General features: G+C 36.8%; 46 protein-coding genes, 2 rRNA genes and 4 pseudogenes (1 of these 52 running past the window's edge). 25 read left to right on the top strand and 27 right to left on the bottom strand.

Features of this window, described 5'->3' with window-relative positions; all coding sequences use genetic code 11:
- Nucleotides 1–1,164, bottom strand: the 5' portion of a protein-coding gene (locus HX13_RS00270) for a serine hydrolase (RefSeq protein WP_050019480.1). It extends 381 nt beyond the left edge of the window; only the first 1,164 of its 1,545 coding nucleotides appear in the window; it begins with the start codon at nt 1,162–1,164; its stop codon lies off the left edge, out of view.
- Nucleotides 1,165–1,300: 136 nt separating this feature from the next.
- Between HX13_RS00270 and HX13_RS00265 the strand changes: the two genes are divergently transcribed.
- The 6 genes from HX13_RS00265 (at nt 1,301) to HX13_RS00240 (ending at nt 5,275) form a co-directional block, all read left to right on the top strand.
- A complete protein-coding gene (locus tag HX13_RS00265) occupies nt 1,301–1,750 on the top strand; it encodes a hypothetical protein (protein WP_050019479.1) in 450 nt (149 codons plus the stop codon).
- Nucleotides 1,750–2,247 (top strand): metallophosphoesterase family protein, encoded by a 498-nt coding sequence (locus HX13_RS00260; protein WP_050019478.1) that lies wholly within the window; start codon nt 1,750–1,752, stop codon nt 2,245–2,247. The genes HX13_RS00265 and HX13_RS00260 overlap by 1 nt, the downstream gene beginning before the upstream one ends.
- A gap of 58 nt (nt 2,248–2,305) precedes the next feature.
- The gene (locus HX13_RS00255) at nt 2,306–2,800 is read left to right on the top strand and encodes a Smr/MutS family protein (protein ID WP_050019477.1); all 495 of its coding nucleotides are present in this window, start codon (nt 2,306–2,308) and stop codon (nt 2,798–2,800) included.
- A gap of 18 nt (nt 2,801–2,818) precedes the next feature.
- Nucleotides 2,819–3,535, top strand: a complete 717-nt coding sequence (locus tag HX13_RS00250; RefSeq protein ID WP_050019476.1) for a DUF3822 family protein — start codon at nt 2,819–2,821, stop codon at nt 3,533–3,535.
- A 67-nt stretch (nt 3,536–3,602) separates the two neighbouring features.
- Nucleotides 3,603–4,175 (top strand): RsmD family RNA methyltransferase, encoded by a 573-nt coding sequence (locus HX13_RS00245; protein ID WP_050019475.1) that lies wholly within the window; start codon nt 3,603–3,605, stop codon nt 4,173–4,175.
- A 725-nt stretch (nt 4,176–4,900) separates the two neighbouring features.
- On the top strand, nt 4,901–5,275 hold the full coding sequence (locus HX13_RS00240; protein WP_050019474.1) for a hypothetical protein: 375 nt from the start codon (nt 4,901–4,903) through the stop codon (nt 5,273–5,275).
- Nucleotides 5,276–5,344: 69 nt separating this feature from the next.
- Here the strand turns inward: HX13_RS00240 and murI are convergent, their stop codons facing one another.
- The 11 genes and pseudogenes from murI to HX13_RS00180 form a co-directional block, all read right to left on the bottom strand.
- Nucleotides 5,345–6,127, bottom strand: a complete 783-nt coding sequence (gene murI / locus HX13_RS00235; RefSeq protein ID WP_050019473.1) for a glutamate racemase — start codon at nt 6,125–6,127, stop codon at nt 5,345–5,347.
- A 297-nt stretch (nt 6,128–6,424) separates the two neighbouring features.
- Nucleotides 6,425–6,646 (bottom strand): hypothetical protein, encoded by a 222-nt coding sequence (locus HX13_RS00230; RefSeq protein ID WP_050019472.1) that lies wholly within the window; start codon nt 6,644–6,646, stop codon nt 6,425–6,427.
- Nucleotides 6,647–6,908: 262 nt separating this feature from the next.
- Nucleotides 6,909–10,259: an RHS repeat-associated core domain-containing protein gene (locus tag HX13_RS00220; RefSeq protein WP_050019470.1), complete on the bottom strand. Its 3,351-nt coding sequence runs from the start codon at nt 10,257–10,259 to the stop codon at nt 6,909–6,911.
- Between the two features lie 152 nt (nt 10,260–10,411).
- Nucleotides 10,412–11,662, bottom strand: a complete 1,251-nt coding sequence (locus tag HX13_RS23045; RefSeq protein ID WP_050019469.1) for a hypothetical protein — start codon at nt 11,660–11,662, stop codon at nt 10,412–10,414.
- Nucleotides 11,663–11,765: 103 nt separating this feature from the next.
- Nucleotides 11,766–13,868, bottom strand: coding sequence for a SpvB/TcaC N-terminal domain-containing protein (locus tag HX13_RS00210; RefSeq protein WP_128572116.1), 2,103 nt, complete (start codon nt 13,866–13,868; stop codon nt 11,766–11,768).
- 111 nt (nt 13,869–13,979) lie between these two features.
- Nucleotides 13,980–14,465 (bottom strand): hypothetical protein, encoded by a 486-nt coding sequence (locus tag HX13_RS00205; protein ID WP_050019467.1) that lies wholly within the window; start codon nt 14,463–14,465, stop codon nt 13,980–13,982.
- A 6-nt stretch (nt 14,466–14,471) separates the two neighbouring features.
- On the bottom strand, nt 14,472–15,320 hold the full coding sequence (locus HX13_RS00200) for a cell wall anchor protein (protein ID WP_128572115.1): 849 nt from the start codon (nt 15,318–15,320) through the stop codon (nt 14,472–14,474).
- A 541-nt stretch (nt 15,321–15,861) separates the two neighbouring features.
- Nucleotides 15,862–16,987, bottom strand: a pseudogene (hemW, locus tag HX13_RS00195) (radical SAM family heme chaperone HemW).
- Nucleotides 16,988–17,038: 51 nt separating this feature from the next.
- Nucleotides 17,039–17,989 carry a PorP/SprF family type IX secretion system membrane protein gene (locus HX13_RS00190; protein WP_050019465.1) on the bottom strand — a complete coding sequence of 317 codons (951 nt, stop codon included), beginning with the start codon at nt 17,987–17,989 and terminating at the stop codon, nt 17,039–17,041.
- A gap of 51 nt (nt 17,990–18,040) precedes the next feature.
- Nucleotides 18,041–19,114 carry an RluA family pseudouridine synthase gene (locus HX13_RS00185; protein WP_167336361.1) on the bottom strand — a complete coding sequence of 358 codons (1,074 nt, stop codon included), beginning with the start codon at nt 19,112–19,114 and terminating at the stop codon, nt 18,041–18,043.
- A 72-nt stretch (nt 19,115–19,186) separates the two neighbouring features.
- Nucleotides 19,187–20,278, bottom strand: a complete 1,092-nt coding sequence (locus HX13_RS00180) for a PASTA domain-containing protein (protein WP_050019464.1) — start codon at nt 20,276–20,278, stop codon at nt 19,187–19,189.
- 156 nt (nt 20,279–20,434) lie between these two features.
- Between HX13_RS00180 and HX13_RS00175 the strand changes: the two genes are divergently transcribed.
- The 3 genes from HX13_RS00175 to HX13_RS00165 all read left to right on the top strand — a co-directional run bounded on the left by HX13_RS00175 (nt 20,435) and on the right by HX13_RS00165 (nt 22,698).
- Nucleotides 20,435–21,418: a D-alanine--D-alanine ligase gene (locus HX13_RS00175; protein ID WP_050019463.1), complete on the top strand. Its 984-nt coding sequence runs from the start codon at nt 20,435–20,437 to the stop codon at nt 21,416–21,418.
- A 78-nt stretch (nt 21,419–21,496) separates the two neighbouring features.
- Entirely contained in the window at nt 21,497–21,961 is a 465-nt protein-coding gene (gene coaD, locus HX13_RS00170; RefSeq protein ID WP_027373487.1) for a pantetheine-phosphate adenylyltransferase, read from the top strand.
- Nucleotides 21,962–22,065: 104 nt separating this feature from the next.
- Complete coding sequence (locus HX13_RS00165; RefSeq protein ID WP_050019462.1) at nt 22,066–22,698, top strand: trimeric intracellular cation channel family protein; 633 nt, start codon at nt 22,066–22,068, stop codon at nt 22,696–22,698.
- A gap of 69 nt (nt 22,699–22,767) precedes the next feature.
- Here HX13_RS00165 and HX13_RS00160 read toward each other — a convergent pair whose 3' ends face one another.
- Complete coding sequence (locus tag HX13_RS00160; protein ID WP_050019461.1) at nt 22,768–23,337, bottom strand: hypothetical protein; 570 nt, start codon at nt 23,335–23,337, stop codon at nt 22,768–22,770.
- Between the two features lie 149 nt (nt 23,338–23,486).
- Nucleotides 23,487–23,984, bottom strand: a complete 498-nt coding sequence (locus HX13_RS00155) for a dihydrofolate reductase (RefSeq protein ID WP_050019460.1) — start codon at nt 23,982–23,984, stop codon at nt 23,487–23,489.
- Between the two features lie 75 nt (nt 23,985–24,059).
- Here HX13_RS00155 and HX13_RS00150 point away from each other — a divergent pair, with 75 nt between their 5' ends.
- From HX13_RS00150 to HX13_RS00130, 5 genes and pseudogenes are all read left to right on the top strand, one after another.
- Nucleotides 24,060–24,665, top strand: coding sequence for a LemA family protein (locus HX13_RS00150; RefSeq protein ID WP_050019459.1), 606 nt, complete (start codon nt 24,060–24,062; stop codon nt 24,663–24,665).
- A 3-nt stretch (nt 24,666–24,668) separates the two neighbouring features.
- On the top strand, nt 24,669–25,097 hold the full coding sequence (locus HX13_RS00145) for a TPM domain-containing protein (RefSeq protein ID WP_050019458.1): 429 nt from the start codon (nt 24,669–24,671) through the stop codon (nt 25,095–25,097).
- Complete coding sequence (locus HX13_RS00140) at nt 25,078–25,887, top strand: TPM domain-containing protein (RefSeq protein ID WP_050019457.1); 810 nt, start codon at nt 25,078–25,080, stop codon at nt 25,885–25,887. Before HX13_RS00145 ends, HX13_RS00140 begins: the two co-directional genes overlap by 20 nt.
- Nucleotides 25,888–26,083: 196 nt before the next feature.
- Nucleotides 26,084–26,605, top strand: coding sequence for an NAD(P)H-dependent oxidoreductase (locus tag HX13_RS00135; protein ID WP_050019456.1), 522 nt, complete (start codon nt 26,084–26,086; stop codon nt 26,603–26,605).
- A gap of 4 nt (nt 26,606–26,609) precedes the next feature.
- Nucleotides 26,610–28,500 (top strand): annotated as a pseudogene (locus HX13_RS00130) (monovalent cation:proton antiporter-2 (CPA2) family protein).
- Between the two features lie 2 nt (nt 28,501–28,502).
- On the opposite strand, the gene HX13_RS00125 reads toward HX13_RS00130, so the two are convergent.
- Nucleotides 28,503–29,318, bottom strand: a complete 816-nt coding sequence (locus HX13_RS00125) for a GIN domain-containing protein (protein WP_050019455.1) — start codon at nt 29,316–29,318, stop codon at nt 28,503–28,505.
- 362 nt (nt 29,319–29,680) lie between these two features.
- Here HX13_RS00125 and HX13_RS00120 point away from each other — a divergent pair, with 362 nt between their 5' ends.
- The 4 genes from HX13_RS00120 (at nt 29,681) to HX13_RS00105 (ending at nt 33,521) form a co-directional block, all read left to right on the top strand.
- Nucleotides 29,681–30,010: an SPW repeat protein gene (locus tag HX13_RS00120; RefSeq protein ID WP_238554920.1), complete on the top strand. Its 330-nt coding sequence runs from the start codon at nt 29,681–29,683 to the stop codon at nt 30,008–30,010.
- A 177-nt stretch (nt 30,011–30,187) separates the two neighbouring features.
- Nucleotides 30,188–32,329: a M3 family metallopeptidase gene (locus HX13_RS00115; protein ID WP_050019453.1), complete on the top strand. Its 2,142-nt coding sequence runs from the start codon at nt 30,188–30,190 to the stop codon at nt 32,327–32,329.
- A gap of 211 nt (nt 32,330–32,540) precedes the next feature.
- Complete coding sequence (locus HX13_RS00110) at nt 32,541–32,882, top strand: YchJ family protein (protein WP_238554919.1); 342 nt, start codon at nt 32,541–32,543, stop codon at nt 32,880–32,882.
- A 189-nt stretch (nt 32,883–33,071) separates the two neighbouring features.
- The gene (locus HX13_RS00105; RefSeq protein WP_050019452.1) at nt 33,072–33,521 is read left to right on the top strand and encodes a hypothetical protein; all 450 of its coding nucleotides are present in this window, start codon (nt 33,072–33,074) and stop codon (nt 33,519–33,521) included.
- Nucleotides 33,522–33,759: 238 nt separating this feature from the next.
- Here HX13_RS00105 and HX13_RS00100 read toward each other — a convergent pair whose 3' ends face one another.
- Together HX13_RS00100 and HX13_RS00095 are read right to left on the bottom strand one after the other, a co-directional pair.
- The gene (locus HX13_RS00100) at nt 33,760–34,260 is read right to left on the bottom strand and encodes a peptidylprolyl isomerase (RefSeq protein ID WP_050019532.1); all 501 of its coding nucleotides are present in this window, start codon (nt 34,258–34,260) and stop codon (nt 33,760–33,762) included.
- A 206-nt stretch (nt 34,261–34,466) separates the two neighbouring features.
- Complete coding sequence (locus HX13_RS00095; protein ID WP_050019451.1) at nt 34,467–34,718, bottom strand: VF530 family DNA-binding protein; 252 nt, start codon at nt 34,716–34,718, stop codon at nt 34,467–34,469.
- Between the two features lie 83 nt (nt 34,719–34,801).
- Between HX13_RS00095 and HX13_RS00090 the strand changes: the two genes are divergently transcribed.
- A complete protein-coding gene (locus tag HX13_RS00090) occupies nt 34,802–36,007 on the top strand; it encodes an exonuclease SbcCD subunit D (RefSeq protein WP_050019450.1) in 1,206 nt (401 codons plus the stop codon).
- A 3-nt stretch (nt 36,008–36,010) separates the two neighbouring features.
- A complete protein-coding gene (locus tag HX13_RS00085; protein ID WP_050019449.1) occupies nt 36,011–39,046 on the top strand; it encodes an AAA family ATPase in 3,036 nt (1,011 codons plus the stop codon).
- Between the two features lie 224 nt (nt 39,047–39,270).
- Here HX13_RS00085 and HX13_RS00080 read toward each other — a convergent pair whose 3' ends face one another.
- Complete coding sequence (locus tag HX13_RS00080; protein WP_050019448.1) at nt 39,271–40,296, bottom strand: LLM class flavin-dependent oxidoreductase; 1,026 nt, start codon at nt 40,294–40,296, stop codon at nt 39,271–39,273.
- Nucleotides 40,297–40,628: 332 nt separating this feature from the next.
- The gene (locus tag HX13_RS00070; protein ID WP_050019446.1) at nt 40,629–42,764 is read right to left on the bottom strand and encodes a S9 family peptidase; all 2,136 of its coding nucleotides are present in this window, start codon (nt 42,762–42,764) and stop codon (nt 40,629–40,631) included.
- Nucleotides 42,765–43,192: 428 nt separating this feature from the next.
- On the opposite strand from HX13_RS00070, the gene HX13_RS00065 reads away from it, so the two are divergent.
- Nucleotides 43,193–43,702: a YceI family protein gene (locus HX13_RS00065; protein ID WP_050019445.1), complete on the top strand. Its 510-nt coding sequence runs from the start codon at nt 43,193–43,195 to the stop codon at nt 43,700–43,702.
- 187 nt (nt 43,703–43,889) lie between these two features.
- A complete protein-coding gene (gene ygiD / locus HX13_RS00060; RefSeq protein ID WP_050019444.1) occupies nt 43,890–44,717 on the top strand; it encodes a 4,5-DOPA dioxygenase extradiol in 828 nt (275 codons plus the stop codon).
- 151 nt (nt 44,718–44,868) lie between these two features.
- On the opposite strand, the gene HX13_RS00055 is transcribed toward ygiD, so the two are convergent.
- From HX13_RS00055 to hutH, 3 genes and pseudogenes are all read right to left on the bottom strand, one after another.
- Entirely contained in the window at nt 44,869–46,260 is a 1,392-nt protein-coding gene (locus tag HX13_RS00055; RefSeq protein ID WP_238554918.1) for a S8 family peptidase, read from the bottom strand.
- A 218-nt stretch (nt 46,261–46,478) separates the two neighbouring features.
- Nucleotides 46,479–46,925 carry a GNAT family N-acetyltransferase gene (locus tag HX13_RS00050; RefSeq protein ID WP_050019442.1) on the bottom strand — a complete coding sequence of 149 codons (447 nt, stop codon included), beginning with the start codon at nt 46,923–46,925 and terminating at the stop codon, nt 46,479–46,481.
- An 81-nt stretch (nt 46,926–47,006) separates the two neighbouring features.
- Nucleotides 47,007–48,496, bottom strand: a pseudogene (hutH, locus tag HX13_RS00045) (histidine ammonia-lyase).
- A 129-nt stretch (nt 48,497–48,625) separates the two neighbouring features.
- On the opposite strand from hutH, the gene HX13_RS00040 reads away from it, so the two are divergent.
- Both HX13_RS00040 and uvrC read left to right on the top strand, forming a co-directional pair.
- A complete protein-coding gene (locus HX13_RS00040; protein WP_050019441.1) occupies nt 48,626–49,387 on the top strand; it encodes a hypothetical protein in 762 nt (253 codons plus the stop codon).
- 86 nt (nt 49,388–49,473) lie between these two features.
- Nucleotides 49,474–51,267 (top strand): excinuclease ABC subunit UvrC, encoded by a 1,794-nt coding sequence (gene uvrC / locus HX13_RS00035; RefSeq protein ID WP_050019440.1) that lies wholly within the window; start codon nt 49,474–49,476, stop codon nt 51,265–51,267.
- A gap of 286 nt (nt 51,268–51,553) precedes the next feature.
- Here the strand turns inward: uvrC and HX13_RS00030 are convergent, their stop codons facing one another.
- Genes HX13_RS00030 through HX13_RS00020 form a run of 3 tightly spaced genes read right to left on the bottom strand, consistent with a single transcriptional unit; the run spans nt 51,554 to nt 54,261 of the window.
- A complete protein-coding gene (locus tag HX13_RS00030) occupies nt 51,554–52,276 on the bottom strand; it encodes a hypothetical protein (protein WP_228377593.1) in 723 nt (240 codons plus the stop codon).
- Between the two features lie 10 nt (nt 52,277–52,286).
- Nucleotides 52,287–53,369 (bottom strand): PorV/PorQ family protein, encoded by a 1,083-nt coding sequence (locus HX13_RS00025; protein ID WP_050019438.1) that lies wholly within the window; start codon nt 53,367–53,369, stop codon nt 52,287–52,289.
- 13 nt (nt 53,370–53,382) lie between these two features.
- A complete protein-coding gene (locus HX13_RS00020) occupies nt 53,383–54,261 on the bottom strand; it encodes a DMT family transporter (RefSeq protein ID WP_050019437.1) in 879 nt (292 codons plus the stop codon).
- 397 nt (nt 54,262–54,658) lie between these two features.
- Here HX13_RS00020 and HX13_RS00015 point away from each other — a divergent pair.
- Nucleotides 54,659–56,288 (top strand): annotated as a pseudogene (locus tag HX13_RS00015) (acyl-CoA carboxylase subunit beta).
- 805 nt (nt 56,289–57,093) lie between these two features.
- Here the strand turns inward: HX13_RS00015 and rrf are convergent.
- A 5S ribosomal RNA gene (gene rrf / locus HX13_RS00010) occupies nt 57,094–57,201 on the bottom strand.
- Nucleotides 57,202–57,383: 182 nt separating this feature from the next.
- Nucleotides 57,384–57,671, bottom strand: a 23S ribosomal RNA gene (locus tag HX13_RS00005); the annotation flags it as partial.

Raw genomic sequence — 57,671 nt, 5'->3', positions numbered from 1 at the left:
TTTAGCCATTCTCTCACTATAGGTCTTTAACCAATTTCTGTCTGCCACACCAAGATAAGAATCTTTTACCGTATTGGTAATAGTATTAAACGCAGCCCCCGACTGCTGGTTTGTCAGCACTACAATCCCCAATTTCAAATCCGGTATCAGTGTAAACTGCGTTACCGTTCCAATCAAACCTCCGGTATGTTGCACTTGTTTATGCCCCTTCACATCACTTAAAAACCAGCCTAATCCATATCCGTAAAAGCTGGTATCATATGGGTTTTTTGCAGCTACCCTGTCAGGAATCTGAAGGCTCCACAACTGTTGGGCATTTTTATCAGAAACCAGTTTTTTACCGTCTTTAGTGGTAAAATTATTCATCAGGCATTCAGCCCAGGTTGTCATATCTTTAATATTACTCATAATACCCCCTGCTGCATTGGCGGTTTCATTCCAATCGTGAGGAACAGCCACTGCTTTTCCAGCCACAGGAGCGTGAGCATCAATTTTATTGGTTATCGCTTTAGCACGGTTATAGCTTCCGAAACTGGCTGTCATTCCTACAGGTTTCATGATCCGCTGTTCTATAAATTCTGCCCAGCTTAACCCGGAAATTCTGTGAATCACCTCACCGGCAACAATAAACATGATATTATTGTAGTCTAATTTCGTTCTGAAAGGATTTTCAGGCTTCAAATACCTTACATTATGAACAATATCATTGACTGTCAGACTTCCCCCCTCCGGAAAAAACATAAGATCTCCCTGGCCCAATCCCAGGCCTGCCCTGTGAGTAATCAGGTCTTTTATGGTTACATTCTGAGAAACATAGGGATCATACATCTGAAACTCGGGAATATATTTTGAAACTTTGTCATCCCAATTTAATTTTCCTTCATCTGCCAGAATAGCAAGCGCCACACAGGTAAATCCTTTGGAGTTGGAAGCAATTCCCACTAATGTATTTTCATCCATAGGCTGCTTCGTGGTAAGAGAACGTACTCCAAATCCTTTGGAATAAATCACTTTACCATCTTTTACCACCCCTACAGACATTCCCGGAACGTCAAATGTTTTTAAAGTATTCTGGATCAGTTCATCCAGTTTTTTTTCCTCAACCTGGGCATTTGCCAATCCTACGGTTACAAGAAAAATGAAAAGAGAAAGTTTCTTCTTCATTATTTTTTAATTTTCCCAAATTTAGCAAATATTCGGTGATGCCTATTACCGATATTAAAAGTTCTAACACTTTTAAAATATACTTATCTCTTAAAATTCTTAAAGCTTCTTTATATTTGTGGTCTAAAACATTGAAATGGCAATAAACAGATTATTAGCTTTCTTTTTAGTAATGATAAGCTGTAATGTATATTTTTCCCAAGAGGTAACGATTAAAGATGATAAAGTTACAGTAGACGGGAAACAAATACTAAAAGCGGAAAAAATCAACCTCGCCCAGTATTCCTTTTTTTCTATGAAAAATGATGATGAAGTTTTACTTTACAAGTATATGGATAATGGAACGCCCAGCTATGTAAATGATGATTTTTTTATCCTTAATTTTCTGACGGCAAAAGTTAAAGTAGAATCTACAGACCTGGGCAAAGTTTCCAACTTTATGAATTCCAGGAAAGGAATGGAGAAAGTCGTAAGATGGCTTCTTAAAGAAAGAGTGCTTACTCCGGATGGTGAGCTGAATCCTGACCGCCTTGCAATATTCAAAGAAAAATACGACGAAAATATCACTGCAAGAACACACAGATAATGACAAAAATCCTCCTCCTTTCCGATTCCCATTCCTATATTGATGACCGGATCTTAGCGTATGCAGCACAGGCTGATGAAATCTGGCATTGTGGAGATTTTGGAAGCATGGCCGTAATTGAAGAACTTGAAAAAGTGAAGCCTCTGAAAGGTGTTTTTGGAAATATAGACGATGCAAAAATCCGTTCTGTATTTCCGGAAGTGAACCGTTTTTTTTGTGAAAAGCTTGAAGTACTGATGGTCCACATCGGTGGATATCCCGGCAGATATACTCCTATTGCCAGAAAAGAAATAAGTGAAAAGGCTCCCAGGTTATTTATTTCAGGACATTCTCATATTTTAAAAGCCATGTTTGATGAAAAGAATAATCTCCTGCATCTTAACCCCGGAGCTTGTGGAAAGCAAGGCTGGCATAAGACAAGAACAATGATGCGGTTTGTAGTAGATGGTGAAGAGGTTAAAGATCTGGAAGTGATTGAATTGGGTTCAAGAGTGTAAACAAATTAACTAACCTTGGCAGGGTGTTGAATTCCTGTTAAGGTTAATCAGTAAGAAAATGAAAATCGGGGATACAGTTTCTGTAGTAGATGAGGATTTAAGCGGTATAATTACTTCCGTGAAAGGAAATATTGTGGTTTTTAAAGATGAATACGGTTTTACCCACCAATATCCCAAGGAAAAGCTGGTTCCCAAAAATGCAGATTTATATGAAAATATAAAAATTGTGAAAAAAGCAGAGCCTAAAAAAATAATTTCTAAAAAACATCAGAAAAATCATTTGGTTCTGGACCTGCATTTTCATAATTTGGTGAAGAATCCCGATGACTATGACAGTTTTGAAAGATTGTTTATTCAAAAGGAAAAATTGTTGGAAGTTCTGGAGTTTTGCAGAAAAAATAATTTAAAGAGGCTGGAAATTGTACACGGCATTGGTGACGGGGTCTTACAAAGAATGGTAAGAGATGTTTTGGAAAGCCAGGTCAATATTGATTTTTATAACAAGGAAATACTTCACCATCAATCAGGTGCGGTAATGGTAGAATTTCACTAAATTTGCAGGAATTGAAATATGAACGTACTTAATTTACTTTTTACCAAAGACGGATTGATCTTCCAGATTGCGAAAAACAAAAGCATTGTGGAAGAAAAGTCGTACTTCGTTACTGAAGAAACCCCACTCAACCTTATTGAGGAAAAGCTTGATGAAATTCTTATCAGGCAACGCTTTGACGAAATCCAGGTAGTTTCTGCACTCAATCATTTTACTTTAATGCCTGAAGGTTTTTCTGAACACGAAACAGGATTTGACCTGATTGCTTTTAATGCCCCTGCAGATAAGGAAAAAGAAGAACTGATGCTTTCTATTAATAAGAAGTTCAATATCCAGTTTTATTACACTTTTCCGAAAAACTATTATAAAAAAATAAAAGAGCTGGCGATACCGGTACATTTTAATTTTTCCGGAGAAAAGTTTTTAAACTCTATCAACAACAAGAATAATAAGGAGATTCATATCAATCTTTATCATAATCAGTGCGAGTTTTTCGCTATTGATCATAAGAAGGTGATCCTGTATAACAACCTGGATGTTAACTCTGAGGTTGATTTCCTTTATTTTATTATGTTTACATTGAGTAAAATAGGTTTTGGAATCAATGATACGAGTTTTTACGCATATGGCGAAACTACAGAGAATGAAACTTTTATTTCCGAGCTTCAGAAATTTGTCAAAAACCTGAAAATTGTTTTTGATAACATCCCCAACAAAAATTTTATACTTAACTAGATTACAGACTGATGTACCAGGGATTATTTCTCAGGTAAGCTATAATCTATATACATCTTAATACAACATGTTCAGAATAATATCAGGCAAGTGGAAAGCCAAAAAAATTGCCGCTCCTAAAAATTTTGAGGTAAGGCCCACAACGGATTTTGCTAAAGAAGCTTTATTCAGCATCCTTGAAAACAAATACGACATGCAGTTTGTTTCCGTTCTCGATTTATTTGCGGGAATAGGTTCTATTTCGTTAGAATTTGCTTCCAGAGGATGCCAGGATGTGACTTCTGTGGAAATGAATCCAAAGCATACAGGATTTATAAATGCTACAGCATCAGAACTTGATATGGCCCTTCAGATCAATGTGCAGAGAGGTGATGTGTTCGACTGGCTTAAAAAATTCAGAAATAAGAAATCTTTTGAAATCGTTTTTTCCGATGCCCCTTTTGAAATGGAGGAAAAAAAATATTATGAGCTGATTTCTCTTGTTTTAAACAATAAATTCCTCAAAGAAAACGGGGTTCTTATCGTAGAGCATCAAAGCCGTATGAAGCTGGAACACCCTAATCTGATTGATACCAGAAAATACGGAAATGTAAGTTTCAGTTTTTTTGAACCGAATAAAGAAGATCATCAGGAACTTTAATTCCTGATTATTTTGAATTGAGCTTATACTCCTTATTCAACTGCCGTAAAGTCTTGGCCGGGATATCAGGACTATCTATCTCTGGGAATTTACTACTGCTTTACGGAAATAAAATAAACTATACTTCAATAAAGGGTATTGAACCAGCCTCATTTCCAAACCATCAATATGAAACTCTTCTTTATGGTAAGCAATCAATCAAAAAAGAGAAACGGCTAACAAATCAGCTTAAATTTAACTAAAGTAAAGCTTAAACTGAAAAGATAATTACAGAAACTTAGTTTTTTAAAAAGACTTGCCAGCGATAAGCTATTTATAGAATTACTCACTTTTTTCTCAATATATTGATAACATTCTAAAAAATTATAAATAAATTAGTATTTTAGGAAACAAAAAATATTAATTATGAAAACTTTTTTTTTATTTAATGATTTCATTAATTTTCCTTCATTCATGTGAAGTTGATCAAAGTATTAATAAAGAGGAGGCTATGTCTGAGAGAAATGATAGCTACAACAATCAAGCAAGATTTAATCTTACTTCAATATTAGATTTAAGCAAAACCAAAAACCCTTTTATCTCAAATATAGTATCAAAAGATGTTCCGATTGAAGACTTGCCTCCCTTGGAAACGAAAGCTATATCTGCTTATTTGGTCGAAGAAAGAACTTTAGAATGTGGTAAATCCTACATTTATGTAGCAAATGCAACTAACACCAGTGCTTATGACAGAATGGTATGGATTACAATTAAAAAAAAATACAACTACCATAGACAATCAATATGTAATTATACCTGCCGGCCAGCAAACAAATTCAATACAGTTTTATAGAGTATATGCTAATGTATCCAAGCCATATCCTGTTGCTGATGCAGTGGTTTCAGTTACAAATATTATTGAATTTTCTCCAAATACGCCAAATGTAACTGATGAATACATAAAAAATTCTAATCAACAATATATACAAAATTGTATCTCTCTATATGGAAATCCTGATTTTTGCCAAGATCATGGAGGTGATGCCAACCATAACGGAGTATGTGATGATATAGACAAGATTATCAAAGAGACGCAGGAAGTAGACACTTCTGTAGATTGACCTTAATAAGTTTTTAACAAAAAGAGGCTGTCTTTTACATTTTTGATAATACAAGATAGCCTCTTTTGTTTACAATACTTTTAATTCTAAATCAATACTTTTGCCAAAGAATTTCTTCGATATTTTCTCAAAATTTTTAGTGATATCCGAAAGGTAAAAGTGGTAATCCGGTTTAGGATTATTATCATTCAAAAGATTGTACTTATCCAGAATAATTTTCAGATGATTGGCTACAATATTAGGTGAATCAATAACACGAACCCTGTTTCCGTAATATTGTTTGATTTCATCAATTAATAGTGGATAGTGCGTACATCCTAAAATCAGCGTTTCAATATTTTTCAGCTTATTATTGCTCAGATAATTGTAAATAATAGCATGTGTGATAGGATGGTTTTTGAAACCTTCTTCAATCGCAGGAACCAATAGAGGGGTTGCCAGCTCATCCACCTTAATCCATTTGTTATGTTTCCGTATACTTTTTTTATATAATCCTGAATTTACAGTTGCTTTGGTCGCAATAACCCCTACATTATTATGGATTTCATAGGAAACTTTTTCTGCCACCGGATTGATAACATCAATAACCGGTACTTTACCCGCAACTGATTGCATTACCTCATTTAAAGCGTTTGCAGTAGCAGTATTACACGCTATCACAATAGCTTTACAGTTTTGTTCCAGAAGAAAATTGGTGATTTTTGTAGAATATTCTATAATCGCCTCTTTGGATTTTTCTCCGTAAGGAAGGTGCTTTGTATCTCCAAAATAGATCAGGTCTTCATTGGGAAGCAGTCTTTTAATTTCTTTGGCAACAGTAAGTCCTCCTACTCCGCTGTCGAAAATTCCGATAGGCTGGCTGGGTGAAAGATGTGAATAATCTTGTTTTTTTCGTTTTCAAGTGAACTGAAATTTTATACAAAAGTAATGAATAATTGAATACTTATTTAAGATTAGGGGTTGAAAATATTTTAGGTTTCTCATTTTAGATCTTTTGTTTCGAATAGTGAATCTTTTAGATATTCTATATATATATATTTTAAGAAAATCCAAAACAAAAAATTCCTGCATCAATTGATGCAGGAATTTGAGAACTTTTAAGGTAAGTATAACCATTATAATTTATTATCTCAAAGAAAAATAATTCTATTAGACTCTTAAAATCACATCAAGAATTTCATTATCAGATAAGTTTCTTAAAGCCGAGTTTTCTTGTAAGTAGTTTGAAATAATATTACTTGATCCACTTATTCCAGAAAATCCATCTTTTTTAAGCTCCCAATCTGTTGAAACTAGATTCCAAAAATCTAAATCTATATCTAACAACTCCTTATCCTTATCTATAAAAAAAATTATATAAAGATTCTTCAATGTTTACATTAGCCTGTTTCTTATAAAAGAAAGTGATAATTGCATTATATTTCTTTTTAAGTTCTCCATTTAAAAGAGTATTATAGCAAATTAAACTAAGCTTATTCAAAAATGCTTTATTATTTAAATTATCTGAATAGATAACGTCGTAATAATCTATTTCATTTATTTGATTTGATAATTTGTTTTGTAATACATTGATGATATCTGTTCGTTCTATCAAAGAACAAATATAGAAGTCATATAAAAGTTTACTCTCCATTTATTTAAATTTTCCTATTCCTTGATGAAAAATTGTCCTTGTCCATGGGTTAATACCTGTACTAAAGGTATGATTTCCTATAGTATGATTGAAATAAACGGTTTTGTAATTCTTTATTCCAAAAGTCCCTTTCCGGAAAATTTCTTCTTGGATAAATGCTGTTCCCCTATGAGCTGCATCAAATTGACCATGTCCGTAACCTCGCATTCCTAACGTAGTCAATCTTGGATGTAATCTCAATATACTATTGTATGTTTTTGAAAGTAAATATTTTGCTCCTATTCCTAATCCTTTTAAAGCTAATTTACCCCCAATATAGTCCTTCATTATATCAAAACTCGGATCATACAAGCCTGGACTCTGCAACCTGTTATCCAGTCGAATATTCACTCCAAAATCCCGTATTCCCCCACCTTCTGAAGCTGTAGCAAAACCATTTTGAACTTCTGCCGTAGCCAGAAGCCTTAATTTTGGTGAGCCTGCAGATTCCGGTTCATAGAGATAATCAGTATCATTACCTCCTTTATCTCCAATTTTGGTTCTGGAACCGTCTTTATTGAGTAAGTATTCATTAGGAGGGTCAACTTGGTGTAGTACGTGGTTAAGTCCCGCTACAACACCTCCTACTAAAGCACCTTCCCAGAAATTTCCTCCTGTCAATTCAGAAGCTACTCCTCCTAATAAAGCTCCGGATAATACAGTTCCTGCTGCACTATTGGCAAAACTACCAGCAAGTCCTCCAAATAAAGAAGCTCCCCAACTCCCTGAAGCTCCTCCTGCAAATCCATGAACAAAATTAGCTCCCTGCATTAAAGATAAAGTACCTTGCGCAAAACCATGTACCAAGCCTTGTGCCATGGCACTTGCCACTTTATCTGTTAAAGTAAGTACTGTTCCTGCTGCCGGAGTAAACACACTTCCTATTCCAAAGGTGACAGCTCCGCTTACTCCTCCCCAAAACATAGATTTGAGGGCTCCTCCCAACTGCCACTTACCTCCACTTATAGCTACTCCTAAGGAATATGCTGCCAAACCAACAGCTGTACCAATAATAGCTGCTGTTATTACTCCTCCCCAGAAAAGACTAACTCCCCAGGCTGCAACAAATGCAAAAACAAAGAACTCTCCATTAGGATCGCTGAACATGAGTGGATTATTCATTACATACCCGTACTTGTTATAGTTTTGAGTATTGGTAGGATCCTGTATGTTTTCATCAGCATTTAAGAATCTTCTTAATAAAGGATCATACAATCTACCATTCATGTGAATAATACCTACTTCAGCAAAATGTTCATGGCTGGTGTAACCCCTATCTATTAATAACGAAGCATTATCAATAATATTCTTATCCGTAATAATGGCTCCGTTTCCAATCTGCAAATGAGTAAAATTACCCCATGCATCGAAATGTCTTTGTTCCAGTTTATTTCCTGCTTCATCACTAATGGCTAAGATACTTCCAATATAATCTTTATGCAAAAATTTATATGAACCCGTTGATTCATCATAATTCTTTAGATAAACAATATTAGATTCGTACGGTGTTCCTCCAATATAAAGGATATGCTTTTCTTTTCCGGTTATATTGTCTTTTACGACTTCATAACTTCCATCTTCACTGTAATATTTGGTGAATTTACCTTCTCCATCTGTACTGAAGTTCCCTCCATAGGTAACCCACTGTCTCATGCTGGTTAAACCATACTGAAACGCAACATCTCCCTTTTCTCCATCAATAAATACCGGATCATTGTTTTCGTTATACGAAATGTTCTGGATCAAATCATTATTATAGTTCTGGGTCCCTGCAGCATTTAAGGTCATTCCTGTTGGCTGGTAGATTTTTGCAGAATTTTCAAACTTAATGGTTCCTACCTGATCATTTTGAGTGATTCTTCCTTTAGCGTCATAAACGTTTCTGTTATTTGCCGGTTTTATCCCTGTTACAGGATTCGTCCAGTTTACAAGACGGTTATTATCATCATAATCAAAAGACTCTACAATATTAAAATCTCCTCCGGTTGTTCTGCTTTTGAGCTCATTTTTTATCGCATCAAATGAATATGAAAGTTGCAGGATACCTGGCTTTACTGCCGACGAATGATTTACCTGAGTTAAGAATCCAACGTAATCATAAGAATTATTAATATCTACTGCTCCTAGTTTAGCCTTTACCACCTGGCCTTTCGCATTGGTTTCTTTCAGCTCCCACAGAACTTTTCCTGAATTTTTATCCTTCACCTGGTAGAGCTCACCATTCCAGGCACTGTATACATTTTCTATTTGTACTTTGGTTAAAGTACCGGAAGAATACAGTTGTTTCTCATAAGATATTACCCTTGCTTTATCATCATAGGTAATTCCTTTCTGAATAAAGTATTTTCCGTTACTGCTTTCCGATGATGATAATAATCTTCCTTGCGGATCATAGGAAACATTATTACTATAGGACTGTCCTTTGGAGGTTCCTGATTTGGCAACAACTCTTCCTTTATTATCGTAAGTATAAGAAATCGTTTTGTTGGTAGCCTGACCACCATCAGCAGTAGAAAGCTCTTTTTGAGAGATTAGCTGCCCCAGGTTATTATAGGTATATTCTTTAGTACCTTTAGGGCTGATAATTTTCTTAGGTTGCCCGAAACCGTCATATTCATACTTATACGTACCATTGGAAGGATCATTGAATTCTGATTTCCTGCCCCACGAATCATATTTGGTCGTAACACTATTTTCCGCATATTGGGCTTTTACCTGTTCGCCTGCTGCATTGTAGGAGAATTGAATGGTTCCTCCTTTATCTGTACTTGAGACTATATTTCCTAAGGCATCTGCTGTTTTGGAATTTGTCCTTTGATAGCCGTTGAGTTCCCTTATTGTTGTTGTTAAACCGGAAACGGTAGTTTCTAATTTTAGTCCTTTATATGAGGTAGCTGTTACTTTTGTAGGGAACACAGTATCATCATAAGCAATGAGATTCCAAGGACCTCCTAATCCGTCAGGACTTAAGGTAGGTTCAGATTCAGAAACTTTTCTTCCCAAGGCATCATATAAAATAACTTTGGTAAGGTATTGTCCCTGCCCAAAAGCTTTGGTAGAGAATTTATATTCTTGTCCCAACTTATTAGTGAACTTTTTGGAAATATTTCCATCCGGAGCATATTCTGAAATGATAATATTCGAATCATTATCTCTTTCATATTGATAAGTAGTTGTTCCCTCTAAATTACTTTTTGAAGTTAAGAGTTTTCCCCACCCATCATACGTATTTGTAAGAACATTTCCTAACGGATCAATTTGAGTTAAAATCTGCCCCCAATCATTATAAGTAATATTGTTTTCTAATCCCAAGTGATCTGTTTTTTTTCACTACAAACCTGCCTTTAGAATCATATGCACTTGTAATAGTCTGAGTTTGAGAATCAATACTATTGCTTATTACTTTTTGGGTAACATTTCCAAATCCATCATAATTATATGTTTCAAGCAAATAACCGGTATTATCACGATTCCACGTTTTTTAGAGTTTTCACCAGGTTATTTTCATAAGTATACTCTTCCTTCGAAGATTTGGTATCCCCGTATGCCTGTACTACATCAATTTTTGATTTTGGTCGTCCAATATAATAATCTGATCCAACTCCAGAAGGATTATGAATATATTCAGATGTTGAAGTTGTAACAGCATATCCATTATTAACATTTGATACACTTTGTGACGGAAGATAATAGTTCCCATACGTTATGGTACTTTCGGTAATTGTACCTGTTAAAAAATCTTTAACTCTACTGGTCTTTGGAGCAACAACGGTTACCACTTTTGGTTTATCTGAATCAGCTACTGTGCTCACTACCTGACCATTCAACAATTTATCTATTTGGTAGTTAGTAGATTTAAAACTTAATAGCTGCGTATTATTTTCAGAAATATCGGCTGGAAATATCTGGTTTTCATTATTCGTTCTAACAGACCATTCTTTTACCGGTACTCCATCTTGTAAAGGATCCATTTCAGTACCTGCCCATATTTTGGTATTCTCAAAACCATCAGCATACCAGGAAGAACGGGCAGCCTGACGAAATCCGATTACTCCTTTTCCGTGTAAATTAGCTATATATCCCCTGTATCTGAAATCTTGTTTTCGAACAGTCTGCCCATCAGTTTGACGAATTTGAGAAACAGCAAACGATTGGGATAGTCTATCCATTTCAACAAATGGATATTGTTCTTTTTTTACAGGAGCATAAATACCAGAATTAACAGAAGGATCAAGTTCTTTATAATCTATATGATAATTTTGTGATCCCTGTGATATTAATGAGACATTTTTATCAGGATTGAGACTGTAATGCTTATAGCTTATGATTTTTCTTTCATGATTACCATTAATCCCTTTTACCAGGAATAATATTTTGGAAGAAGTACTATTAGTCCTAAAATCTCCAAATATAGGGCTTATTATGGCCTCATTTCTTGTAGAATTATAAAGTGTCTTCTCCGTAAATGACCATTTGAATTGTGCATTATTAGGATCATACTTGGCTTCATTATAACTTTGAACATACCAGTTTGTATAAGGCTGGCTATTAGGATAAAAAGTTACAACAGAGTTAACAATCTCACTTTTTCCATCATTGTCTAAATCAAGCAATTTTGGAGTAGAAAAAGAATTGGCCCCAACAGCAGTTGCATCAAAAGGCCTGTAAAACATAAGTCCCTGAATACTTTCTTCCAAGGTATTTCCTGTATTCAAATAAATTGACCACCCCGCAAGAACAGTAACTCCGACAAAATTATGTACTGGTAATAATACTTCAATATTCTTATCACCATTTAAATCCCCAAATTGAATCCCATCAATTATTCCTTTTATAGAATATGTCTTTTTTTAAATTGAGCGTGTAACTATTATTTACTTTCTTTAATTCATACTGATGTAAATTATTGAGTGGAGTGTCAACTGTCTTGACAACAGGAGAAGGTTGGGTATAGTCTTTGGTATAATAACTAACACTAACATTGGAGTTAGCTGGATCAACAAACATCACATCCTGCTTTCCATCATTGTCAAAATCCACAATTCCTCCTTTACTTAAGATATTTTTTGGAGTTGTCTCCGGAATAATGCTGATTGTATTATTTTGTATATTATTATTATCTACAACTACATACCTATAACCCAATGTCTTACACTGCCACCTTCCTTTAGGAGGATCAGGTACAATGACCACATATTTACATTTTTTATCGTTTAATGACAAAAGCAATTCGGACACTCCATCAGAATCTATATCTACTTCCTTCATATTGGCAGGATGAGAGACATTCATTCCTCCTATATATTCGGGATCAGTTTCAGGTGGATATAAAGAATCAGCGTAGCCATAGCTTCCTGATTGTATTGTTTTAGCATATTCTAAAACAAGAGGATTATTATAAGTATTGAGTACTGATCCGTCAGTTTTGATTGAATAATATTTGAGTTCTATATCTCCTGAAGAAGGAGGATTATATCCTGCATTATTTTTTGAAATAATAAGCCCCTGCTTCGTTTTAATGTAATTGTCTGCCGATTTTATATTAAATGTTGTAAAGCTGCTGCCTGGCCAATAAGTGCTTGAAGGCCCCAGATAAACAAATGAAGGGCTGCTGTTGTTGATAGCATCAAAATAAATATAATATCCTTCAGGTCTTCCATTTTGTGCAGGTTGCATTACAATGAAATCCACTAAACCGTCTCCATTATAATCCCCAGTTGTAATAACATTATTATAATCCCCAAAATCATATTCATTAGAACTTGTGCCCATCGTGGCTGAAGAAAAAACTATAGGATTGGCTTCTTTTCCTTCTGAGTTATATTCAATAATCTTCTCAACAAAATCATAATTAACTTTATTATTAGAATCATTATTAACTATATTTTGTGTTTCGGAATATTGAATTGAATAACTTTTAAATGAAGAACCGTTAGCTTTAACTTTTATTTGATCTAATATCTTATCCTGTTTGAATAATATTCCTTTCAGATATGAGGTTTCAATATTCTTTCTGGGTAAATAAGCAAATTCAATGGTATTAAAATTAGTTTTACCTAAGGTTTCATTGCCTCCCCAGCTAATACTCGAAATTATCGCTATATTATTAGAACTGTTCTGGGTGTAGTTATAGGTAATATAATTCCCTTGTGCATCCTTCCACTTTACAATATTATATTCCAATGGTGTTCTGGCTGTACTATTTCCGGAAGCAACTGCCCCGTACCATGACTGAGAACCATCCTCAAAAGTAACTTCCCAATATTCAGGACCTTGCCATGCTTGTCCTGATATGGAACCAATAGACTTTATCTTAATATTGGAATATTTTTCTGTTACATATTCAGCTCCATCTTTTCCATATTCACCGGACTTAAGAATCAATCGCTGTCCATTAAAACTATAATAATCGGAATAGTCCAATTGTATTCCTTTTACCTCTCCATCTTTTTCAATATTCTTACCAACTCTCGAGATTGACGTAACTCCGGAAAGGCTCCATCCGTAACCAGCAATTCCATTACTGGAACCACTGATATAAACCAGATTTACCTGTGGCGCAACGCTTTTTATCCCGGGAGGTAAAGCGATCGGTAATGTAAACTGTAATTGTCCAGCTCCGTTCACTTCTATCTTCCCTTTAGTATCGTGGAAACTCTTACCTGAAGGGGCTGACGTTCCACTTGGATTATTCGCCCCTGCATTTGAATCCGTTGGTCCGCCACCCGGATTCTCCGTGGCAGGACCTATTTTAGCCACAAACGGATTCGAAACATCCGATTTGGCATGAAATCCTTGTGCCATGACCACCGTCTGCGGATCCTGAACCGTCCGGGAGGTGGATTCTGCCTGGTAGAGTATGGTCTGTGAAAAGCCCCATACCGAACACAAAGACAGCATCAATGATGAGAAAAATTTCATATGTTATTAGTTTTTATAAGTATTAATAATAAAATAACCGGAAAATAATCCTTGACAACATTAAAAACTTCAAATTTCAATGGTTTTTAACTTTAATTTATTCCTGGTTTTTTATCTTTTAGTCACATTTCTTCCAAAGACTCTTCCGTCTTTTAACGTAAAGCGAAGAATGTAAACACCCCAATCGTATCCCGTCATATTGATTTTTATCTTACGCCCTAAATCCGGTGAATTCTGCTGCTGAAACTTCCAGTGGACTGTACTATGCTGGTACAATGATACGGATTCAATCAATCCGTCTACTTCTTCAGTCCAGTCAATGGTTAGATAATCATTTACCGGAACAGGATAAAGCCTGATCTGTTTCCAGAAAGCTTTTTCATCAATAGCAGGAGCTTGTTGGGTAACAGCAGCCACCTTTGCTTCCTCCTGTAATTTGACTTCTTTCGTAATAATCTCGTCGGCTTTTTTACCGGATACGTTAGTACCTCTGTACCGTTGATTTCCGGCTTCATCATATTTGAAATAAACTTCAGTTTGTGAATAGCCCAGAAAACCGATCGCCAGAGAAACTATTGAAAATAATTTTCTTTTCATGGCATTTTATTTTTTTGCAGAAAGCAATTGTTGTACCTGTGCTTTTAGTTCTTTAATCTCTTCAGATTGTGATTTAAGAATTTTACGATCTTCCTGAAGCTGTTTATTTTGCTGAATAGAATAAAGGGTTAATTCCTCAATTTTCTCCAAAAGCTTGGCATCCATTTCCCCTAAATTAATACCATTTTTCTCTACTTCTTTGGCAGAAGGGATGTTCGGTAAATGTCCTTTTTCTGAAATGTGCTTTTCAACTTCTTCCAAAGAGCGAAGTTTATAATCTTTTTTAAAGACATAGTCTGCCCAGCCGTTAGCCGCAGGGTTTTCAACTTTTACCTGTTGTGCTTTTATTCCTTTTTTTACATACAGGATAAAATTAGAATCATTATCATACTGATCTGTTCCTATGGTTACCTTTTCTGTATTGAAAAGAACCAATAAACTTTTGTGAACGGCATCAGAGAAACGGACTCTCGTGACTCCGGGTGAATTAGGAGTAGAAACATCAGAAACTCCATCTGTAGCGTTATCGTTATCCATATGGATATTCAGATTATTTCCGCTTAACAGCCTCATCACAGCATCATTGGGTTGTGCCCATCCTGAATAGCAATGATTGCATGGTGAAAGAGCTAATTGTAAGTTTCCCGTTCCAGGCAATCCGCTTCCGATATTGATACTCTGACCTTCAAGTTTGAAAGTCTGCTGATTGTTTTGTTTAAAAACAATTGGCTTATCATCTGTTGTTCCGATAAAATTTGTGGATGGATTGGTCCCAGAATTTCCGGTTGTGTTCCAGCTTTGTGCGAAAATGCTGGACGCTGCCATTGTAAAGGCAAATACTAAAGTACGTCTCATATTTATATTGTTAAGTTAGTTTTCAGATGGTTATAGTTGTCAAAATTAAACGTTTTTTTTACACATACAAGTCAAATTTTTTATGATTTAATATTAAATTTGTCACCAAACAGTGTCTTGCAAGGGTAAAAATCAGATCAAATTTCTTTATACACTGCGACAAAACCTGTCGTATTTAAAATAATGTATAAACAAATCATTTTAAAGCCATAATTTCAGGTCTTAATAGCTATAAAAATGGATATTCCTTCAAGAATGGGTAACTTTATCAACAGATAAGGAAGAATAATATGATCATATATTCTTGAATATGTAAAAGTTATCAGCTATTAAAAGAAATGATTACCGACGAAAAAGAACCAGTCGGTATGCGAATAAAGATAATTTTTGTTTCATGATGTTTTTAGTTTACGTAAAAATATCATTTCCTTTTCACATAAGAAAGATTTATTTAAATTTTATTTGACTTTCCAAACAATCTTTTTGACAACAACAAAGGATTCATCATTCAAAAATCTGTATTTCAATATAAACCGAAATTTTATACCACAAATAAATCAGAAGCGATTCCATCCGCCATAAACCAATGTTCTTCAGGAATTTTCAGGTGATCATTTTCAATCACCAAAATTCCTTCTTCTATTTTGGCTTTTATTTCTTTCTGAAAATGTTCCTGTAACGCATCTGAAAATTTATTTTTTACATGGGAAAGGTCTACTCCCCACATGGTACGCAGCCCGATCATGATCATTTCGTTAAACTGATCTTCCTGTGAAAGAAATTCTTCTTCTTTCGCCAAAATTTTATCAGACAGTTTTTTGATATATTGCTGATTATTCGCCACATTCCAGCTCCTTACATCAAATCCATTATATGAATGGGCTGAAGGCCCTATACCTAAATATTCCTGGTATTTCCAGTAAGCAGAATTGTGTTTTGAATAGAACCCCGGCTTTGCAAAATTTGAAACTTCATAATGCTCAAAACCATGCTCTTTTAAAAAATCTGATAAGTAATAAAATTCTCTATTTTGCTCTTCCTCTTTCGGGCTCATCACTTTTCCTTTTGAGATCCAGTTCTCCAAAGCCGTTTTAGGTTCCACCGTCAAAGCATATGAGGAAATATGGGGAACTTCAAGATCAATAGCCTTACGTAAATTTTCTTTCCATATTTCAAGATTCGAAGTAGGCGAACCATAGATAAGATCAATACTCAGGTTTTCAAATCCGGAATCCTGAGCTCTTTTAATAGAGCTTTCTGCTTCTGAGGCATTATGAGCACGGTTCATCAGTTTCAGATCAGCTTCAAAAAAGCTCTGTGTCCCAATGGATAAACGATTAACGGGTGTTGCCGCTAGCTGCTTTAAAAAAATGTTTATCCAGATCATCAGGATTGGCTTCCAGAGTGATTTCAATATCTTTTTCAAAACAGAAATAGCGCAAAACTTCATCAACCAGAGCACTAATTTCATCCACAGAAAGAATAGAAGGAGTTCCGCCGCCAAAATATAAAGATTTCAATGTTTTGTTGTGCAGCTCATCTTTCCTGAGCTGGATTTCGGCTTTCATTGCCCGGAGCATTTCATCCTTAAAATTCAGGGATGTGGAAAAATGAAAGTTGCAATAGCTGCATTTCTGTTTACAAAAAGGGATGTGAATGTATATCATAAAAAAAAGCTCTGAAAATTTCAGAGCTCAAATTTATTTAAATTAAATTGATTAATATCTAAATCCTCTTGCATTAATGAAGTTATCGAAGTTATAGCCAAGGCTCAGCATAAAGCTGTTTCCTCCATACTTCTGAATATCAGACAATCCAAGGTTATAAGTAGCGCCGACCATAAATTTATTGAATCTTACTTTTACTATCGGTGCAATTTGTAATTGCTGGCTATCGAATCTGTTTTGTTCTGTTCTGTAGCTTACCCCAAAAGAGAATGCGTTGATATCATTGGAGAATGTAGCCATCAGGTTCCAGTCCATCATTCTTGATGAATTGGTATTTAAGTTGATTAATGCGGATGGGGTTAGTGTAATATTATCAGCAATATTCCAGTTGTACCCTAAATTTAAGAAGAATTTAATAGGAGAAGGTTCCCTGTTGTTCACAATAGCGGCATCATTACTCAAGGCAATATCGTTCACGGAAACACCTCCGAAGAGATTTTTATAGGTAGCTGCCAAACCAAAGTTGGCATACACCATAAAGATACTGCTTTCTTCACCTCTTAATAAAGGATCTCCACCTTCTTCAGTATTGATTTTTGAATAATCAAAATTCATGTTATAAAAATTAACACTAGTACCGAAAGAGAATTGGTCTTTTCTGTCTCCTTCACTACTTAATGGAATAAAATATGAAGCACCCGCTGTAATCCCTCCTGCAGAAATAGGACCATTAGAGTCTCTGAACACAGAAATACCGGCTCCTACTCTATCAAAGATATTAGCATGCATCCCGATTGACTGTACATTCGGAGAATTGCTGAATTTTGAAAATTGTTGCTGATAATTGGCGTTGAGCTGTACGTAGTCTGTTTTTCCGTATTGAGCTGGGTTGAACAGGAAATCACCATCCAAAAGATATTGCTGATAGTATGGTAGTGATTCTTGTGCTTTGTATGCATTTGACAAAAGAGCTAAACATACGATAGCATATAGTTTTCTCATAACAAATCTTGATTTCAATTCAACAAATATAAAAAAATTCTCAATATATTTTTAGTTTTCCAAATAATTTCTCCATTTTTTTACAGCATCCGCCATATCTTTGGGCATTGGGCTTTCAAAATATAATTCCTTTTTTGTTGTTGGATGCACAAAACCCAGGGTATGGGCATGAAGAGCATGTCTGGGTAAAATTTCAAAAACATTTTTGATGAACTGCTTATATTTAGGAAGATTTACCCCTCTTAAAGGAGTGTGCCCCTCATATCTTTCGTCATTGAACAGGGTATGCCCTATATGTTTAAAATGAGCCCTGATCTGATGCGTTCTTCCGGTCTCCAGTTTACATTCCACCCAGGTCATATACCTGAATCTTTCCAGAACCTTATAATGTGTTACGGCATGCTTTCCCTGACTTCCATCTTCGTATACAGACATCTGCATCCTGTTTTTAGGATGTCTTCCGATATGCCCTTTGATTGTGCCTTCATCTTCCTGTAGATTTCCCCACACAAAAGCCCAGTACAATCTCCTGGTTGTTCTGTTGAAAAATTGTTTTGCCAAAAAGCTTAGCGCATACTCATTTTTAGCAATCACCAATAACCCTGAAGTATCTTTATCAATCCTGTGAACAAGTCCTACCCTGTCAAGATCTGATTTTTCTCCATTCTTTTCAAAATGATAAGCCAATGCGTTCACCAGGGTTCCGTCCCAGTTTCCAAATCCCGGATGCACTACCATTCCTGCTTCCTTATCCACAACCACCAGATCATCATCCTCATACACAATGTTCAGAGGGATATCCTGTGGAATAATCACATTTTCCCTTGGCGGATGTGTCAGCAATACTGAAATCTGATCTCCCGGTTTTACCCTGTAGTTCTGCTTTACAGGACTTCCGTTTACAATAACGTTTCCGGCCCTGCAGGTTTGTGAAATTTTGTTCCTTGAAGAATTTTGCCTGTATATGAGCAGAAACTTGTCGATTCTTAAAGGTTCCTGCTTGGCATCCACCGTTATATTAAGATGCTCATACAAGCCTTTATTTTCCTCATCAATATCGATATTTTCAATACTGTTGGAATCTAATAATTCTTCATCTAAAAAATCTTCGTTATCTTCTGACATTACTTTATTTTTTTACACAAAAGGCTTCAACATATTTCAGTTGAAGCCTGTATTTTAATATACTTTTTAGTATTATTCCACGACTACCTTTTTAGCCTTTGGCTTCTCAGCCACTTCTTTCGTAGTAGCAGAGGCCGGTTTATGGGCATTTCCTGAAGCAGGATTACTGCCTGTAGAAGCTTTTGGTTTTTCTACTCCTGAGCTTACCGGCTTCGAAGTGACGGCCGGGGCTTTAGGTGTTTCTGTTTTCACAGCAGCCGGTTGAGGAGTTTCTTTTTTGGGTACAGGAGCAGGGATAACCGGCGGTTCATAACTTGGCTCGGTACGCACTTCTTCATAATGCACCGGTGGCAAGGAGGTATCTACCTTCATACGATAAATAGAATTCAATTGTTCTACCTTAGCCCTAAGCTCTGCCGGGGTTCTTTTGCTGGCCCAAAGGTCAATCTGCATTCCCTGGTCACGAACATCTCCTGCAGCCGGATCCTGATAATAAATAATATCAGATTCGTCCTTACCGCCATCTTCATATTCAACCAATCCTACTTCGAACATACTCTTTGTAATTACAGCTCTTGCTTCTTTTACAGAAAGTCCTACTACATTAGGAATCGAAATATTTCTCATAGGTCCGGATCCTACTACGACATCAATCATTGAGAACCTAGGTAAGCGGGTTCCCGGATTAACGGCATTTCCTTTATATAATATCCTTAAAAGGGCATCTTTCTGAATACTTGGTTCATAAATTGTATCCCCGATTTTAAGCCCCACCTGATCCAGTCTCTGGAATGCCAATCCTGAATATTTATTGATAACATCCGGAACTACAATCGGTGCCCATGTTCTAGGATTAACCCTAAGACGCACTGTTCTTCCGTCTTTTACATGAGAACCCGGTGCAGGATATACCTGCAATACCTGGAACGGTCTGTATTTAGGATCATAATTTGCACTATCTACTTCATATTCAAGACCTGTGTCATCTAATATTTTAACAGCGTCATGAACGGATTTATTGACAACATTGGGAACAGGAATTTCCTGACCGTGGTTAGTATGATATTCCAACCAGCGAAACGTAAGCCATACAAGACCTACGAAAATGCCGATGGCTATTACTAAATTCAGTAAAACTTTCCAATTGAAAAGTGATTTAAGCATACTTAAAAATACTTTAATTACAACGGCAAATATAGCTAATAATTTTAGAATGCGCTTTTTATTTAACACATTTCATTTTTGATTTTAAAATTTGCGGATTTCCCATATTACAATACATAAAATGATTAAATTTGCCTTAATTGATACTATATGGTTATGAACAAAAAAAGTGTTGCCGTAGTAATGGGAGGCTATTCTGATGAATATGTTGTTTCTTTAAAAAGCGGACAGTTGATTTATGATTCTTTAGACAGGAGCCTTTATGACGTATATAAAGTAGTTATCCTTAAAGATGAATGGTATTTTTTAGATGAAAATGATAATAAGCATGAAATCAACAGAGGTGATTTTTCTGCCGCTTTAGACAATGGGGAGAAATTAAAGTTTGATGTTTGCTTCAACATTATTCACGGAACACCTGGCGAAAATGGAATCCTTCAGGCCTATTGGGATGCTATAGGACAAAAGTATACCGGATGCGATTTTTACCAGAGTGCCCTTACTTTCAATAAAAAAGATACACTTGCCGTACTATCGAAGTATGGAATTCCTTCTGCCAAAAGTATCTATTTAAGAAAAGGCGAAGAAATCAATGCAGATAAAATTACAGAAGAACTGGGACTTCCTCTTTTTGTAAAACCCAACCAATCCGGATCTTCACTGGGAATTTCAAAAGTAAAAGAAAAGTCCGGATTAATTGCTGCTACAGAGGTTGCATTTAAAGAAGACGATGAAATCCTTATTGAAAGCTTCTTAAATGGAATGGAAGTCTCCGTAGGAGTTATTGATTTTAAAGGAGAAACCATTGTGCTAGGAATTACTGAGATTGTTCCTAAAAATGAATTCTTCGATTATGAAGCAAAATATGAAGGCGCTTCAGAAGAAATTACTCCTGCAAGAATTGATGATGAAACCAGGGCAAGAGTTGAGGAAATTGCAAAAAGAGCCTATGATTCCTTAGGGATGAGCGGTTTTTCACGAAGCGAGTATATCCTTATGGACGGAATTCCTTACATGCTTGAAATGAATACCAATCCAGGATTCTCTCCTGCCAGTATCCTGCCCCAACAGGCAAAACATTATGGAATTTCCATAACAGACCTTTGTGGAAATGAAGTTGAAAAAGCTCTTAATAAATAAAAAATAGAAGTTATGAATCAGGGATGAATATAGCCCACGACCAGAACTCTTGATTCATAACCAAAATCATAATACAACATGAAAATTGCTGTTTTCCCAGGGTCATTTGATCCGATTACATTAGGACATTACGATATCATAGAAAGAGCGGCACCGCTATTTGATAAACTGATTATTGCCATCGGACAGAATTCCCAGAAGAAATATATGTTTCCATTAGAAAAAAGAATGGAATTTATTCAAAACTCTGTAGCAGAATTTCCCAATGTAGAAGTAGATTATTTTGAGGGACTTACCGTTGATTATTGCTTTGAAAAAAATGCCCAATACATCATCAGAGGATTGAGAAATCCCGCTGACTTTGAATTTGAAAAAGCCATCGCTCACACCAACAGGACCCTTGCCCATAAAAAATTGGAAACCGTTTTCCTGCTTACCTCTTCCGGAAAATCTTTCATCAGCAGCAGCATTGTGAGAGAGATTATTAATCACGGAGGAGAGTATGAACTCTTGGTTCCGGATTCGGTAAGAGTCGAAAGGTAAATAAGATATAATTGATAAGCGATAAATGATAATTGAAAAATGGCCAAGAATTTGCTTAAGCAGAAAATCACTCATCAATTATCATCTATCAATTATTATAATATATGCACGAACAGTTCAATTTTGCTATAGAAGTCCTTGGAACCATTGCCTTCTCTATGTCCGGAAGTTTTGCCGCTATGCAGAAGCGCCTTGATCCGTTCGGGGTACTTATTATTGCCTTTGTGACTTCTGTAGGAGGGGGAACTGTAAGAGATTTACTGCTTGACCTTCCTGTCTTCTGGATGCATGACCTGCTTATGTGCGGGCTGATTCTTGCGACAAGTATATTTTCTATGGTATTTAAATCCCTGGAAAAGAATTTTAAGGTCACCTTATTTATTTTCGACAGCTTTGGGCTTGGGCTCTTTACCATTATTGGTATCCAAAAAGGATTAAATGTTGGAATTCATCCTTTAATATGTATAGCACTGGGAACCATTACCGGATGTTTCGGGGGAATTATCCGTGATATCCTGCTCAACAGGATCCCGTTGATTTTCAGAAAAGAAATTTATGCCACAGCATGTATTGTAGGTGGTGCGGCGTTCCTGTTAATGACAAAGTACACTCCACTATCTTTTACTTTTATACAGATCTTTACCATTCTACTGATTGTTGCTATCAGGACTTTTGCAGTAAAATATCATTGGCAGATGCCGAAATTTTACGGCTATGACCAGAATGCTGAAATGTAATTAATAATTAGCAAGACGTCATAAAAAAAGCACCTGTAACCAAGTGCTTTTATTTTGTGATATTTATTTTTAATAATATTTTCCCCGTTGTCTCATATTCGGATTATGCATATGCTTCTGCATGGTAGGCATCTTCAGCTGGTCCTTCATCATTTTGATCTGATCGGTCATCATTCCTGCACTGTCTAATCTCTTGGCTTCTTCCAACAGCTTCTGCCCTTCCTGCTTTCTCCCTTTAGAAATAGCTGCTGCAGCAAGGTTTAAAGTAGCCATAGCCCTGTCATGCTTCATGTTCAAACCGTACTCCAAAGCTTTTTTCATTAAAGGTTCCACTTTTGTCGGGTGGTCCTGAGCTTGAGTTAATCCTAATAAATAGTGGAAATATCCGTATTGAGTTTTATGAAGCTGCCCTTTATAGTCGGTAATTTTTGTTAACCATTCTGCAGCTTTTTCCATATTCTGTTTTCTCAGTTGCCAGAATGCCAAAAGAATATACTCATTTTTAAAGTAAAGTAAGATTGGAAATGCGGCAAGAAGAAAAACAACAATTCCCCATCCAAGATTTCTTGTGAAAATCATCATATAAAGCCCCAGAAGGATAAGAAGTGCTGCTACTGCAATTTTAATGTTCTTATTCATTATTAAATTTTAGAACTGCAAAGATAATAAATTTAAGGGTTAAAGTTCAAAACGTCACTGGTGAATGGTCAATTCTCTGCATTTGTTAATTTTATATCCTGTAAGAAAATTCACAATTTACCTGGCGAAGCAAAATTGGTTATGGCTGCCTAAACTTCCATCTTTATTCTTTCAAACGTCTGGAAGCAGAAATCATATCCGTTTTTTTCATCCTTTTCATGGCAGGTTTCATTTGTTTTCTTCCAGATTTTCTCATCTATTCCGGGGAAAAAGGTGTCTGCTTCAAGATCGGCTTTTACCCGCGTAACTTCGAGCTTATCTGCGACATCCATGGTTTGCTCATAGATATTTCCTCCTCCGATAATAAATACTTCTTCATCAATCTTTTTGGCAAATTTTATAGCTTCTTTAAGGCTTCCTACAATGAGAATTCCTTCTTCAAACCAATCTTTCTTTCTTGAAACAACAATATTGGTACGATTAGGAAGAGGTCTGCCAATACTTTCATATGTTTTTCTTCCCATGATTACCGGATGTCCTGAAGTAATATCTTTAAAATGTTTTAAATCCTTGGGAAGATGCCAGAGCAACTGGTTTTCAAAACCAATCTCATTCTTTTCTCCCATTGCTACCACTATTGTCGTCATTCAAATATAATTTTCTACAAAATTAGCACATAATTTGTATATTTGATTAGCACAAAAAATTTAAAAAAATAAACTATGAAAAATAAAGGATGTCTGGGCGCCGGAACTATTGGTATAGCCCTCCTTATTATTGTTGCTGTTTTATTCTTCTGGGGAAAAAGCGGATATAACAACTTTGTAACCAAAGAACAGACGGTCAACACAAAATGGTCCAATGTTGAGACTGTGTACCAGAAAAGAGCAAATCTTATCCCTAACCTGGAAAGAACCGTAAAATCGTATTCAAAATTTGAGCAGGAAACGTTAACACAAGTTGTTGAAGCCCGTTCTAAAGCAACTTCAATCAATATCGATCCTACCAATATGACGGATGCTGATATCGCTAAATTCCAGGCAGCACAAGGAGAATTATCCGGTGCATTAAGCCGTTTAATGGCCGTAGTGGAATCTTATCCGAATTTAAAGGCAGATCAGCAGTATATTAACTTCCAGAGAGAGTATACAGCTATTGAAAACAGTATCAGAACAGAAACCGTTTATTATAACGAAGCTGCCCAGGATTATAATACCTCTATCAAAACGTTCCCGAATAACATTCTGGCGAACTTTACCAACTTTAAAGAAAAACCTTATTTCAAAGCCGAGGCAGGAGCTCAAAAAGCACCTGAAGTATTCAAATAAACAATGGGCAATTTCCTTACAAATCAGCAGATTGCATCCCTTGTGGAGGCTATACAATCGGCAGAAAACCATTCTACCGGAGAGATCCGGGTACATATTGATTCCAATACGCAGGATCATTATGCCAAGACGGCATTCGAAATTTTCAAAGAACTACGTATGGATAAAACCACAGACAGGAATGCCGTTCTTTTTCATGTCAACTTTGAACAAAAGTATCTCACCATCATTGGCGATGTTGGTATCCATGAGAAAGTACATCAAACCTTTTGGGATCATCTGCATGATTACATTACGTCAGAATTTGCCAAAGGAAATTATTACCAGGCTTTGAAAAGCGCTATCCTGGAAACAGGACTTGAACTTAAAAAACATTTTCCTGTAGAAGGAGAAAATCCAAACCAGCTCCCGAATGAAATTACGTTCTCTTAAAATAGTATTTTCATTTTTATTAGTGTGCTTTTACAGTCTTGTATCTGCACAGTATACCATTCCTGAAAAACCTGCGGTTTTATATCCCGTTTATGATCAGGCCGGTCTTCTTTCCCAGCAGGAAAAAGATGCACTGAATAATAAACTGATCAAATTTGCAGATTCCACCTCAACGGAAATTGAGGTAGTGATCATCCCTTCTACTAAAGGAGAAGATGTCAATTTCCTAGCCACTATGTTTGGGCAAAAATGGAAAATCGGTAAGAAAGGAGTGGATAATGGAGTTGTTTTCCTGATCGCTACAGAAGACAGGACTATGTCTATCCAGCAGGGAAGAGCTGTAGAACAATATCTGACAGCATCCGTTGCAGGACAAATCCTGGATTATATTGTTACCCCTCATTTCAAAAAAGGACAATGGTATGATGGGATCAATGGCGGAACCTCAGCCATTATGGAAGCCGTCCAGGGAAAATTCAAACCGGTGGCAACTACAACCCCTTCAGGGGATGGAAGTGCCTTAAAAGTACTGGTGATTGCATTTATAATCTTTATTATCATTGCTATTCTCTTCGGTAATAAAGGAGGAGGACGCGGTGGTGGAAATTATGATGACGATGATGATGTAATTATCTCCCGAAGAGGACGCAGAAATTATCCCGGAGGTTTCTTCCCGTTTCCCGGCAGCTTCGGAGGCGGAGGATTCGGCGGAGGTAGTTCCGGAGGCGGTTTCGGCGGATTTGGCGGAGGCGGAAGCTTTGGCGGAGGTGGTGCGTCCGGTGGATGGTAATCACAATAAAATTATAACAATACATAAACGGATCAGGTCTTTACGGCCTGATTTTTTATTTAAAAACTAAAATAAAACCCTTTCTTTGATTGATTTTTACCCAAAATCGATTTTTACATATTAAAAAATTAATAAATCAACACAAAACCCTCCTTTTATACAATATTTTTTTACTATATTTACTGAAAACAGGATTATGAAGAAGACGCTAGTAGTATTTGCCCATCCCTATCTGGAGCACTCCAATTCGAATGTAGAGCTCATCAACTTTTATGTTCGGCATCAGCATTATACCCTGCGAGATCTTTATGAAGAATATCCTGATTTCCATATTGCCGCTTTCAGAGAACGGAAACGGCTTGCCCATTATGACCGTTTTATTTTTCAGTTTCCTTTAATCTGGTTCGGGATGCCTCCGTTACTCAGACTATGGATTGATGAGGTCTTTGACCGCGATTGGCTACAACCCGGAAAAGATAACCCGCTCGAAAATAAGGAAGTCTATATTCTGATAACCACCGGAGGAAAAGAAAGGTCTTTTACTAAAACAGGAACGTATCAATATACGATTGATGAACTGATCAGTGGATTAATTGTGTCTTTAAAAGTTTTCAAAGCCAACATCAAGCACATCAAAATCGTTTACGAAGCCAATAAACTTTCTAAAAAAGAAATTATTTTACATAAAAAAGAGTTCTCAGAACTACTCAATCAATAAACCTATGGAGTCCAGCTTAGCAATGAACACATTAATTTTCTTAGGAGTAGCCATTATTATGGTTCCACTGGCCAGAAAATTAGGATTGAGCTCTGTGATTGGTTATATTTTAGGAGGAATTATTATTGGTCCTTATGTATTAAAACTCACAGGAAATAACGTGAATGACATTATGCATGCCAGCGAGTTTGGTGTGATTATGCTTTTATTCCTGGTAGGACTTGAGCTGGAACCCAAAAAGTTCTGGGACATGCGTAAAAAAATAATGGGGTTAGGGCTCACGCAGATGCTTCTTACCATCTCTTTATTATTTCTTGTTTTCATCAGTGTAGGATGGAGGATAGATAAAGCCATTGCTGTGGCTATGTGTTTTGCGTTATCTTCTACAGCAATTGTTCTGCAAACTTTACAGGAAAAGAACAACCTTAAAACAATAGCAGGAGAAGCCTCCTTCTCTACCCTGTTATTTCAGGATATTTCCGTAATCCCTATTTTAGCAATTTTACCGATTATTGCCAATTATAAAGCTAAGCATCATGATAATGAAATTCAGATCCTCATCCAGAAACTTCCGGAATGGCTTCAGGCAGGAACTGTAATTTTCGGGGTTGCATTATTGATTCTTTTAGGCAGATATGTATTTGTCCCTTTTCTACGGTATGTTTCAAAATCGGGAATGCAGGAATTATTAACAGCCTCTTCCCTGTTTCTGGTCATCGGAGTTTCTGAGCTCATGGTAGTCATTGGTCTTTCTCCTGCATTAGGAGCCTTTCTTGCCGGAGTAATGCTTGCCAACAGTGAATTCCGGCATGAGCTGGAAGCCCAGATTGATCCTTTTAAAGGACTTTTACTCGCCGTTTTTTTTGTGAGTGTAGGTTCAACCATCAATTTCAATATCATCCGGCAGGATCCGGTATTTATTTTCAGTACGGTATTCGCTGTAGTGATTGTAAAATTTTTGGTTCTGTACGTTATCGGGAAGTTTTTCAAAATGGACAATCCGCAAAGCCTGTTCTACGCATTTGCACTTTCGCAGGTAGGAGAATTTGCTTTTGTATTGATCAATTATGCTTCGGATCTTTATCTTTTAAATCCTGAACTGAATGCCCAGCTGATGGCTATCACAGCGATTACCATGTGCATAACGCCCGTTCTTCTCATTTTCAATGATAGGCTCATTACTCCAAAATTCATCAGGGAAGTGCCTGAAGAAGAGCATGATTTTAATATTCTTGACAGCGAGGTAAGCCAGAAAAAGATCATTATTGTAGGTTTCGGACATTTTGGAAGCACGGTAGGGCGGCTTTTAAAGGCTAATAAGATATCGGCAACAGTTCTGGACAGAGACTCAGACCGTGTGAAACTTCTGAGAAGTTATGGGTTTAAAGTATATTATGGGGATGCAACAAGAATTCCCATTTTAAGGGCAGCCGGAATTGAAGAGGCAGAAATTCTTGTTTTATGCCTTGATGATCCGGATGATAATATGTTCATTGCTGAACTGGTTCGGGAACATTACCCTGATGTGAAAATTTTTGTAAGGGCAAAAAACAGGATCGATGCCTATGAATACCTCAACAATGGAATTACCCATATTTACCGGGAAACATTGGGAACTGCCGTAGATATGGCGGTAGATGTTCTTCATGAAACGGGGATGCGAAAATATGCAGCAAGACGTTTTGGGGCAGAGGTTTATGGCTATTGATAAAGCTTCCATCAGAAAACTGGCCAGAATAAAAGAAAATGATGATATCGCCTTATTTTCCACAAAAGAAATCCTCCAGCGGGAAGAGGAATTATTGGCCTATGATAACCTGACCTTTGATCATAAAAATTGGGAAGATTCCTCATCCACAGAAGATGAAGATGAGGAAGAGGAAAACCTCAGTTAAATTTATTGAATATTGACGCTTCCTCCGCTGTTTTCTTCCTTACTAACGGTTTTAAGCTCTCCTTTTCTGGCAATATCCACACTTCCCCCCGAAGAGGCACTTGCTTTGGCTGTAGTGGTTGCACTGATTTCTATACTCGCTCCACTGGATGCATCGGCTTCTACATTATCTGCAATTACTTGTTGAGCTGAAACACTGCTTCCGGAAGAAGAGTTGATGTCAGCATGTTTAGCTTTCCCTGAAATACTGATACTTGATCCTGATGAAGTTTCAATATCAAGATTTACAGCCCATATTTTACCGGTAAAATTACTGCTGCTGTCTGCATTAATTCCCAGTTCATTGGCTTCAATGTCTCCGGAAATACTTCCTGCACTTGATACTTCAATATCTGTTTTATCCTGGGTAAATTTATCTTTCACTGTAATTTTTGCGGCAGAGTCTACACCGAGTTTCGTAAAATCTTTAGTATAAATTTTGGCTGTAACATTATTAATATTCATTACCCTGATCCCACGTTTATAATGAATATGCAGCTTTCCAACTTCATTATCTACAAGAACTTCATTGATAATGCTTCGAGGAGCAGAAATCACTACCCTTTCTGTTTCAGATTTGATTACTTCTGCATCTATAGCTTGAGAAACCTGGATTTCATCAAAATTTCCGGTGAACTCTTTTTGCTCTATAGGCCCACTTTCTTTATTGACCATTTTCTCTACCCAATCACTTTTTTCCCTGTTTTTCTTCTCATGTCTTTCATTGCATGAGGCTAAAACCGCTAAGGCTGAAAAAATAAAAAGAGTCCTTGTTTTCATGTTTATTTTCTTTTATCTATTATTATTAATAACAACTAAATTATGAAAAATATTACATCTCTTTTGGATAAAATTATTATTATTTCATCTGTGCTGGAATAGATAATCTTTACATCAAGCAGAAAGCTGGAAGATATTAAATGTTTGAAAACAATAGTTCAACCCTATTGATGTTTCCGGCCTGCGATAACTGTCAGGAGTTATTTTCTGCACTCTCTTCTTGTTAATACAAAATACCTGACATTCAATAATTTAAACTAAAGCATAGGAATCTGATGGTATAATGCTTGCACTATACACCCTACACCACAAAAAATATTATTATGATTTCATCAAAAATCCATGCCGTCCTTGACTACCTTATGGGCGCGCTACTCATAGCCATTCCCTGGCTGTTAGGGTTTGCAGATCACAGTGCTGCAACAGTTTTGCCGGTTATATTGGGGGCTTCGACTATTATTTACAGTCTGCTCACAGATTACGAATATGCTATAGCTCCTGCGTTTTCCTTTCAAGGACATTTGCTCCTCGACCTTATGTCAGCGGCTCTTTTATTGGTTTCACCATGGTTATTTGGTTTTAATGAGACAATATACTGGCCCCATTTCATTCTGGGCGCCTTTGAAATTGTAATTGTTCTCCTTACTACCAAAACGCCTCCTGATACAAAGTTTACCATCAGAAGCACTTAGAAGAACGGAGGCTTGAGAAAACTAAAATTTTCAGCTTCCTTCTTTCTTAAAACATAAGTTATGGTTACAATTTTACTTGTTTAAAAAAGTCTATTGGTTTTCGGTAAATACATTACTCAAAATGGGCGCTATAAAGTAAGTTTTTAATATCTTTATGCTTTACTAACAACTATATTTATGAAGAATATTTCATCGGTATTATTAATTTCTGCTTTGGCACTCAACCAATCTTGTACTACAATGAAACAAACCGATATTCAACAGGAACTTCCTGCACCCGATCCGGCCTTATCTTCCAATCCGTTTATGAAGAAAAGTAAACTTCAGTACGAAGCTCCGGAATTTGATAAAATTAAAAACGAGCACTTCAAACCAGCTTTTGATTTCGGTTTAAAGCAACATGAAGCTGAGATCATCAAAATTGCCAACAATCCTGCTGCTCCTACTTTTGAGAATACAATTGTTGCATTGGAAAGAAGTGGTGAAGTATTAAGAAGAGCACAGATTGTATTTTCCAATTTAACCAGTGCAAATACCAATCCTACTTTACAGGCTCTGGATGAAGAGTACGCTCCTATTTTTGCGGCCCATTCCGATAAAATGTACCTGAATGAAAACCTTTATAAAAGAATACAATCCATTAAAGAAGATGGACTGGATCCTGAGAGCAAAAGATTAGTTCAATATTATAAACAAAATTTTGAAATTGCCGGTGCTAATCTCTCTGCCGCTGATAAGGAAAAGTTAAAACAAATCAATCAGGAACTGGCTTCTCTTTCTACCCAATATGCCAATAAATTATTGGAAGCCAGAAAACAGGGAGGGGTATTCTTTACTGATGCCAAAGAACTGGATGGGCTTTCAGCTGATGAAATTGCCGCAGCTGCAGCCGATGCTAAAACGGCAGGACAGCCTGGTAAATATCTTCTTGCATTACAGAATACCACTCAACAGCCCCTTTTGCAAAACTTAAAAAACAGAGCTACCAGAGAGAAATTATTTAAGGCTTCCTGGGGAAGGGCTGAAAAAGGTGATGCTAATGATACCAGAGAAACCATTGAGAAACTGGCGAAGCTCAGATTGAAAAAAGCTCAGATCTTAGGCAAAAAGAATTTCGCAGAATGGAAACTTCAGGATCAAATGGCCAAAACGCCTGATGCTGCTATAAAACTTATGAACCAAATCGCGACTCCTGCTGTAGAAACGGCAAGACGCGAAGCAAAAGACATCCAGGATTTAATTGACCAACAAAAAGGAGGCTTTAAAGTAGAGCCCTGGGACTGGAACTTCTACGCTGAACAAGTGAGAAAAGCAAAATATGATCTTGATGAAAACCAGATCAAACCTTATTTTGAAATTACAACCGTTTTGGAAAAAGGTGTTTTCTTCGCTGCTGAAAAGTTCTACGGGCTGACTTTCAAAAAGAGAACAGATCTTCCTGTTTATCATCCTGATGTAGTTACATATGAAGTTTTCGATCATGACGGAAAATCCCTCGCAATTTATTATCTGGATTTCTACACAAGGGATTCTAAAAACGGAGGGGCATGGATGAGTAATTTTGTTGAACAATCTTATTTATTGGGAACAAAACCTGTAATCGTGAACTGCTACAATTATCAGAAACCAGCTCCGGGAAAACCTTCATTAATCAGTTATGACGATGTTTCAACGATCTTCCATGAGTTCGGTCACTCTATCCACGGAATGTTTGCAAGCCAGAAATATCCTTCCCTTTCCGGAACCAATGTACCGCGAGACTTTGTGGAATTTCCATCACAGATTAATGAGCACTGGGCTTTGGATCCTGTTGTTTTAAAGAATTATGCTGTTCATTATGAAACGAAACAGCCTATTCCGCAAGCTTTAGTAGAAAAGATCAAAAAAGCAGCTACCTTCAACCAAGGATATATGACTACTGAATTGGTTTCTGCTGCTGCACTGGATATGGATTGGCATACGGTAAACGACGAAAAACAATTTATTCCTGTTTTAGATTTTGAAAAGCAATCCTTAGCCAACCATGGCTTTAATCTGGCAACGGTACCTCCAAGATATCATACTCCTTATTTTGCCCACATTTGGGGAGGTGGATATTCAGCAGGATATTATGCCTATTTATGGTCTGAGACATTGGATAACGATGCATGGGAATGGATCAGCAAGAATGGTGGATTAACAAGAGAAAATGGCGACCGTTTCAGAAAATATATTCTTTCTGTAGGAAATTCTGTGGATCTTAATCAGGCCTTCAGAGATTTTACGGGACATGATCCGGATATCAAGCCTTTATTAAGAAACAGAGGTTTTATTAAATAAATCAATGGGAAGCATTCTTTAAGAGTGCTTCTTTTTATTTTCATGCAGATTGAGAAGATTATGCAAATTTTACCGCAAACATCTGCTTAATCGGCGAGAGATTATAAGTTTCGGCTAAAGCCATTCATTATTCCTTATTGATTGAACGGACTAAAGCCCGTTGCTATTGATATTTATTATATTTTTGTGGTTCGAAATTAAAATACAAAATATGGATTGTCCCTGTTGTTCAGGAAAACCCTACGAAGACTGCTGTAAACCTTATCACACCGGAGAAAAGCATGCTCCCACTGCTGAGGCATTGATGCGTTCCAGATTTTCTGCTTTCGCTATTCCGAATGGAGCATATTTAATGGAGACTACCCTTCCTGGGAAAAGGAAATATCACAATAAACAAGATCTTCAGGAATGGGGAGAAATCAACCAATGGACGAAGCTGGAGATTATCCGGACTCCGGCTTTAAATCATGTTGAATTTAAAGCTTATTATACAGATCAGGACGGTCAGCCGCAGATTCATCACGAATTTTTCTGTCTTCCAGAAAATGCATGAACGTTGGTATTATGTTTCAGGAGAATTTTTAGATTAATCATATGAAGAAGAACATTATTATGTACACAATGCTGTTTCTGCTCTGTAGTTTTAGTTTTTTTTAGAGCACAGACAGCGGAAGATAAAAAGCAGATCTCAACAGCAGTTACCGACATTTTAAAAGGATTTCAGACCAAAAACGGAGATCTTATGAATGCATATGTAAACGAAGCTTATGGAGTCGGGGTCCTTTTTAAAAGTGGTGGTGATCTGGGCTTTGTTTTGAATGAAGAGGTGGACTTCGATATGCCTTTAGGATATATTGAAAAAGCATGGAATATCAGGAATCAGTTTCCAATCCAATTTGGTGATGTTAGTGAATATGATTCAAAAAATAAGAAGTGGAAAAAAGAGGGTTTATTCGTTCAATTTAATTCCAATTCGGTTAATGATTATGTGGATAAATTCTCAGACGTATCTTCTATAAAGGACCAGGATATTTTTAAAATTAATTCTGATCCTGAAGATGTAGTTTTTGTAACGCTTGCTGAGAACAGTAAGGAAAATGCACCCATCAATGGCTTCAGATTTGTTATGACCAGGATAGGAGCAAAATGGTACCTGACATTAATTGATGTGACGGAATATAACGCAGAATAATACTGAGTAGGAGTGAGAGCAACTCCGTCAATCATAAATTTAGCATATCCCAAAGCAGAGCAGATGAAATGCTGACTTGAATAGTCCAAAATAAAAAGACGCACTCTTTAAGTTTGCGTCTTTTTTATTTTGGCTAAAGCCAATGGAATTATTTGTTTATTTTTCACGGGCTAAAGCCCGTTCATTGATATTACAAATGATTATAAAAAAATGTCCGAAAAAAACGGACATTCTATTTTTAGTGAGCATCTGTTCCATCAATTCCATGGGCATGACCATGTGATAATTCTTCTTCTGTTGCCGGGCGTGTATTCAGAACTTCCACCTGGAAATCTAAAACTTTACCAGCCATCGGGTGGTTAAGGTCTGCTACTACAACTTCAGTGGTAATTTCTACTACGAATGCCTGGAAATTATTTCCCTGATTGTCAGAAAGAGGTAAAATAGCTCCGACAGGCGGAAGCCCGGACTCTTTAAACATTTCAACCGGCAGCTGTGCAATGGCATCCGGCTGTCTTTCACCATAAGCTTCTTCAGGCTGAATGGTAAAAGCTGCTTTATCTCCAGCTTTCAAGCCAAGGATATTTTGTTCAAATTTTGGAATCATCATTCCCACACCGTACAAGAATGTAAGTGGATTTTCTGCTGTGGTTTCTTCTACAAGAACCTTACTCCCATCTGCTTCGATTGTGTGAAGGATGTATTTTACAGCTACAACGTGATTGTTTTCAATTGTCATATTTTTCTTTTTTTTCGTGAAGTTACTCACGATTAATAGCACAAATATACTGTTTTTGAATGATTTTTAGTTAGGTTGAAGGCCGGAAGAACTTTATTAAAGCTCATAAAGATAGCCCTATCTCTTTTTATACCTTAATAAAAGTCAATTTTATAAATTTTCATAAAACAGCCGCTCCGATCAAGCCAACAGTAACTTTTTCACCCTTATTTTTTATTTCTGGCTTCATTTCTCTTTTTCTGCCTTAGCACAAAGAGATATAAACTTTCAACTTTTGTTCTTGCCCAGGGTGTTTTTCTCAGAAATTTTAAGGAAGAGCTGATGCTGGGGTTATCTGTAAAACATTTGATGTTGATCTGCTCACCTAATTTCTCAAATCCTTCATAGTATTCTACCAGTTCTTCAAGAATAGCGTCGAGTCTTTTTCCATGTAAGGGATCTTTGGATTGCTGTTCCATTATTTTTTTTGTAAAATTAATTTATTAAAAGTTTATATGGAAATCCGTAATATCTCTTTCCTAATTGTTCTTACATTTGATGTATGAAAATTCTGCATACTGCCGACTGGCATTTAGGAAAAAGATTAGACCGCTTTTCCCGTCTGGAAGAGCAAATTCCGGTTATGGAAGAGATCATTAGCATTGCTGATGAAGAGCAGGTGGATCTTGTGATTGTCGCCGGAGATCTTTTCGATAATTTTAATCCAGGTGTAGAAGCCGTTGAGCTATTTTATAAAACACTGAAACGATTATCCCTTAGCGGTAAACGTCCCGTTATTGCTATTTCCGGAAATCACGACTCCCCGAATTTAATTAATGCTCCTGATCCCCTGGCACGGGAATGCGGAATTATTTTAATAGGACATCCCAAGGCAGAGATTGCTCCTTTTCAAACAGCTTTTTTTAGCATTAAGAATTCGGCAGCAGGCTTTATAGAGTTGGAGATCAAAAATGTAGGCTTTCCTGTAAGGATATTGCACACACCTTATGCCAATGAAATCCGTTTAAAGGAATATTTTGGTGAAAATAAAGAGGAGGAAATCAACAAAGTGTTGTCACAGACATGGAAAGAACTTGCAGACCGGTTCTGTGATACTTCCGGAGTGAATCTTCTGACAGCTCATTTGTATATGAACCAAAGAGGCGCCGAAATTTTGGAAGAACCGGAAGGTGAAAAACCTATCAAAATCGGGAATGCAGATTTGATTTATTCGGATAGTATTCCTGATCAGATTCAATATACGGCTTTAGGTCACCTGCATGGTTTTCAGAATATCGGAACAGCAGAAAAGCCTGTGGTTTATTCATCTTCTCCGCTATGCTATAGTTTTAGTGAATCAGGGCAGACAAAATATGTGTCTATTATTGATGCCCAACCTGGAAAACCTGTTTCCTATGAAAAAAAAGCTTTGAAAAGCGGAAGAGCTTTAGTCAGAAAAACTTTTACTACCATTGAAAATTGCGTTCAATGGCTGAGGGAAAATCCTGATACATTTATTGAGCTCACGTTAGAAAGTGAAACTTTCTTAACGGCTGATGAAAGAAGACTTATCTACCAGTCACATACCGGTATTGTCCATTTAATTCCCAGGGTGAAAAACAAAGAATGTACAGAACAGCAAAACCTGGAAATCAATTTAAACCAGAATATAGAAAGCCTGTTTAAGGATTATTTTAAATCTAAAAATGGCGGGCAGGAAGCCAATGATGATCTTATGAAATTGTTTAATGAAATTTTAAATGCCTAAGCTATGATTCCTATTCAACTTACTATTGAAGGTTTGTATTCTTACCAGGAACGTCAGAAAATTGATTTCAGAAATCTTACGGATGCAGGGTTATTTGGTATTTTCGGAGCTGTAGGTTCCGGAAAATCATCGGTACTTGAGGCTATTTCGTTTGCTTTATACGGGGAAACGGAGCGCCTGAACATGCGGGATAAAAGGGCATACAATATGATGAATTTAAAATCAAACAGTTCATATATAGAGTTTGATTTCATCAATTATGAGAATAAAATTTTCCGTGCTACAAGGGACTTCAGACGCCATGCAAAAAAATTTGAGGAGGTAAAACCTTATTCCGTCACTTTCTATGAGTATGCTGATAATAAATGGATTCCATTGGATCATTCGAATGCAGAGGCCATTATTGGGTTAAGCTATTCCAACTTCAAAAGAACTATTATTATTCCACAAGGTCAGTTTAAGGAATTCCTTGAACTGGGTGCTGCTGACCGAACTAATATGATGAAGGATATCTTTGGCCTGCAGCGTTATGATCTTCAGGATAATGTTTCCACATTAAGTGCCAGAAACAGGTCTGAACTTGATCAGCTTGAAGGCAGGTTGAAAGGTTTTGAAGAAATCAATGAGGAAAAGATTCAGCAACAAAGAGAGCTTTTAACAGATGAACAGAAAAAACTGGCACAAATCAATGAAAAGTTTGAACAAGTTTCCCATACTTACCAGCAACTGAAAAATCTGAAAACCGATTTTGAAAGTTTAAAACAAAACAGGGAAAATTTCCGTAAGCTCTCTGAACAGAAACCGGAAATGGATGCTTTGGAAATCCGGATTGAGCTATATGACCGTGTTTTCAGGGTTTTTAATCCTTTGATTGCTGAAAAAAACAAGCTTTCAAAAGAGATTATCCATAAACAAACTGAAAAGGAAAATCAGAGTAAAATCCTTCAGGAAACAGAAAAAAACTTCAATACCATCACCCGGCAGCTTTCTGCTCTTGAACCCCAATTCAAAGCATTGGAGCAATCCAGGATACAGGAAAATGACCTGAGCCTTATTCTACAAATACTGAAGTTCTCGGCTGAGGTTGAAATCCTTAAGGACAGGACGCAAAAAGGCGCTGAAAAAGTAGCTGAAGTAGAAACCTCAAAGCAGACCATTGAAAAGAAAATTGCTGAACTCTCTAAACAGATTGAGACTTTAAAAGGTCAGAAACTCGATCCTGCTTTACTTTCAGAGATTGGGAACTGGTTTATGCAACAGAAAAATGTAAAGAAATCTCAGCAGGAGCAAAATGAAAAAGTTGAGAAGCTTCAAAAACAGATTACACATATTGCTGAGGAATTAAAACCTTTTGATTTCCGTGAAAGTTTTAAAGAGGATTTTAAAATTCAGCGGGAAATTCTGGAGACCAGGAAAAAAGAGTTTTCACAAAAGCTGGATCATTTAAAAATCCAAAAAGAGCTGTCCCGTTTTGCCAGCGAACTGCACGATGGAGATAATTGTCCACTCTGCGGATCCAAAGAACATCCCCATATTGTAGAATTTCATGATGTAAATACTGAGCTGAAAGAAATTCAGGATCAACTCAACACTGTGGAAAAAGAGATTATGACCACCCAGAAAAAGGAATCTGACATTGAAAAAATCCTGGACCGGAAAAAAATATTTGAGGATCAGCTTATTGCTGAGCAAAAAACATTAATACAGCTTCAGAAAGATATGCAAAATCATCTTCAACAATTCACCTGGAAACAGTTCAATCCTGATCGTGAGGATGAGTTTGAGAAAAAAAGAGCTGATTCTTTTGCTTTAGATAAAAAGATTGTGGAAATCGAACGGAATATTATCCTGGAACGCGAAACATGGGATAAAGAAACCAGGCTTTTAGAAAAATACAAAACGGCTCTTGAAACATTCAGGCTTGATGAGGTTACCAAGCAAGAGCAGATTAATATCAACCGCTCCAATCTTAAAATCCTGAATTGGACGGATTATGAGCAGAGGAATGTACCGGATGTTGAAGAAGCCTATCAGAAGCTGATACAATCTAATATTGAAACAGAGCAAAACTATCAGAAAGCTGCTGAACAGGAAAAAATTCTGGCCCCCAAACTGGCGGAACAAAAAGCTATTGCAGATCAGGCTGAAAAGCAAATTTCTGAACTTAGAAAAGAAATTTCTGACAATAAAGAAACGATTGATAAAGCCCTGACAGAGCAAAATTTCAAAGATCTTAAGGAAGTGGAAAACATTTTACTTCAGGAACTTAATATTGAGAATACAAAGGTACAGATTCAAAGGTTCAAAGTTGATTTTGAAACCCTGAAAAAAATTATTGAAGGGCTGGAATTAAAGCTTAAAGGTCTATCATTCGATGATGAGCAGTTTTCTTTGACTGAGAAGCAGTTTAATGAAACTCAATATGAGTTGAAACAAACCAATGACTCGGTTGTTAAAATAAAAGCTGAAATAGAGCGGCTGGAAAGGGAATTTCATAAAAAAGGAGAGTTATTGCAACAGCTTGCAATCCTCCAAAAACGTGCTGACAATTTAAAACTGATGATGAACCTTTTTAAAGGAGCAGGTTTTGTACAATATGTATCCTCTATCTACTTAAGGCAGCTATGTGATCATGCCAATGTACGTTTTCATAAAATGACCAGGAATCAACTGAGCCTTCAACTGAATGAAAATAATGATTTTGAAATCATCGATTACCTCAACGAAGGCAGAAGCAGAAGTGTGAAAACGCTTTCGGGGGGACAGGCTTTCCAGGTTTCACTGAGCCTTGCCTTAGCCTTAGCAGAAAGCGTCCAATCTAATGCTCAGGCTGATAAAAACTTCTTCTTTATTGATGAAGGTTTCGGAACACAGGATACAGAGTCTGTAAATATTGTATTTGAAACGCTCACCAACCTGATGAAGGAAAACAGGATCGTGGGAATTATCTCTCACGTGGAAGAGCTTAAAGAGAAGATTCCTACGGCACTCAACATTATTAAGGATGAAGAAAGAGGAAGCTTAATTCAGATTATTTGATTTTTAAACCAAAAAGTCACAAAAGTTTATTTTAAAACACTTGAGTTCACTTAAGTAAGCTCACAATTGCTCTGCATAAAAAAGTGTATATTAACTGAAAATCAATGATTTTCATAAAACTTAAGTAAACTTCCTATACGCAAAGTATGTGACTTAAAAATAACTAAAGTGTTTAAAAACTTTTGTGACCTTTGGGTTAATTAATAAAAGTTATACCGGTTAGATCACAAGCCCTGTATTGCAGGCTTAACATCTTTTCCGAATAATTCAATTGATTTCAGGGTAATATCATGAGCAGGATCTCCGATATCCATATGTCCGATAAATCTTGTAATTCCGAAAAGTTCTTTCATATAAGCAATTTTATCTGCTACCTCAGCCGGGCTCCCAATAAATAAAGCTCCATCCTTACTTCTTCCTCCATCATATTGCATTTTGGTATAAGGCGCCCAACCTCTGGAAGCACCTACTCTATCCATCTGGGATTTGTAGTTATGGAAGTAACCGTCTACTACATTTTGGTCATCACTTACAAAAGTATGTGAGTGGATCGCAATCTGCATAGTTGCCCTATCATGTCCTGCTTTTTGATATTCTTGTTTATAAAATTCAATCAGGTTTTTAAACTGGATTGGCATTCCTCCAATGATGGCTACCACTAAAGGCATTCCCAATTGTGCTGCACTCAGAACAGATTGCGGAGTTCCTCCTACCGCTCTCCAGATCGGAAGTTTCCCATCATTTTTGGCTCTCGGATACACGGTCTGATTTTGCATGGGTGCACGAAGTTTCCCGGACCATGTTACATTTTCTTCTGAATTGATTTTCAGTAACAGCTCCAGCTTTTCATCAAATAGTTCCTCATAGTCATTCAATGAATATCCATACAAAGGAAACGATTCGATAAAGCTTCCGCGGCCCACGAAGATTTCTGCCCTTCCGTCTGAAATCAAATCGAGCGTTGAAAAGTCTTCATATACTTTTACAGGCTCAGAAGAACTTAAAACCGTTACTCCACTTGCCAGCTTTATATTTTTTGTAATGCTTGCTGCTGCTGCCAATACCATCTCCGGAGAAGAAACGGCATAATCCGGACGGTGGTGCTCTCCCATCGCAAAAACATCAATACCCACCTCATCCATTAATTTTACCTGATCCAGTATTTCGTGAATTTTCGTTCCTGCATCTCTATATTTTCCGGTTGACTGATCAAAAGCCAGGTCCCCGAACATTCCTATTCCTAATTCCATATTGTTGATTTTAGTAGAACAAAATTACAGGAATAAAAAGTCAAAAACATTGATGTTTGATAAGATCGGAAAGTGTGATCCTAAATATAAATCTTTGGTTTACTTTAATGTTGGAATTTGCATGTTTTTTAAGGCGCAAAGATTTTCTTAAAGATAAAATTGAATGCTTATTGTTTCTCTCTGATTTACAGATTTGCAGACGTTGTGAAAAAAATCTGCTTAATCCCCCTGATCTGCGGGACCCATACCTCTCATTTAAAATTAATTTTACACTTTACGTTTTCCAATCTCATGCAAATAAAAAATCCAGCCGATATGACTGGATTCTATTATTATTTTTTCAGGTATAAATCAAAATAATCCGTAATTTTCTGCATCAGGTGAACCCTGTCTTTTCCGATCACGTTATGCGGATGTCCCGGATAAGCAAAGTAATCTAACTGTACTCCATTATCCACTGCAGCTTTGATGAACTTAATGGAATGCTGCCATACCACTACATCATCCTGCGCTCCGTGGATCATCAATAGTTTTCCTTTCAGATTCTGAACTTTATCCAAAAGATTAGCCGTTGCATATCCTTGTGGATTTTCCTGTGGGGTATCCATATATCTTTCTCCGTACATGATTTCGTACATACTCCAGTCGATTACCGGTCCACCAGCAACTCCTACTTTGAAAACATCCGGTTTACGAAGCATAAAACTTGTGGTCATAAAACCTCCGAAACTCCATCCGTGAATTCCCATTCTTTCTGCATCCACATAAGGAAGAGACTTCAGATAATCTACTCCTTTCATCTGGTCATTCATTTCTGTGGTCCCCAGATTTCTGAAAACAGCCTGCTCAAATTTCATTCCACGGTTGGCAGAACCTCTTCCATCCATTGTAAAGATGATATAGCCATTCTGGGCCATATATTCATACCAGAGGTTTCCTGATGCAGGGAAAGTATTGGTAATCAGCTGTAAGTGAGGTCCATTATATAAATAGACAATTGCCGGATACTTTTTGTTCGGATCAAAATGAGTCGGAAGGATGATCTTTCCGTATAAAGGAGTTCCGTCGTCTGCTTTTAATTCTACGTTTTTAATTTCCGGTCTCTGGTAATTCTTTAACGGATTTTCAGCAGTAAGAATATTGGTAGATTTTAAATTGGCAGTATTAATGATATTGGCAACTCTTGGAGTATTTGCATTACTGTAGGCATCATAAATATAATTTCCGTCACTGCTTAAAACTCCGGTATGCATTCCTTCTCCGCTATCCAGCCTTTGCATTTTGAAATTGGTCCAGTTGATTTTATACAAATGTCTTTCCAGAGGTGTTTCTTTGGTAGAAGTGAAATAGATTTCTTTTTTCTTTTCGTTGAAACCTAAAATATCTGTCACCAGCCAGTCTCCTTTGGTAATTTGGGCAATAAGTCCTTTTTCCAGGCTGTAGTGGAATAAGTGATTGTATCCTGTTCTTTGGCTTTGCCAGATAAAATCGGTATTGGAATTCGGGAAGAACGTAAGCGGATGTTGCGGTTCAACATATTTACTGTCTTTTTCCTCAAATAAAGTTTTTACCAATTCTCCGGTAACGGCATCGTACTGATTCATCTTCATATGATTCTGCCCTCTGTTCAGTACACCTACAAAGATGTATTTTGAATCCGGGCTCCAGGTAACTGCCGTTAAATACTGGTCTTTTTCACCTTCAATCTTCAGGAACGTTGTTGATTGGCTTTTAATATTGAAAACTCCCAAGGTCACCTGATGAGAAGTCTGGCCTGCCATCGGATATTTGATATTGTGATTTACGGCAGGTGTCACAGACCAGTCGATGATAGGGTAGTCTGCCACCATACTCTGATCCATTTTATAAAATGCTACACTTTCTGAATTGGGAGCGGGAAAAATTCCGGTATCAATTCCGAATTCATTCCTGTGAACAGCCTGACCGCTGATAATATTCTCGTTTGTTTCATTGGTAACTGCGATTGTTTTCCCGTTTTTATTAACAAACAGGTTATTCTTTACGGTAAAGGCAAAGGTTTGACCGTCTCCAAACATTTTGATATTGGAAGCGTCTTTATCTATTGCCACCTGATCTTTCACTTTCCATTCGTTCCCTGATTTTTCAATCCAGAACATTGTATCTCCTGTGTTGAAATATCCTGAGTTTCTTGAAAATTTAATTTGCGGAACCGCCTTTAGTTTATCATGGACAAAGTGTCTGTTGAGCTGTGTCAAAGATATCAGTGTATCCTGTTTATTGGTTTTCATATCTGTAACCAAGTATCCGCCTTTTACTGCCTGGATATAAGACTTTCCATCTGCAGACCATGAAAATTGAGAAATATTTTTCACGGCAAGATTCGTTCTCATTCCGTTTACAGCTTCCGCCATTGTAAATTTTTGTGTCTGGGCAAAAGCTGAACTTCCCAGAACCAGCATTAATAAAGAAAATTTATATAATTTCATTGCATAAAATTGAATCCATCAAAAATAAGAAATAAAAACTATCCGTTAAGAAATGTTAAAATAAAACATTCATAAAATGTAATTAACGAATTGATTGAAATAATTTCTTAACTTAATTGTAGTTTTTTTGGCAGAAGTACCGGTTAAGTTACTCCCCATCCGTTCCTAGCAATGCCGGATATTGTAATGAAGGTAAAGACCCTAGCCCTGATAGGAACGGTTACCCCGCAGCATGTTTAGCGTATACGAGGTTTGACGTGGGAGTGTTGGGCGCGAGGAGTATGAGTGGATAGCAGGAAAAGCTCCTAAAGTTCAAGATCCAAAGTAAAAAAAAGAGGCTTCCATGCATTTCTTATCCTATATCAATGACTGGTATATGTGCTCTATCCTAAATTTGCATCATTAATAACAAACAAAAATATAACACAATGGCAACAAAATGGAACCTAGACCCAACGCATAGTGAAATTACTTTTAAAGTAAAACACATGATGATTTCTAATGTAAAAGGAAGTTTCAGAAATTTCACCGCTCAGATTGAATCTGAAGATGAGTTTTTCGCCAATGCAAAAACTACTGCTACGATCCAGACGGATTCTGTATTTACAAACAATACTGATAGAGATAACCACTTAAAGTCTGCTGAATTCTTCAATGCAGAGGTACATCCAACGATTACTTTTGAATCTCAGAATCTGAACAATGAGGTAGTAGGTAATCTTACTATTAACGGGATTACAAAACCGGTAAAATTAGATGTGGACTTCGGAGGTATCAACGTTGACCCATGGGGTAATACAAAAGCAGGTTTCTCTTTTGAAGGGAAAATCAGCAGAAAAGATTTCGGACTTAACTGGAATGCGGCTCTTGAGGCTGGTGGAGTAATGGTAAGTGATGAAGTAAAAATCGCTGGTGAATTACAGTTTGTAAAGCAATAATTTATAACCTATTTATTGAAAGGTTCAGGGATTTTTCTAAAACCTTGAACCTTTTGGCTTTTTAATACACCAGTTCTCCTAAGTTTTTGATAATCTTGTTTTCCACTTATGTGGGTTTATCTGTCCACATCATTTTAACTTACTTACGTGAACTAAGGTGTTTTTTTAAGATTTAATCTTTACTATTATGAATCTTAATGATCTTCAAAATATAAGCGACAGTTTCAAAAGTACGCAAAGAATGCCGGTGTTATTTCTCGGGCATGGCTCACCTATGAATGCTATTGAAGAAAATCAGTTTGTACAGGGTTTCCGGAAGGCAGCTACAGAAATCCCCAAGCCTAACGCTATTCTATGTATTTCTGCCCATTGGTATACGGAAGGAACTTTTGTAACAGCCATGGAAATGCCTAAAACCATCCATGATTTTTATGGCTTCCCAAAGGAATTATTCGATGTACAATATCCTGCACCGGGCAGCCCGGAACTGGCCAGGGAAACTGCTGAACTCCTCATGCCTGCTGAAGTGGAGGAAGATCACAGCTGGGGACTTGATCACGGTGCATGGTCTGTCATCAAGCATATGTATCCTGAAGCGGATATCCCCGTGATTCAACTGAGCATTGATTATACAAAGCCTCCGCAATATCATTATGATCTGGCTAAAAGACTGAATAAACTCCGGGAAAAAGGGATACTGATTATCGGAAGCGGAAATATTGTTCACAATCTCCGTTTGATCGACTGGAAAAATATTAATACGGTAGGCGCCGGCTGGGATTGGGCAGTGGAAGCCCGAGAAAAAACCAACAACTGGCTTCTGGATGGGAATTTCCAGAATATCATCGACTATCGGAAACAGGGAACATTTTTGCAATATGCTGTTCCTACTCCTGATCATTACCTTCCACTACTCTATACTTTAGGATTGAAAGAACGATCTGAAGATTTAGCTTTATTCAATGATGAGCTTATTGGAGGATCATTGAGTATGACCAGTGTAAGGATTGGATAGATAGAAAGCCGGATGCTGAAAGAAGGAACTTATTAAAGTTAAAAAAAAGAATCTACCCATTTATTAATGAGATTTCATCAAATGGCTGAAAAATTACACAGTTCATCACTTCCAGCTCATTCTTTCAGACCCAGCTTTGCTTATTTTCAGATTACTGTACAGCTTTTAAAACATTAATGTTTCCGTAACCGTAGCTGGAATTTACATTGGGATAGTAGGTAGCAGCCTGCCTCATTTTGTTAAGTACCTGTTCTCTTGTCCATGATGGATTTTTAGACCAGACTAAAGCTGCAATTCCGGCTGTTGCTGCTGTTGCTACTGAAGAGCCTCCCACATAATCTGCCTGCCCGTTGTAGTAGCTTAACACCGGAACGGTATTTCCTGAAGCCCGCTCCATCTGAAAGGTAAAGTCTATCTGGCTGCCGGAATGGCATACATTGCATTTCTGGTTGGAAGTATTTTCTTTTACTCCTGTTATAGCCTGGGTTTCCGGCATTGATGCAGGAAAAATCACTCCAACAAAATTGGTAAAGCTGGTAGAAGTTCCTCCTGCACAAAAAATAAGTTTTCCTTTGGAATAAGCATATTTTACACCGTCTTCAATTTTCCCTACAGAGAATATGTGCCCCATTGACATGGAAATAATCTTCACATTAGCATTGTTGCCTAATTCTGTGAAAGCTGTTTTTACAGCAGTCTGCTCACCGGAGGTTTCAAGAACAACATTTTCTGCGGCTCTGTAAGCGATTAAATTAGCATTATAAGCTACTCCTACAGGCAAGCCCACATTATTTCTGGGAGCTGCCATCACTGAAGCCATTTTTGTCCCGTGACCACATTGATCTGCTGACCCGTCTGAATTATATACCCCGAATTTACTGATTGTTCTTCCTGAAGAAGCACCATTATTAAAGCTTCCTCCCAGTAAGGCCTGTTCAGGGGAAACTCCTGTATCAATAAGACCAATAGTTACCCCCGTTCCTGTACTGTAGTTCCAGGCATCAGGAATGTTGTGTCTGGTGAAAGCCCATGGAATTTTTGCCCCCGGAGTGGTAGAAGTATAGTCTGCTGTATTTAAGGTTGAAGATGAAAAGCCACATCCTGATGAACCACTTCCTGAAGATTTTGCAGCTGTATTATATTGGGCTTCAAACTCAAAATAATGATAATCTGCCGGCTCCAGATATCGGATGGTTTTCATCTTCCGAAGTGCTGTAATGGTTTCTTCTTTTCCAATGACGACGTCCATTTGGTTAAGATAAGGATCTGAAAGAAGAAGAAAATTCCGCTCATCTTTTTCTTCATATTTTTTGATGACCGAAAGGATTTCACTTTCAATAGCTTCATTGTTGGGAGATTTGCTTCTGTCAAAATCATCTTTAGAGTCTCCAAATCCTATGGATACCATCATGTTTCCGCGGAAAACAGCACTCCATATAAAATGGTCTGATTCATTGCTCCAGTTAAAAGCACCGTTTGTTTTGATCGATTGATTGATCTTCTCATTAATTTGCCGTGCCGTCAACGGATCTTTCTGATTCATTTCAATTCTGGCACTTTCACCTTGAAGATCCTCCCTGTTACACGAATGTAAAGCAATAGATATTGCTAATAGGAATACAATTTTTTTTCATATGTTATAATTTTGGTAAGGACCAATATAACACTTTAATGAGAATTATTTATTTTTTCAAAGTGAATTTTGCATTATATGAATATTAATAATGCTTCCATCATTAATCTTTCAAAACAAAAGCAATATTATAATACTTTTTCGTAACATACACTTTGATCAACTCCAATGTATTGCCCATAATTAGGAATCCTCTGAAATCCATTCTTCTGATAAACGGAAATAGCATTTTTCAGTTCCCGGGAGGTTTCCAGAACAGCTTTTTCAAATCCGAGTTCTTTAGCCCACTTTTCCAGTTCTGCCACTACAGCCGAAGCTAATCCTCTTTTTCTGAATTCAGGGTGGGTATACATTCTTTTGATTTCAACCGCATTTTCTGAAAGCGATTTAAAAGCTCCACATGCTGCGGGAACTTCATCTATATAAACAACAATACAATTTTTGATGGTATCTGTTTTATTAAATTGATCAAAGAAATCATGATTATCCCCATTATGCGAGGCCAGGGTAGCATTAAGATGCTTTACTAAATTTTGAAAGTCTTTATTGGTAGAATCAGTTCTATATATATTCATACTATTTAGATTTTATTCTCTCGGATTTGGTTTAGTTTAAAATAAAAAGCTCCCTTTCGGAAGCTTCATTTATTTTTCAGATTAGTTGACAACAAATTTTCTTTCATTGATTAATTCTGCAATAGCCAGCATATCTTTACCAATTAACCTGTCATCTTCAAGCTTGGCTACTTTAGAACGAAGGATGGCAAAGTTTTCTTCAATAATCTTGGAACACCTTGAAGGCCTTCTGAATTCAAGCCCTTGTGCGGCAAACATCAATTCAACAGATAGAATATTCACCAGATTCCCAAGAACCTGATTAAATTTTCTTCCGGAAATACTTCCCATAGACACATGGTCTTCCTGCCCCAGACTCGTAGGAATGGAGTCTGCCGATGCAGGAAAACATAACGTTTTATTTTCTGTTACTAATGCTGCTGAAGTATACTGAGGAATCATGAATCCTGAATTCAATCCTGAGCTTTCCGTTAATAATCTTGGAAGCCCGTATTTTCCTTCTAATAACAAATAACTTCTTCTGTCTGAAATATTACCTAATTCAGCCGCTGCCAATGTTGCATAATCTAAAGGTAAGGCCATCAATTGTCCGTGGAAGTTTCCTCCTGAGATAGACTCTTCGGCACTTAATACAATCGGGTTATCTGTTACAGAATTTAATTCCGTTTCTGCCATATTCCTAAGGTGTTCGAAAGCATTTCTGCTGGCTCCATGTACTTGCGGCACACATCTCATGGAATAAGGGTCCTGTACTCTTTCGCAATCTTCATGGGCTTTCATATTTTCCGATCCTTTTAAGAACTTAAGCATCCTTGCGGCCACTTTTTTACTTCCTTCAAAAGGTCTGATCTCGTGAAGCTCTTTTTTTAAAAGGACTTGCGGAGCCTCTGTAAGCTTCGATACTCATTGCGGCAGTCATATCGGCAAGATCCAGCAGGTATTCGAATTTTTCGAGACCTTTGATTGCATGGGCAAGAATAAACTGTGTTCCGTTGATTAATCCTAAGCCTTCTTTTGGTCCTAAAGCCAATGGTTCAAGATTATGTTTTTCCAGAATTTCTTTTGTATCGAAAACCTGATCGCCTACCCAAACCTGGCCTAATCCCAGTAAAGGCAGTACCAAGTGAGCTAAAGGGGCAAGGTCACCTGATGCTCCTACAGATCCCTGTTCCGGGACTACAGGAATAATATCTTTTTCAAGCATCAGGATCATTCTTTCGATAACCTCCAGGGAAACTCCGGAAAATCCTTTTGATAAAGCATGAATTTTAGCAATCATCATGATTTTTGACAATTCTTTATCAATAGGCTTTCCTACACCTACGGCATGAGAAATAATTAAGTTGTACTGTAATTGTGCTGTTTCATCAGCAGATATTTTAGTATCGCACAGTGGCCCGAAGCCTGTATTGATTCCGTACACACATCTGTCGGACTCTACTATTTGCTGTACATTTTTTTTGAGATTGTAAGATTTGTTCTCTTGAAACTTTGCTAAGCCTGGCTTTATTAGGATTTTTACAGATTTCCAGAACATCATGGAAAGTAAAAACATCTACTCCGTATATCATTTCTAAAAAATTTCCTTAAAATTACGCATTTAACAATAATTGGAAAAACTAAATTTCAATCTTCAATATTTTTCTGAAAACAACTCATTTAATTTACTATTTTTACCGCTAAAATTAAAACAATAACATATGAAACTTAAATCTTTACTCCTTATGCTATGTCTGGCAGGTACTGCTACCTTCGCCCAGAAAATAAAATATTCCAAAGAAGATATCAAAAAGATGGAAACCTACTTGTTCAATGAAGGTTTTAATACTCCATCTCCTAAAAAAACATCAACCATCATTTTAAAAGACGGAACTACCTACAAAGGGTTCTGTAATAAAATCGAAACAAAAAAAGGGCAGATCTATGAAGTAGCGATCAAGGACAGTGTAACCAAAAAGAGCACTATTTTCAATGCGGATCAGATCAGTGAGATGTATGTGTATCCCAGCAATGCAGAAAAAATTGCAAAAGTTGCAAAGTATATGGGAAATATCAGAAATTTTGGTACGAAGAAGCTGACTAAAAATACCAATAATGATAGAATATATTTTGTAAACCAGACCGTTTCTTTAAAAAATAAAAAAGATGATAAGGAATTTCTGATGCAGGTGATCAATCCTGGTTTCGATGATATCATTTCAGTTTATCACGACCCAAGAGCCAAAGAAACTACCGGATTCTCCGTAATGGGCTCTCCACAACTTGGTGGCGGGGTTATCAAATCTTATTATGTAAAAAAAGGAAATAAGGTGATGTGGCTTCATAAGGATGATTTTGAAGATAACTATGACTTCCTTTTTGGAGATAATCAGGAATTCATGAAAAGGTATCCAAAAAATTCTGTAGAATGGGATTATTTCAGCTTCCTTGTGAACGAGTATACTGCAATGACAAACGGATAAATAATTCAAACACATAAAAAAGAACCTGTAGAATCATCTGCAGGTTTTTCTTTTTTAAATATAGAAAGTTTCCTTAATTTTGTTATATGAATCCTTCTTTAGAATTACAGCTCAAAACTTTACCATCCGAACCCGGCGTTTATCGTTATTATGATAAAAACGATCAGCTCCTGTATGTCGGGAAAGCTAAAAATCTAAAAAAGAGGGTTCTCTCCTATTTCAATAAAAACCTCTCAGGATACAGGATCAAAATCATGGTGGGAAAAATCCAGCGCCTGGAAACCACCATTGTAAACAGTGAATATGATGCTCTGCTATTAGAAAACAACCTGATTAAAGAACATCAGCCTTTTTATAATGTCATGCTGAAAGATGACAAAACTTACCCCTGGATTTGTATTAAGAATGAAGATTTCCCAAGAATTTTTCTGACCAGAAATGTAATCAAGGATGGCTCAGAATATTATGGGCCTTATGCGAAGGTACGTCCTGCTAAAATTTTATTGGATACCATCAAGCATATTTATAAACTCAGAACCTGTAACCTTAATCTTTCTCCGGCAAAAATAGAGGAAGGAAAATATAAAGTCTGCCTCGAATATCATATTAAAAACTGTGAAGGGCCTTGTGAAGACCTTGAAAGTAAGGAAGAATATGATGAAAAAATAGATGCCATCCGGGGAATCATCAAAGGAGACTTCCGGAAGGCTAAAGATTATCTTGTAAACCAAATGATGAGGCTTGCGGCTAATCTCCAATTTGAAGAAGCTCAGATCATCAAAGAAAGACTGGACATCCTCGAAGATTACCAGGCAAAAAATACTGTGGTTAATCCCAATATTGATGATGTGGATGTCTTCGGAATGACCAGTGATGAAACAGCAGCTTATGTTAACTTCTTTAAAATAAGAAACGGGAACATCATTCAGAGTTTTACAACTGAGATTAAAAAAATTCTGGAAGAAACAGACGAGGATATTATGGAAGAAGCCCTGATTGAAATCCGGCAGAAATTCAGTTCGGATTCCAAAGAAGTATTGCTGCCGTTTCATCTTTCCGTGGAAATTCCCAATGTAAAACTAATTGTCCCTAAAGTTGGTGATAAAAAAAGGATTGTAGAACTTTCTGAAAAAAATGCCAAAGAGTATCGCCTGGAAAAACTGAAACAGGTACAGATTGTAGATCCGGAGAGACATACCAACAGGATTATGGCAGAAATGCAAAAACTTCTCAGAATGCCGGTGGAACCGAGGCATATTGAAGGATTTGATAATTCCAATATTCAGGGAACCAACCCTGTTTCGGCTTGTGTGGTTTTTAAAGATGGCAGGCCAAGTAAGGCGGATTACAGAATTTTCCATCCTAAAACTGTGGAAGGTCCCAATGATTTTGCCACGATGGAAGAAGTTATCTACCGTCGCTACAAAAGGATGCTGGATGAAGGTGAAAGCCTTCCGCAACTGATTCTTATTGATGGAGGAAAAGGACAGCTATCTTCAGCGGTAAAAAGCTTAAGGCTGCTGGGTCTGTATGGGAAAATAACCATTGTAGGGATCGCTAAAAGACTTGAAGAGATTTTCTTTCCCGAGGATTCTATTCCTTTATATCTTGACAAAAAATCGGAAACTTTAAAAATTCTCCAAAGAGTAAGGGATGAAGCACACCGTTTTGGCGTAAAACATCATAGAACCCGGAGAAAAAATTCTACCATAAAATCCGAACTGGAGGAAATTCCTGGAGTGGGTGAAAAAACAATCGAATTACTTTTATCCAAACTGAAATCAGTAAAAAGAATTAAAGAATCCAGCCTTGAAACGCTGGAAGAGATGATTGGAAAAAGCAAAGCGAAAATTATCTGGGAATTTTTCAATGCGAATTAGTTTCCTTTTCTGTAAGAAAATTTTATGTTCATTATTACATCAAAATGAGACATAAATACTAAATATTCTTAAAATACATGAAAAATCCCACATGTAAACAATAAAAATTAAAATATTCGCCAAAAATAACAGCTATTTTATTTTTTTTCGTAAATTAGTGATAACAAATCGGTGAACAATGTACTGGACGGCAGATACTATTTCGATCCGTTTATTCTTGTTCAACTTTTTTGAAAAAACACATCATCATATTAAAACGAATAAGCTCTTTCTCAAGAGCTTATTTTTATTTTCCTATAAAAACTTCTTTAGAAAATTTACCATCCGCATTGGGAATATCAATCACAATATTGCCATTTTCAAAATAACCGATCGTCATATTTTTATTTGCCAATTTAACAATAAAGACATCTTTCTTTGAGGTTGCGGTAAAAATCGCAAAAGGAACCGAATCTCCGATTTTGGCTAAAATAAATTGATTTCCGTCAATCTGAACTTTCTGCACATTTAATTGGCCATTTGAATAATTGCTTGCCGTTGAGCTTTGCGGAGATGTTTCAGTGCTTTCGGAAACCGGTTTCTGCGCTGATAAAATTTCAACCGGATTAGAAACCCCTACTTTAAGCAAAGCCTGTTTTAAAGCTTCATCCAAACCTTCTTCAAATTCTTTGATGTTTGAGCTTCCTTTAGATTCAAGAATCAGATTATTATTACAATCCTTAAACTGCAATATTAACTTGTTTTTAAACAAACTCTTATCGTTCAAAATATTGGCAGCAATTACATTACAGTAATTATCCTTGGCTTCAGAAGGCCAATTGTCTTTAATTACAGGTAATGTTACATACTTTTTTCCATTCAGGGCCTTAATCAGATTATTTTTTAAGCCATAATCGTGATTGAATGTTTCAAATTTGTCCGGAATTGATACATATTTATAATCCGAAACTTTCTGTGCAAAAAACAATGTTGAACAAGCTGTCAACATAAGCATCGATATCTTTTTCATATTTACTTTTTTAATCATTTCTAAAGGCACCCATATCCAGCTTTAATGAAAAGAAGTTAGAATAAAAATTAGATCCTCCGATTCCGGAATTGGTAATTGCATAATCCAGGGTAAGGCCTCTGTATCTGATTCCGATACCTGCACTTGGCTGGAAAGAAACTTTCCTTTTAAGATCTTCTATATCTGTAATGGATTGAAACCTGTTGATCCCTAATCTTACAAAAATCATTTTTTGATAACCCAATTCAGCACCTGCATACGGACTGATACTTGCAAAATCTGTTGAAACCAAGGATGCCGTTTTAGCAAAATCTATATTTAATCCTGCTTCCGGTAGTACATACACACTACTGTTGATTTCAAATAGTTTACTGGCTCCAACATTAAGTTTCGGCATAGTAAGTTCAAGTTTATCTTTTGGGGCCGGGTTAAACTCTTCTCCGTTTACTACTGCAGAAAGTTCCTTTTGATTAATGCTCCAGAAATTTACAGTGGTGGTAATGTCACGCACCATTCCTCCGAATTTCCAGCCATTGTCTGCTTTATAAATAGCCCCGACATCAAAACCAAAACCATATCCATTGGCAAATTTACCTACATTTCTATACACAATTTTAGCATTTACCCCTACATCAAGCTTAGGATTTCCACCTGGTCTGAAAGCATAAGACAATATCGCAGCATAATCAGACTGTGAAAATTTTGTAATTTTATCATAATCTATATTTCCTTCGGAATCGATCATCTGAGTGGTATTCAGAATATTATCTACTCCAAGCCTTACTACTGAAACTCCAAAAACGCCTTCTTCCAATACTTTGGCATAGGCCAGATAATCGTATTTTGCAATAGATTCAAAATATTCAGCATGCATTGCAGCCCCTTGCCAATCCCTGTCAATCGACATCAGGCCGGCAGGGTTCCACATCGGAGCATACACGTCATCCTGATTGGAAATAACTGCCCCTCCCATTGCCAGCCCTCTTGCACCAGCTCCGATATTTAAAAATTCATTGGAATATTTCCTGACAATCTGGGATTGAGAGAATCCAAATAACAGTGAAAATGCAAGTAAAAAATATTTTTTCATCATATAAATTTGATGCTTAGTTAAAGTTTTTTTGTTTTCTGGCTTTAATCAATCCATTAGCAATGATTGCCAGTATCATAACGGCTGAGGCAATATAAAATACAGGGCTCATATGTTCTGATTCCCCAAAGATAAAAAAAGCTAGTATAATTCCGTAAACAGGTTCCAAATTAACTGTTAAAATTAAAGTAAAAGGTGATATATACTTCATTAGTTTTACCGATTCCAGCATGGGAAAAGCTGTAAAAACACTCGCTAACAAGCATATTAACGCCAAGTCTCTATAGTTTATTTCATTCATCGTAAAAATCTGACCTGAAAGCAAATAAAACAGCATTAAAATAAACCATCCGCAGAAAATTTCATAAAAAATAATATTACCCGAACTGGTCTTTCCAAACATTTTCCCGTTAAAAACAGAAAAAATAGTCCCGAAAACGGCACAAAGAATTCCGTAAAAAATTCCTTCCTTATAATGAAATTCTGTTTTAAAAATTAATAAAATACAAGCTACAATCACCACCCCCATAACTACTTCAGAAATATCAATCTTTCTTTTAAAAATAACAGGCTCTAATATGGAAGCAAATAGTGTGGATAATGACAGACAGCTTAACGCTATGGAAACATTGGATACTTTAATAGAGTAAAAAAAGCAATACCAGTGAAGCGCCATTGCCAGGCCTATGGCAGCCAGCTGGAAAAAGATTCTTTTGGAAACCTTTATACTTTCTTTTTTATAAATCCTAAGAAATACAAAAAGGAAAACAGCAGCAAACAACATTCTGTAAAATACAAGGATCTGTGCGTTGGCATGAATCAGTTTTCCTAAAATTGCAGTAAAACCCCATAAAAATACTATTAAGTGCAACCTGAAAAGCGCTAATTTATGCATATCCTATCCCCTTTGAATTTTTAACACGCAAATTTACAAATAGCAATACATATATTGACAAAAAGATAAGGGTAATATATAAAAATGTACAAAAAAAGTAATCTGGTAATGATTCCCCTGAAAAGCTGATACAAAAAACCCTGAAAATTTATTAAACTTTCAGGGCCTTCAAATAATAAACTATTAAAAAAATAAACTAGGAACTTAGAGTATTTTGCAGAGAGAATACCCTCTGTTACTCTGATGTAAAGTTAGAAAAAATCTCATTCATTTAAAAATATTTTTTTGTTAAAAATTTCACAATTTACTAATAACCAAACTATTAAACACTTGTTTTATTTCAATTTATATTCCTGATAAAAAATAGTATCTTTAAGCGTAAAAAATTGAAAATTCTATGGACATCGAATTCAACAAACGGGAAGATCAAAACAGATTAAAATTATCAGAAATAAATCGCTTGCTCGCCGAAATCAAAAAAGGAGGTGGGGAAAAGAGGCTGCAAAAGCTTCGTGAAGAAGGAAAAATGACTGCAAGAGAAAGAATTGATTATCTCCTTGATAAAGATTCGGATTCCATAGAAATAGGAGCTTTTGCCGGATATGAAATGTATAGCGAACATGGAGGTTGCCCTAGCGGAGGCGTTGTAGTAGTGATCGGATATGTTTCAGGAAGACAGTGTATTGTTGTGGCTAATGATGCCTCAGTAAAAGCAGGAGCATGGTTTCCTATTACCGGAAAAAAAGAACCTGAGAGCCCAGGAAATCGCTATGGAAAACAGATTACCTATTATCTATTTAGTGGATTCTGCAGGTGTTTATCTTCCAATGCAGGATGAAATATTTCCGGACAAAGAACATTTCGGAAGAATATTCAGAAATAACGCCAAGATGAGCTCTATGGGAATCATCCAGATTTCTGCCGTTATGGGAAGCTGTGTAGCCGGAGGAGCTTATCTTCCTATTATGAGTGACGAAGCCATGATCGTTGATAAAACAGGCTCTATTTTTCTTGCAGGAAGCTATCTTGTAAAAGCCGCCATCGGAGAAAGCATAGATAATGAAACACTGGGAGGGGCAACTACTCACTGCTCTATTTCCGGGGTTACGGATTACAAAGCTAAAGATGATAAAGACGCCCTTGATAGGATCAAAAATATTATGAAATCTATCGGAAGCACTGAAAAAGCAGGCTTTGACAGAGTAGAAAGTTTCCCACCAAAAGAAAGTCCTGAAGACATTTTTGGTATTATGCCGGTCTCCAGAACAGAACAATACGATACTTACGATATCATTAAATGCATTGTGGATAACTCAGAATATGAAGAATATAAACCGGATTACGGTAAAAGTATTATTTGTGCTACAGCAAGAGTAGATGGCTGGTCAGTAGGTATCGTGGCCAATCAGAGAAAGCTCGTAAAAAGCGGCAAAGGAGAAATGCAGTTCGGCGGGGTAATTTATTCAGATTCCGCCGATAAAGCTACAAGATTCATTGCCAATTGTAACCAGAGAAAGATTCCTTTAGTCTTCCTACAGGACGTTACAGGGTTCATGGTAGGCTCAAAATCAGAACACGGGGGAATTATTAAAGATGGCGCCAAAATGGTTAACGCAGTTTCCAATTCCGTTGTTCCTAAATTTACCATCATTACCGGAAATTCTTATGGAGCCGGAAATTATGCCATGTGCGGAAAAGCTTATGATCCAAGACTTATCGTGGCATGGCCATGGGCAGATCTGGCGGTGATGGGAGGTGCACAGGCTGCAAAAGTACTTGCCCAGATCCAGGAATCTACTTTAAAGAAGCAAGGTAAAGAAATTTCCGAAGAAGAGCACAATGAAATCTTAGATACGATTTCAAAAAGATACCAGAAACAAACAGAAGCTACCTATGCTGCTGCAAGATTATGGACAGATGCCATTATCAACCCTGTTGATACCAGAAAATGGATTTCTATGGGGATTGAAGCGGCTAATCACGCTCCAATAACAGAGAAATTTAATCTGGGAGTGATACAGGTATAAATCAATCTAATATTGATGATAAAAAACGTCTCAATGCTTCTTATTGAGGCGTTTTTTTACATAAACATCATATCATAGCAATAAAGTATATACTTAACTCTTTTATCTGATTTGCTATATGCTATTTTCAGGAGCTTTTTCCCGCTATCCACTCATACTCCTCGAGCCCAAACACTCCTCTACTAGAAACCCTCACACATGCTAACTTATGCTGCGGGGTAACCGTTTCTATCGGGGCTAGGGATATGGTTATCTATAGAAGACTTTCTCATATGAGATTTGAGAGTCAGAATAGAAATAACCCATTACTGGTTGGGTCAGCCTATATAAGTGCTCATACTTATTTACGCTGCGATCTCATTTCAACTAGATTATAACTGATAATTATACATTATTCTGTTATGGTGATGGAAAAAGCATTGCTATTTTATCTCACCACGGATTACACGGATTGACACAGAGGAATGTGGAGATTTGGTTCGGGGAAAGATCAAGGAATATGGGGATATGCTTTAATGTTTAGAAGGTGATATAATAAGCACAGCTATTCAATAGCCGCGGGCTTTAGCCCGTGCTCAATAAAAACCATAAAATTCCACAGGCTTTAGCCAAAACATATTCACTATCCTGGATCTGTTATCTGTTATCTGTTATCTGTTATCTATCATTTCACTCTTCACCCTGTATAAGTGCAGGGATAGTTCCAGGTACATAGGCGTGGGATAGATATAATATAGATGGGATGGGTCTATAACAAAAAAAAAGTCTCACACATTACTGTATGAGACTTTTAAAATAAAATAAAAACTGGCGGCGGCCTACTCTCCCGCGTTAGCAGTACCATCGGCGCTGGTGGGCTTAACTTCTGTGTTCGGAATGGGAACAGGTGAGCCCCACCGCTAAAACCACCCTAAAGAAGGTATATAGCATCTGGCTATTTGCTGCTGGCTTTTGGCTTTTTTGCCAATCCTAACTGCTTACTGCCATATGCGTTTTTTTAAGCGATAAAAACTCTCACAAAGACAAAACCTTTACTGCGCATAAAGTACTTGTCATTTATTATATGTTTAATATGATAATTTTATAGCAACCATAGGCTATAAATCTACGGGTAATTAGTACTACTCGGCTATGACATTACTGCCTTTACACCTATAGCCTATCAACGTTGTCATCTACAACGACCCTTAAAAGATGTCTCATCTTGAGGCGAGTTTCGCACTTATATGCTTTCAGTGCTTATCTCTTCCAAACGTAGCTACTCAGCGGTGCACCTGGCGGTACAACTGATACACCAGAGGTTTGTTCAATTCGGTCCTCTCGTACTAGAATCAAGCCCTCTCAAACATCTAACGCCCGCAATAGATAGAGACCGAACTGTCT

The organism is Chryseobacterium sp. P1-3 (genome assembly GCF_000738495.1).
Lineage (GTDB): Bacteria > Bacteroidota > Bacteroidia > Flavobacteriales > Weeksellaceae > Chryseobacterium > Chryseobacterium gallinarum.
The sequence above is the reverse complement of the archived record's forward strand: the minus strand, read 5'-3'. Positions and strand labels throughout refer to the sequence as shown.

Bases quoted from the DNA above. Each gene is read 5' to 3' on its own strand.
- HX13_RS00265 (WP_050019479.1), top strand. From the start codon at position 1,301: ATGGCAATAAACAGATTATTAGCTTTCTTTTTAGTAATGATAAGCTGT.
- HX13_RS00260 (WP_050019478.1), top strand. From the start codon at position 1,750: ATGACAAAAATCCTCCTCCTTTCCGATTCCCATTCCTATATTGATGAC.
- HX13_RS00255 (WP_050019477.1), top strand. From the start codon at position 2,306: ATGAAAATCGGGGATACAGTTTCTGTAGTAGATGAGGATTTAAGCGGT.
- HX13_RS00250 (WP_050019476.1), top strand. From the start codon at position 2,819: ATGAACGTACTTAATTTACTTTTTACCAAAGACGGATTGATCTTCCAG.
- HX13_RS00245 (WP_050019475.1), top strand. From the start codon at position 3,603: ATGTTCAGAATAATATCAGGCAAGTGGAAAGCCAAAAAAATTGCCGCT.
- HX13_RS00240 (WP_050019474.1), top strand. From the start codon at position 4,901: ATGACAGAATGGTATGGATTACAATTAAAAAAAAATACAACTACCATA.
- HX13_RS00210 (WP_128572116.1), bottom strand. From the start codon at position 13,868: ATGAAATTTTTCTCATCATTGATGCTGTCTTTGTGTTCGGTATGGGGC.
- HX13_RS00205 (WP_050019467.1), bottom strand. From the start codon at position 14,465: ATGAAAAGAAAATTATTTTCAATAGTTTCTCTGGCGATCGGTTTTCTG.
- HX13_RS00200 (WP_128572115.1), bottom strand. From the start codon at position 15,320: ATGAGACGTACTTTAGTATTTGCCTTTACAATGGCAGCGTCCAGCATT.
- HX13_RS00190 (WP_050019465.1), bottom strand. From the start codon at position 17,989: ATGAGAAAACTATATGCTATCGTATGTTTAGCTCTTTTGTCAAATGCA.
- HX13_RS00185 (WP_167336361.1), bottom strand. From the start codon at position 19,114: ATGTCAGAAGATAACGAAGATTTTTTAGATGAAGAATTATTAGATTCC.
- HX13_RS00180 (WP_050019464.1), bottom strand. From the start codon at position 20,278: ATGCTTAAATCACTTTTCAATTGGAAAGTTTTACTGAATTTAGTAATA.
- HX13_RS00175 (WP_050019463.1), top strand. From the start codon at position 20,435: ATGAACAAAAAAAGTGTTGCCGTAGTAATGGGAGGCTATTCTGATGAA.
- coaD (WP_027373487.1), top strand. From the start codon at position 21,497: ATGAAAATTGCTGTTTTCCCAGGGTCATTTGATCCGATTACATTAGGA.
- HX13_RS00165 (WP_050019462.1), top strand. From the start codon at position 22,066: ATGCACGAACAGTTCAATTTTGCTATAGAAGTCCTTGGAACCATTGCC.
- HX13_RS00160 (WP_050019461.1), bottom strand. From the start codon at position 23,337: ATGAATAAGAACATTAAAATTGCAGTAGCAGCACTTCTTATCCTTCTG.
- HX13_RS00155 (WP_050019460.1), bottom strand. From the start codon at position 23,984: ATGACGACAATAGTGGTAGCAATGGGAGAAAAGAATGAGATTGGTTTT.
- HX13_RS00150 (WP_050019459.1), top strand. From the start codon at position 24,060: ATGAAAAATAAAGGATGTCTGGGCGCCGGAACTATTGGTATAGCCCTC.
- HX13_RS00145 (WP_050019458.1), top strand. From the start codon at position 24,669: ATGGGCAATTTCCTTACAAATCAGCAGATTGCATCCCTTGTGGAGGCT.
- HX13_RS00140 (WP_050019457.1), top strand. From the start codon at position 25,078: ATGAAATTACGTTCTCTTAAAATAGTATTTTCATTTTTATTAGTGTGC.
- HX13_RS00135 (WP_050019456.1), top strand. From the start codon at position 26,084: ATGAAGAAGACGCTAGTAGTATTTGCCCATCCCTATCTGGAGCACTCC.
- HX13_RS00125 (WP_050019455.1), bottom strand. From the start codon at position 29,318: ATGAAAACAAGGACTCTTTTTATTTTTTCAGCCTTAGCGGTTTTAGCC.
- HX13_RS00120 (WP_238554920.1), top strand. From the start codon at position 29,681: ATGGGCGCGCTACTCATAGCCATTCCCTGGCTGTTAGGGTTTGCAGAT.
- HX13_RS00115 (WP_050019453.1), top strand. From the start codon at position 30,188: ATGAAGAATATTTCATCGGTATTATTAATTTCTGCTTTGGCACTCAAC.
- HX13_RS00110 (WP_238554919.1), top strand. From the start codon at position 32,541: ATGGATTGTCCCTGTTGTTCAGGAAAACCCTACGAAGACTGCTGTAAA.
- HX13_RS00105 (WP_050019452.1), top strand. From the start codon at position 33,072: ATGAATGCATATGTAAACGAAGCTTATGGAGTCGGGGTCCTTTTTAAA.
- HX13_RS00100 (WP_050019532.1), bottom strand. From the start codon at position 34,260: ATGACAATTGAAAACAATCACGTTGTAGCTGTAAAATACATCCTTCAC.
- HX13_RS00095 (WP_050019451.1), bottom strand. From the start codon at position 34,718: ATGGAACAGCAATCCAAAGATCCCTTACATGGAAAAAGACTCGACGCT.
- HX13_RS00090 (WP_050019450.1), top strand. From the start codon at position 34,802: ATGAAAATTCTGCATACTGCCGACTGGCATTTAGGAAAAAGATTAGAC.
- HX13_RS00085 (WP_050019449.1), top strand. From the start codon at position 36,011: ATGATTCCTATTCAACTTACTATTGAAGGTTTGTATTCTTACCAGGAA.
- HX13_RS00080 (WP_050019448.1), bottom strand. From the start codon at position 40,296: ATGGAATTAGGAATAGGAATGTTCGGGGACCTGGCTTTTGATCAGTCA.
- HX13_RS00070 (WP_050019446.1), bottom strand. From the start codon at position 42,764: ATGAAATTATATAAATTTTCTTTATTAATGCTGGTTCTGGGAAGTTCA.
- HX13_RS00065 (WP_050019445.1), top strand. From the start codon at position 43,193: ATGGCAACAAAATGGAACCTAGACCCAACGCATAGTGAAATTACTTTT.
- ygiD (WP_050019444.1), top strand. From the start codon at position 43,890: ATGAATCTTAATGATCTTCAAAATATAAGCGACAGTTTCAAAAGTACG.
- HX13_RS00055 (WP_238554918.1), bottom strand. From the start codon at position 46,260: ATGAATCAGAAAGATCCGTTGACGGCACGGCAAATTAATGAGAAGATC.
- HX13_RS00050 (WP_050019442.1), bottom strand. From the start codon at position 46,925: ATGAATATATATAGAACTGATTCTACCAATAAAGACTTTCAAAATTTA.
- HX13_RS00040 (WP_050019441.1), top strand. From the start codon at position 48,626: ATGAAACTTAAATCTTTACTCCTTATGCTATGTCTGGCAGGTACTGCT.
- uvrC (WP_050019440.1), top strand. From the start codon at position 49,474: ATGAATCCTTCTTTAGAATTACAGCTCAAAACTTTACCATCCGAACCC.
- HX13_RS00030 (WP_228377593.1), bottom strand. From the start codon at position 52,276: ATGAAAAAGATATCGATGCTTATGTTGACAGCTTGTTCAACATTGTTT.
- HX13_RS00025 (WP_050019438.1), bottom strand. From the start codon at position 53,369: ATGATGAAAAAATATTTTTTACTTGCATTTTCACTGTTATTTGGATTC.
- HX13_RS00020 (WP_050019437.1), bottom strand. From the start codon at position 54,261: ATGCATAAATTAGCGCTTTTCAGGTTGCACTTAATAGTATTTTTATGG.